This is a genomic window from Nocardiopsis nanhaiensis (genome assembly GCF_054778635.1).
In genome coordinates this window covers 1-50,142 of record NZ_BAAGZJ010000054.1, presented here as the reverse complement: position 1 = coordinate 50,142, position 50,142 = coordinate 1, and the positions used below count along the sequence as shown (strand labels likewise).

General features: G+C 70.3%; 44 protein-coding genes. 22 read left to right on the top strand and 22 right to left on the bottom strand.

The genetic code is table 11. From position 1 onward, the window contains the following. Window positions 1–89 precede the first annotated feature (89 nt). Entirely contained in the window at window positions 90–1,280 is a 1,191-nt protein-coding gene (locus ACYVD1_RS23065) for an MFS transporter (protein ID WP_460776563.1), read from the bottom strand. Between the two features lie 68 nt (window positions 1,281–1,348). Here ACYVD1_RS23065 and ACYVD1_RS23060 point away from each other — a divergent pair, with 68 nt between their 5' ends. From ACYVD1_RS23060 to ACYVD1_RS23045, 4 genes are all read left to right on the top strand, one after another. Beyond that, window positions 1,349–2,335 (top strand): ArsR/SmtB family transcription factor, encoded by a 987-nt coding sequence (locus ACYVD1_RS23060; RefSeq protein ID WP_460776561.1) that lies wholly within the window; start codon window positions 1,349–1,351, stop codon window positions 2,333–2,335. A 70-nt stretch (window positions 2,336–2,405) separates the two neighbouring features. Beyond that, complete coding sequence (locus tag ACYVD1_RS23055; RefSeq protein WP_460776559.1) at window positions 2,406–3,020, top strand: hypothetical protein; 615 nt, start codon at window positions 2,406–2,408, stop codon at window positions 3,018–3,020. 92 nt (window positions 3,021–3,112) lie between these two features. Continuing rightward, window positions 3,113–4,255 carry a glycerol dehydrogenase gene (locus ACYVD1_RS23050; protein ID WP_460776555.1) on the top strand — a complete coding sequence of 381 codons (1,143 nt, stop codon included), beginning with the start codon at window positions 3,113–3,115 and terminating at the stop codon, window positions 4,253–4,255. Between the two features lie 271 nt (window positions 4,256–4,526). Then, the gene (locus ACYVD1_RS23045; protein ID WP_460776567.1) at window positions 4,527–6,032 is read left to right on the top strand and encodes an AbgT family transporter; all 1,506 of its coding nucleotides are present in this window, start codon (window positions 4,527–4,529) and stop codon (window positions 6,030–6,032) included. 111 nt (window positions 6,033–6,143) lie between these two features. Here ACYVD1_RS23045 and ACYVD1_RS23040 read toward each other — a convergent pair whose 3' ends face one another. Together ACYVD1_RS23040 and ACYVD1_RS23035 are read right to left on the bottom strand one after the other, a co-directional pair. Further along, window positions 6,144–8,111 (bottom strand): M3 family metallopeptidase, encoded by a 1,968-nt coding sequence (locus ACYVD1_RS23040; protein ID WP_460776553.1) that lies wholly within the window; start codon window positions 8,109–8,111, stop codon window positions 6,144–6,146. A gap of 141 nt (window positions 8,112–8,252) precedes the next feature. Then, window positions 8,253–9,788: an ABC transporter substrate-binding protein gene (locus ACYVD1_RS23035; RefSeq protein ID WP_460776549.1), complete on the bottom strand. Its 1,536-nt coding sequence runs from the start codon at window positions 9,786–9,788 to the stop codon at window positions 8,253–8,255. A gap of 241 nt (window positions 9,789–10,029) precedes the next feature. On the opposite strand from ACYVD1_RS23035, the gene ACYVD1_RS23030 reads away from it, so the two are divergent. Beyond that, complete coding sequence (locus tag ACYVD1_RS23030) at window positions 10,030–11,796, top strand: ABC transporter ATP-binding protein (RefSeq protein WP_460776546.1); 1,767 nt, start codon at window positions 10,030–10,032, stop codon at window positions 11,794–11,796. After that, on the top strand, window positions 11,793–13,535 hold the full coding sequence (locus ACYVD1_RS23025) for an ABC transporter ATP-binding protein (RefSeq protein WP_460776543.1): 1,743 nt from the start codon (window positions 11,793–11,795) through the stop codon (window positions 13,533–13,535). Before ACYVD1_RS23030 ends, ACYVD1_RS23025 begins: the two co-directional genes overlap by 4 nt. Before the next feature lie 18 nt (window positions 13,536–13,553). Here ACYVD1_RS23025 and ACYVD1_RS23020 read toward each other — a convergent pair whose 3' ends face one another. After that, window positions 13,554–13,964: a VOC family protein gene (locus ACYVD1_RS23020; RefSeq protein WP_460776540.1), complete on the bottom strand. Its 411-nt coding sequence runs from the start codon at window positions 13,962–13,964 to the stop codon at window positions 13,554–13,556. 50 nt (window positions 13,965–14,014) lie between these two features. Beyond that, window positions 14,015–14,188 carry a hypothetical protein gene (locus ACYVD1_RS23015; RefSeq protein ID WP_460776537.1) on the bottom strand — a complete coding sequence of 58 codons (174 nt, stop codon included), beginning with the start codon at window positions 14,186–14,188 and terminating at the stop codon, window positions 14,015–14,017. Between the two features lie 47 nt (window positions 14,189–14,235). On the opposite strand from ACYVD1_RS23015, the gene ACYVD1_RS23010 reads away from it, so the two are divergent. From ACYVD1_RS23010 to ACYVD1_RS22975, 8 genes are all read left to right on the top strand, one after another. Further along, complete coding sequence (locus tag ACYVD1_RS23010) at window positions 14,236–14,487, top strand: helix-turn-helix domain-containing protein (RefSeq protein WP_460776534.1); 252 nt, start codon at window positions 14,236–14,238, stop codon at window positions 14,485–14,487. Between the two features lie 116 nt (window positions 14,488–14,603). Next, a complete protein-coding gene (locus ACYVD1_RS23005; protein ID WP_460776531.1) occupies window positions 14,604–14,810 on the top strand; it encodes a hypothetical protein in 207 nt (68 codons plus the stop codon). Next, a complete protein-coding gene (locus tag ACYVD1_RS23000) occupies window positions 14,807–15,379 on the top strand; it encodes a DNA-3-methyladenine glycosylase I (protein WP_460776529.1) in 573 nt (190 codons plus the stop codon). Before ACYVD1_RS23005 ends, ACYVD1_RS23000 begins: the two co-directional genes overlap by 4 nt. 65 nt (window positions 15,380–15,444) lie before the next feature. Further along, window positions 15,445–16,281 carry an NAD(P)H-binding protein gene (locus ACYVD1_RS22995; protein ID WP_460776526.1) on the top strand — a complete coding sequence of 279 codons (837 nt, stop codon included), beginning with the start codon at window positions 15,445–15,447 and terminating at the stop codon, window positions 16,279–16,281. Window positions 16,282–16,548: 267 nt separating this feature from the next. Continuing rightward, on the top strand, window positions 16,549–17,595 hold the full coding sequence (locus tag ACYVD1_RS22990; RefSeq protein ID WP_460776523.1) for an ATP-binding cassette domain-containing protein: 1,047 nt from the start codon (window positions 16,549–16,551) through the stop codon (window positions 17,593–17,595). Beyond that, window positions 17,592–18,461 carry an ABC transporter permease gene (locus ACYVD1_RS22985; protein WP_460776520.1) on the top strand — a complete coding sequence of 290 codons (870 nt, stop codon included), beginning with the start codon at window positions 17,592–17,594 and terminating at the stop codon, window positions 18,459–18,461. Before ACYVD1_RS22990 ends, ACYVD1_RS22985 begins: the two co-directional genes overlap by 4 nt. 141 nt (window positions 18,462–18,602) lie before the next feature. Then, the gene (locus ACYVD1_RS22980; RefSeq protein ID WP_460776517.1) at window positions 18,603–19,388 is read left to right on the top strand and encodes a TetR/AcrR family transcriptional regulator; all 786 of its coding nucleotides are present in this window, start codon (window positions 18,603–18,605) and stop codon (window positions 19,386–19,388) included. A gap of 63 nt (window positions 19,389–19,451) precedes the next feature. Next, the gene (locus ACYVD1_RS22975) at window positions 19,452–20,849 is read left to right on the top strand and encodes a coiled-coil domain-containing protein (protein WP_460776516.1); all 1,398 of its coding nucleotides are present in this window, start codon (window positions 19,452–19,454) and stop codon (window positions 20,847–20,849) included. Here the strand turns inward: ACYVD1_RS22975 and ACYVD1_RS22970 are convergent. The 4 genes from ACYVD1_RS22970 to zwf all read right to left on the bottom strand — a co-directional run bounded on the left by ACYVD1_RS22970 (window position 20,818) and on the right by zwf (window position 25,713). Then, the gene (locus ACYVD1_RS22970) at window positions 20,818–21,465 is read right to left on the bottom strand and encodes an FMN-binding negative transcriptional regulator (protein ID WP_460776512.1); all 648 of its coding nucleotides are present in this window, start codon (window positions 21,463–21,465) and stop codon (window positions 20,818–20,820) included. The two genes, ACYVD1_RS22975 and ACYVD1_RS22970, sit on opposite strands and share 32 nt — an antisense overlap. A 94-nt stretch (window positions 21,466–21,559) precedes the next feature. After that, window positions 21,560–22,198, bottom strand: a complete 639-nt coding sequence (gene eda / locus ACYVD1_RS22965) for a bifunctional 4-hydroxy-2-oxoglutarate aldolase/2-dehydro-3-deoxy-phosphogluconate aldolase (RefSeq protein ID WP_460776509.1) — start codon at window positions 22,196–22,198, stop codon at window positions 21,560–21,562. A 129-nt stretch (window positions 22,199–22,327) separates the two neighbouring features. Then, on the bottom strand, window positions 22,328–24,238 hold the full coding sequence (edd, locus tag ACYVD1_RS22960; protein ID WP_460776506.1) for a phosphogluconate dehydratase: 1,911 nt from the start codon (window positions 24,236–24,238) through the stop codon (window positions 22,328–22,330). After that, window positions 24,235–25,713 (bottom strand): glucose-6-phosphate dehydrogenase, encoded by a 1,479-nt coding sequence (zwf, locus tag ACYVD1_RS22955; RefSeq protein WP_460776504.1) that lies wholly within the window; start codon window positions 25,711–25,713, stop codon window positions 24,235–24,237. The genes edd and zwf overlap by 4 nt, the downstream gene beginning before the upstream one ends. A 258-nt stretch (window positions 25,714–25,971) precedes the next feature. Here zwf and ACYVD1_RS22950 point away from each other — a divergent pair, with 258 nt between their 5' ends. The 3 genes from ACYVD1_RS22950 (at window position 25,972) to ACYVD1_RS22940 (ending at window position 30,450) form a co-directional block, all read left to right on the top strand. Continuing rightward, window positions 25,972–27,159 carry an ROK family protein gene (locus ACYVD1_RS22950; protein WP_460776502.1) on the top strand — a complete coding sequence of 396 codons (1,188 nt, stop codon included), beginning with the start codon at window positions 25,972–25,974 and terminating at the stop codon, window positions 27,157–27,159. A 515-nt stretch (window positions 27,160–27,674) separates the two neighbouring features. After that, complete coding sequence (locus tag ACYVD1_RS22945; protein ID WP_460776499.1) at window positions 27,675–28,355, top strand: hypothetical protein; 681 nt, start codon at window positions 27,675–27,677, stop codon at window positions 28,353–28,355. 463 nt (window positions 28,356–28,818) lie between these two features. Beyond that, window positions 28,819–30,450, top strand: coding sequence for an LCP family protein (locus tag ACYVD1_RS22940; RefSeq protein ID WP_460776496.1), 1,632 nt, complete (start codon window positions 28,819–28,821; stop codon window positions 30,448–30,450). A gap of 296 nt (window positions 30,451–30,746) precedes the next feature. On the opposite strand, the gene ACYVD1_RS22935 is transcribed toward ACYVD1_RS22940, so the two are convergent. Then, window positions 30,747–31,811, bottom strand: coding sequence for a hypothetical protein (locus tag ACYVD1_RS22935; protein ID WP_460776492.1), 1,065 nt, complete (start codon window positions 31,809–31,811; stop codon window positions 30,747–30,749). A gap of 387 nt (window positions 31,812–32,198) precedes the next feature. After that, the gene (locus ACYVD1_RS22930; protein WP_460776489.1) at window positions 32,199–33,020 is read right to left on the bottom strand and encodes a hypothetical protein; all 822 of its coding nucleotides are present in this window, start codon (window positions 33,018–33,020) and stop codon (window positions 32,199–32,201) included. A gap of 315 nt (window positions 33,021–33,335) precedes the next feature. Between ACYVD1_RS22930 and ACYVD1_RS22925 the strand changes: the two genes are divergently transcribed. Then, a complete protein-coding gene (locus ACYVD1_RS22925; protein WP_460776486.1) occupies window positions 33,336–35,069 on the top strand; it encodes a GAF domain-containing sensor histidine kinase in 1,734 nt (577 codons plus the stop codon). Window positions 35,070–35,390: 321 nt separating this feature from the next. On the opposite strand, the gene ACYVD1_RS22920 is transcribed toward ACYVD1_RS22925, so the two are convergent. After that, window positions 35,391–35,795: a hypothetical protein gene (locus ACYVD1_RS22920; RefSeq protein WP_460776483.1), complete on the bottom strand. Its 405-nt coding sequence runs from the start codon at window positions 35,793–35,795 to the stop codon at window positions 35,391–35,393. On the opposite strand from ACYVD1_RS22920, the gene ACYVD1_RS22915 reads away from it, so the two are divergent. Next, complete coding sequence (locus ACYVD1_RS22915) at window positions 35,788–35,913, top strand: hypothetical protein (protein WP_460776479.1); 126 nt, start codon at window positions 35,788–35,790, stop codon at window positions 35,911–35,913. The two genes, ACYVD1_RS22920 and ACYVD1_RS22915, sit on opposite strands and share 8 nt — an antisense overlap. A gap of 139 nt (window positions 35,914–36,052) precedes the next feature. On the opposite strand, the gene ACYVD1_RS22910 is transcribed toward ACYVD1_RS22915, so the two are convergent. From ACYVD1_RS22910 to ACYVD1_RS22895, 4 genes are read right to left on the bottom strand one after another with little or no spacing between them, the layout of a single operon-like run. Next, window positions 36,053–37,285, bottom strand: coding sequence for an ABC transporter permease (locus tag ACYVD1_RS22910; RefSeq protein WP_460776477.1), 1,233 nt, complete (start codon window positions 37,283–37,285; stop codon window positions 36,053–36,055). Next, on the bottom strand, window positions 37,282–38,046 hold the full coding sequence (locus tag ACYVD1_RS22905) for an ABC transporter ATP-binding protein (RefSeq protein WP_460776475.1): 765 nt from the start codon (window positions 38,044–38,046) through the stop codon (window positions 37,282–37,284). The genes ACYVD1_RS22910 and ACYVD1_RS22905 overlap by 4 nt, the downstream gene beginning before the upstream one ends. Then, the gene (locus ACYVD1_RS22900) at window positions 38,043–39,170 is read right to left on the bottom strand and encodes a peptidoglycan-binding protein (RefSeq protein WP_460776473.1); all 1,128 of its coding nucleotides are present in this window, start codon (window positions 39,168–39,170) and stop codon (window positions 38,043–38,045) included. The genes ACYVD1_RS22905 and ACYVD1_RS22900 overlap by 4 nt, the downstream gene beginning before the upstream one ends. Beyond that, window positions 39,167–39,697 carry a hypothetical protein gene (locus tag ACYVD1_RS22895; protein WP_460776469.1) on the bottom strand — a complete coding sequence of 177 codons (531 nt, stop codon included), beginning with the start codon at window positions 39,695–39,697 and terminating at the stop codon, window positions 39,167–39,169. The genes ACYVD1_RS22900 and ACYVD1_RS22895 overlap by 4 nt, the downstream gene beginning before the upstream one ends. Window positions 39,698–39,901: 204 nt before the next feature. On the opposite strand from ACYVD1_RS22895, the gene ACYVD1_RS22890 reads away from it, so the two are divergent. Further along, window positions 39,902–40,558, top strand: a complete 657-nt coding sequence (locus ACYVD1_RS22890) for a response regulator transcription factor (RefSeq protein ID WP_460776465.1) — start codon at window positions 39,902–39,904, stop codon at window positions 40,556–40,558. A gap of 1 nt (window position 40,559) precedes the next feature. Continuing rightward, window positions 40,560–41,795, top strand: coding sequence for a sensor histidine kinase (locus ACYVD1_RS22885; protein WP_460776461.1), 1,236 nt, complete (start codon window positions 40,560–40,562; stop codon window positions 41,793–41,795). Window positions 41,796–42,030: 235 nt separating this feature from the next. On the opposite strand, the gene ACYVD1_RS22880 is transcribed toward ACYVD1_RS22885, so the two are convergent. From ACYVD1_RS22880 to ACYVD1_RS22855, 6 genes are all read right to left on the bottom strand, one after another. Next, entirely contained in the window at window positions 42,031–42,942 is a 912-nt protein-coding gene (locus ACYVD1_RS22880) for a DMT family transporter (protein WP_460776565.1), read from the bottom strand. Window positions 42,943–43,069: 127 nt separating this feature from the next. Next, a complete protein-coding gene (locus tag ACYVD1_RS22875; RefSeq protein ID WP_460776457.1) occupies window positions 43,070–43,543 on the bottom strand; it encodes a hypothetical protein in 474 nt (157 codons plus the stop codon). Between the two features lie 168 nt (window positions 43,544–43,711). After that, window positions 43,712–44,731, bottom strand: coding sequence for an ABC transporter ATP-binding protein (locus ACYVD1_RS22870; protein ID WP_460776453.1), 1,020 nt, complete (start codon window positions 44,729–44,731; stop codon window positions 43,712–43,714). A gap of 3 nt (window positions 44,732–44,734) precedes the next feature. Then, window positions 44,735–45,613: an ABC transporter permease gene (locus ACYVD1_RS22865; RefSeq protein ID WP_460776450.1), complete on the bottom strand. Its 879-nt coding sequence runs from the start codon at window positions 45,611–45,613 to the stop codon at window positions 44,735–44,737. Continuing rightward, on the bottom strand, window positions 45,606–46,406 hold the full coding sequence (locus tag ACYVD1_RS22860; RefSeq protein WP_460776446.1) for an ABC transporter permease: 801 nt from the start codon (window positions 46,404–46,406) through the stop codon (window positions 45,606–45,608). The genes ACYVD1_RS22865 and ACYVD1_RS22860 overlap by 8 nt, the downstream gene beginning before the upstream one ends. A 397-nt stretch (window positions 46,407–46,803) precedes the next feature. Continuing rightward, on the bottom strand, window positions 46,804–47,568 hold the full coding sequence (locus ACYVD1_RS22855; RefSeq protein ID WP_460776441.1) for an SDR family oxidoreductase: 765 nt from the start codon (window positions 47,566–47,568) through the stop codon (window positions 46,804–46,806). Window positions 47,569–48,420: 852 nt separating this feature from the next. Between ACYVD1_RS22855 and ACYVD1_RS22850 the strand changes: the two genes are divergently transcribed. Continuing rightward, a complete protein-coding gene (locus tag ACYVD1_RS22850) occupies window positions 48,421–49,746 on the top strand; it encodes an HNH endonuclease signature motif containing protein (RefSeq protein WP_460776438.1) in 1,326 nt (441 codons plus the stop codon). The last annotated feature ends 396 nt before the right edge of the window (window positions 49,747–50,142 follow it).

Here is a 50,142-nt window from a genome sequence, read left to right as displayed (position 1 = left end):
GCCCTTCATCGTTGGTGTGGAGGTCGTGGTTGGTCATTGTCACCGTGGTGGTTGCCTGTTCTCGCCCTGCTTGTGTCAGTTAGTGAAGGTTATCCCTTGGTGTCCCACTTGAGCCTGACACAGAGGGGGGCGGTACGCACGTCCCAGACCTCGGCCACGGCACCCGCGTACAGGGCACCGACCGTGACGGCACCGGTCATCAGGAAGCGCATGGTCGCGGTCATCCGGCCCAGCATCCGGTCAGGGGTGAGTCGCTGGCGCAGGGTCGTCTGGATGACGTTGACTGTCCCGATCCCGAATTGGGAGAACGCCCAGACGACGCAGACCGCCCAGAAGTTGGCAGCGGTCAGGAAGGGCACCGCGAGAGCCCCGATACCGGTCGCGGCAGCGGTCAGGACGAGAGCCCGGCCGGAACCGAACCGCTTGGTGAGGCGGGTGGAGACCACCGACCCGATGAGGACCCCCGCTGCACCGATCATGAAGAACAGGCCCGCCCGGCCCTCGTTGAGTCCGAGGTCGGTGACGATCAGGACCGGCGCCATGACGATGAGCGGGCTCAGGCCGAGATTGAGCACCGTCGCGGACAGGGCCATCGAGCGCAGGACCGCGTGTCCGAACACGTACCTCAGGCCCTCGTTGATCTCACCGAGGAGACGGCGGTCACTCGGAGCGGGGCGCGGTTCGCGGACCCGGATGGCGGCCGTGGCCAGTGAAGACGCGCACTGGGCCAGGCCGTCGAGCAGGACGACGACGGGCGCGCCCAGGAACTGGACGAGGTATCCGCCCATCCCGCGTCCAGCGAGGATCGACGTGGAGTTCACGCCGGTGAGCGCGGCGTTCGCGGGCATGAGCCGCTCCCTGCCGACGAGGACGGGCAGGAACCCCTGCTGGGCGATCCGGGAGAAGAGCGCTGCGGCCCCGCCGAGGAGGGCGCACACGTAGAGCTGAGTGAGGGTGAGTACGCCCAGCACCCAGGCGAGCGGGATCGACAGCAGGATCAGGCCGTGCAGGAACTGGCTGACGACGATCACCGGTCGGCGCCGGAGTCGGTCACTCCAAACCCCGGCAGGCAAGCCGATGACCAGGTATGCGGCGGTGGTGAGGGCACCCAGGAGGCCCACCTGTCCGGGGGTGGCGTCCAAGGTGAGAACCGCGAGAAGCGGCAGCGCCAAGGCTCCGACCTCGGTACCCGTGTCGGCCATGGTCCGGGCGGCGAAGAAGCGGCGGAAGTGGGCGGACGCGAACGGTCCGCGCGTGGGTTCAGGGGCTGTCGTGGTCATGCCGGGCATGGTGCGGCGCCGTACGACCGGTGCACCATGGGTTCGGACATGGCCGAATCGGAGGCGCGATGATCGAACTGACCTTCAGCACCGAAGAGATCTCCGGCAGCCGGTTCGCCGTGTCCCCGGTGTGGGAGGTCGTGGCCGCACGCATCCAGCTGACCAGGTCCGCGCCCGACCCGGTGCACCGGGTGTGGGCCGGAGAGGTCACCGACCGCGTGCGGTCCGAGGAAAGGGCATGGCCCCTCTTCGCCGAACTGGTCCGCCCTGGCGCACGGCTCGTGCCGGCCCTGGTGTGTCCGGTGCCCTCCCTCGCCATGCCCGACCTGGCAGTGGACTTGGCGTCGGTGCGCGCCCAGTCCGCGGAGTTCGTGCGCGCCTCACTCGAGTTGGTTCCCAACGCCCGTGGCCCCGAGGTGGATCGGCTGCGGGCCCACCCGGAGGACGGCTTGCGGCGGCTGGCCGACGAGATCGAGGCGTACTGGGAGGTGGCGCTCGCCCCCTACTGGCCCCGCGTGCTCTCGCTGCTGGAGGGCGAGGTGCTGTACCGTGCACGCCGCTTGGCCGAAGGCGGGGTGCGGCACGCGTTCGCCGATCTGGACCCTCGGATCCGCTGGCGGGACGTGACGCTCCGGATCCCGAGCAAGATGGCCGACGGCCCGCGCGACCTGCGCGGCGAGGGCCTGGTGCTGACACCGTCGGTGTTCGTGCACCCGGGCGTCTGGCACATCCTGTCGCCGCTCGCCCCGCCGACCGTGCGCTATCCCGCGCGCGGTGTGGGCACCTTGTGGGAACGGCGGATGTCCTCCGTGCCCGAAGCACTGACCGGCGTACTCGGCCGGACCCGGGCACTGCTGCTGTCGGAACTGGACACCCCCGCGAGCAACGGTGACCTGGCCCGGCGCACCGGGCGGTCGAAGGCGGCCGTGTCGGAGGCGCTGACGGCGCTGCGCCGGGCGGGCATGGTGAGCGCCCACCGGACCGGTCGGTACGTGCTCTACGCCCGCACGGGTGTCGGGGAGAGCCTGGTCGACGGGGTTCTCCCCGGCCCTTGAGCAGCCCGCGTCCCGGCCCGTTCCGAGAGGACGGGCTTTTCGGTGCCGCCCCCTCGGGTAGGGCGGCACCATGATGGAGCGCCTACCCCCGGGACCGGACCTGATCACCCGCCTCCAACTCGACGCACTACGGCACCCCAGGCGGGGAGCGATCTACCGCGGGGTGCTCTCCGGAACCTTCTTCGGCCTGTTCATGGGCATGTACTGGCTGTTCAGGGGCGAGGTCCAGCTCCTGGGGGCCGTGGTGGCGGCCGTTCTCATGGGGCTGTTCTTCGGCCTGGTGATGGGCTTCTCGTCCCGGTTCGGCGCCGGGGTCGAGCAGCAGTTCCCGATCGGAACCGACCCCCAGCAGGCGCGGGCCGCCTCCGAACTGCTACTGCTGGGACGGCTCGGCGACGATCCCGAGACCAACGAGCTCGCGCGGCAGCAGGCCGAGACGGTGCTGGCCTCGCGTATGAGCCAGTTGATCCTCGTTCCGCTCGTCCTGCTGTTCTGGCTGGCGATATGCGGTGCGGCGGTGTGGACCTACCTGGACCAGGGAGTGGACTTCCCCTTCGTCTTCCTCGCGCTGCTGTCCGTGCTGATCCCGTTCTCGCTGGCCGTTTCCGTCCCTTGGGGCATCAGGTACCGCCGCCGGGTCCGCGCGTTCCTCTCCACCGCACGGAACCAGGAGGGGTCCGGGTGAGGCAAAGAACAGTGCAACCTCGGCGCGCCGATGTTTGGTCCGCCCGGTGAACGGCCAGGTGGGGGTCGAGGACCGACCACAGGGGGAACACCATGGCTCAGGAATCACCGGCACTCCGCGTCTTCGCCTCGCCCGACCGCTACGTGCAGGGCCGGGGCGCGATGGAGCGGCTCGGCGTTCTGGTGGGAAACCTGGGGAAGAAGCCCCTGGTGCTCACCGACGACGTGGTCCGGGACCTGGTCGGCGCCACACTGGAGCGCTCCTTCGAGGAGGCCGGGCTCGGCCTGGCCTTCGCGCGCTTCGGGGGTGTACCCACCAAGGCCGAGTCCGAGCGCGTCGCCGAGGTCATCGACCGGAACGGCCACGACGTGATCGTGGGCCTGGGCGGGGGCGCGGCGATCGACGCCGCGAAGGCTGCGGGTGACAACGCCGGGGTGCCGTGGGTGAGCGCAGCGACAGTCGCCTCCACCGACGCGCCCACCTCGGCGCTCTCCGTGGTCTACACGGAGGAGGGAGCCTTCGAGGCTTACCGCTTCTACGACCGCAACCCCGCGCTGGTGGTGGTCGACACCCAGCTGGTCGCGCAGGCACCCGCGAGATTCCTCGCCGCGGGTGTCGGCGATGCCCTGGCCACCTGGATCGAGGCCCGGGCGCTCCGGGGCACCGGCGCCCGAAACATGGTCGACGGACTCCCCACCCGGGCGGGGACCGCCCTGGCCCAGCTCTCCTGGGACATCCTGTGGGAGTCCGCGCTGCCCGCACTGGACGCCGTGGAACGGGACCTGGTGACGCCGGACGTCGAGGCGGTCGTGGAAGCCACCACCCTGCTGTCCGGCCTGGGTTTCGAGTCGGGAGGCCTCGCGGCGGCACACGCGGTGCACGACGGACTCACCGCGGTCGACGAGACCCACCACATGGCGCACGGCGAGAAGGTCAACATCGGTTCGCTCACCCAACTACTCCTGGAAGGCGCGGCCACCGCGGAGGTGGAGGAGTTCGCCGAGTTCACCGCCCGAGCGGGCCTGCCCACGACGCTCACCGAAGCGGGTCTGGGCGATGCCGACGACGCCTTGCTGGACCGCGTCGTCGAAGCCGCGATGGCCCCGGAGGAAACCATCCACAACCTGCCGTTCACCCCGTCCCACCGGGACGTACGGGACGCGTTGCGGGCAGTGGAGGGGTTGGGTTCGCGCATGCGCGAGCGCGCGGGACTGGGCGGCCCCGAGGCCCCCTGAACTGCTCCCAAATGCCGTCATTTCAACCTTTGAACGGGTTGAATAACAGGGCCATTGCGAAAATGAATCGATCGGAAAATCAAAAGCGGTGATCCGCGCCACTACCAGCCACTCTGCACGCCCTGTGGTTCACATCACTGGGAGTTACGCCGCAAAATGGTCAGGATCCACCAGATCCAACACCATCAATGCAGCTCAACACCCCCGAGCCGCAGCGCAGTAAAGGAGGGCGGCCGTGGCCGCAACCACAGAGAAGCCCCCCGGCCGGGCGATGTCCGCGCTTTTGGCCTCCCTACGAGGGATCGAGCGCGTGGGGAACAAGCTCCCGCACCCCTTCTGGATCTTCGTCATCCTGGCCGGTTTCGTTGTCGTGTTGAGCGCGGTGCTCAACCGGCTGGGTGCCTCCGCCGTTTCCCCGGTCGACGGCGAGAGCATCGAGGTCCAGAGCCTGCTGTCCCCCGAGGGCATCAGGGTGATCTTCGGTGAGGCGGTCACCAACTACGTCAACTTCCCCCCGCTGGGTCTGATCGTGGTCATGATGCTCGGCGTCGTCGTCGCCGAGCAGACCGGACTCATCAACGCCCTCCTCCGGGGGAGCGTGACCCGTGTCCCGGCGAAGTACATGACCTTCACCGTGGCCATCATGGGGATTCTGGGCAGCATCGCCAGCGACGCCGCCTACGTCGTACTGATCCCCCTGGCAGCCGTCGTCTTCCAGGCCGTGGGCCGCAGCCCCACACTGGGCATCGTGGTCGCCTTCGTGGCCGTTTCGGCCGGTTGGAACGCCACCCTGGTGGTCGCGCCCACCGACGCCCTGCTGGGCGGCATCACCACCGAAGCCGCCCAGGTCATCGACGGTGACGTCGTCGTCACCCCGCTGGCCAACTACTTCTTCAACGCCGCCAGCGCGGTCCTGCTCGCGGTGGTCATCACACTGGTCACCGAGCTCATTCTGCGCAAGCGGACGGAAGGGCTGGACGACGTCTCCACGGGCTCGGAAGCCCTGGGCAGCTTCGAGCTCAGCAGGGAGGAGCGCCGGGGCCTGCGCGCGGCCGGGCTGGTCCTCCTCACCGCCGCGTTCCTGTACGTCGTAGCCCTGCTGCCGGAGAACTCCTGGTTCCGGGGCGAGGACGGCTCGGTCATCGAGTCCCCGCTGGTCTCGGACATCGCCGTGGTCCTGGCCGTGGTGTTCCTGCTCGTGGGTACCGCCTTCGGTATCGCGGTGGGTACCGTGACCAAACCCTCCGACATCCCCACGTACATGGCCAAGGGCGTGAAGGACCTGGCCCCGGTACTGGTGCTGTTCTTCGCGGCTTCCCAGTTCCTCGCCTACTTCTCCTGGTCCGGCATGTCCGAGGTCCTGGCCATCCGGGGCGCCGAATGGCTGGGGTCCCTGAACGTCCCCACGGCGGTGCTGTTCGTGGGCTTCATCCTGCTGGCCACGACGATGAACCTGTTCATCACCAGCGGTTCGGCGCAGTGGGCCCTCATCGCCCCCGTGTTCGTGCCGATGCTGATGATTCTGGGTGTCAACCCGGAGACCACGCAGGTCATGTACCGCATCGCGGACGCCTCGACCAACATCATCACCCCGATGAGCCCGTACTTCGTGCTGGTCCTGGGCTTCATGCAGCGCTACCGGAAGGACAGCGGCATCGGCACCCTGGTGTCGCTGACCCTGCCCTTCACCGTGACGATCCTGGCCGTCTGGACGCTGTTCTTCCTCGGCTGGTACGCGCTGGGCATCCCGCTCGGCCCAGGCGTGCCCGTCGGGTAACGGGCGTACGGCCCGGCCGGATACCGGGCGCCGGACGCATTTGGGGCCCCGCTCCGAGGAGCGGGGCCCCACCCGTGGAGCCGCGGTCCGGTGGACCCGCGTCAAGTGCGCCTAGTCCAGGCCCTTGCGGGCGAGCAGCGGACCCATGCCGGGCTCGCGGCCGAGGAAGTCGGTGACGGCCTCCATCGGGTCGACGCTGCCGCCCACGGACAGCACCTTCTCCCGGAAGCGGTCCCCGCCCTCACGGGACAGTCCGCCGTTCTCCTTGAACCACTCGACGCTCTCCGCGTCCAGCACCTGGCTCCACACGTAGGAGTAGTAGCCCGCGCTGTAGTCGTTGGAGAACACGTGCATGAAGTACGTGCTCCGATAACGGGGGCGGACCTGCGGGTGCAGGGCACCCACCGCTTCCAGCGCCTTGGCCTCGAAGGACGCGGGGTCCTCTACGGTCTCGCCGGGGGCGAGGCGGTGCCACGACCAGTCGAGCAGCGCGGCGGCGAGGTACTCGAAGGTCGCGAAGCCCTGGTTGAACTGGCTGGCCGCGGTGAGGCGCTCCACCAGGTCGGCGGGCACCGGCTCACCGGTCTCGTGGTGTTTGGCGTAGTTGGCGAGGATCTCCGGCCAGAGCGCCCACATCTCGTTCACCTGGGAGGGGAACTCGACGAAGTCGCGCGGCACGCTCGTGCCCTGGACCCTCGGGTAGCGCACGGCCGACATCAGCCCGTGCAGGGCGTGCCCGAACTCGTGGAACGCCGTCTCGACCTCGTCGAACGTGAGCAGGGCCGGGCCGGAGGCGGGCTTGGTGACGTTCAGGTTGTTCACCACCACCGGCCGCTGGTCCAGGTGGGTGGACTGGTTGACCAGGTTGTGCATCCACGCGCCGCCGCGCTTGGTCGGCCTCGCGTAGGGGTCCAGGAGGAACAGGCCGAGCGGGGTGCCGTCGCCGTCGAACACCTCCCACGTCCGCACGTCGGCGTGGTGGCCGCGGAGGTCGGTCCGCTCGCTGAACGTGATCCCGTACAGCAGGGTCGCCGCGTGGAAGACTCCGTCCTCGATCACCCGGCCGAGCTCGAAGTAGGGGCGCAGGACACTCTCGTCGAAGTCGTAGCGGGCTTTGCGGACCTGCTCGGTGTAGAAGGGCCAGTCCCACGGCGCGATCTCGTGCCCGGCGTGCTCGGCCAGCGCCTGGGCCTCCTTGTCGACGTTGCGACGGGCGGGGACGACCAGCTGGGCGAGCCGCTCCTCGACCGCGTCGACGGTCTTCGCGGTCTGGTCGGCGACCTTGTACGCCGCGTGGTCCGCGTAGCCGAGCAGCTTGGCCTGCTCGGCGCGCAGGGTCGCCATGCGGGCGGCGATCCCGAGGTTCTCCGGCGCGCGCTCCGCGCTCAGCTTGTACAGCCGTTCGCGGGTGGCGCGGTTGGTGAGCTGGGCCAGCGCCGGCTGCACAGTGGTGTTCAGCAGCGGCAGGACGTACTGGCCGTCCTTCTCGAGCGCGCTGATCCGCGCCTTGTCCAGGCCGTCGAGTTCCGCGGCGTCGTCGACGACGAGGGAGGCCTCCCTGGTTGCCCGGATGACGTTGATCCCGAAGTCCGTGGCGAGCCCGGCCAGCTCCGCGTTCAACTCCCGCAGCCGGGCCTGCTCCCCGTCGCCGAGGTCGGCGCCCGCCTTGACGAAGTCCAAGCGGTACCGCTCCAGCAGCCTGGCCTCCTGCGGGTCATCGGTGGTGACCTGCTGGATGCGGGCCCACAGGTCCCGGTTGAGCGAGATGGCGTCCGCGTGCTGCGCGGCACGGGGGGCGATCTCCTTCTCGAGCTCCTCGATGCCGTCAGTGGCGTCGGATCCGGCCAAGGTGTGGAAGACCGCTTCCATCCGCCGGAGGGTCGCTCCGGAGCGCTCCAGTGCCGCGATGGTGTTGTCGAAGGTCGGAGGCTCCGGGTCGCTGGTGATCGCCTCGACCTCGGCGAGCTGCTCGGCCACACCCGCCTCGAAGGCGGGCAGGAAGTGCTCTTCGCGGATCGCGGCGAAGTCGGGGAGCCCATAGGGGAGCTCGCTGGGTGCCAGGAACGGGTTGTCCGTCAAGGGATCGTGCTCCTCGTGCGTCGGTGGCGGACGTTCGTGCCGTTCTATCCTGTCGCCCGCCACCTGTCACCCGCGTTTGTCCTGCCCCCGCCCACACGCGCCGAGGCCGACCCCGCGGACACCGTGCCGTTCCCCGTGGATTCAGTCCCCGACCACGTGCGGGCCCGGCTCCGGCTCCAGTTCGTCGGCAAGGGGGAGTTCGACGATGGGGACGGTGCGGCCGGTGGCCTCACCGTCCCCCTCCGGGCTGTAGGAGAGCTGTCCCCCGCCGGCCCTGACGTCGTGGGCGGTGTTGAGCAGCATCAGCCGCGCACGGACCTCGGCGGGCGTGGGTGTGGCCGCCTGCTCCCCCATCACGTTGGTCATCCGCACGGCGTGCGCGGCGACCGCCACGGCGTCGTGGTTGACCAGTGCGTAGCCGTTGCTGAGCCCGGAGGGCTCCCCTTCGGGGATGTACTGCAGGTAGGCGTCACGGAAGTCCTGGTAGCCGTCCGGCACGGCGTCCGCCTCCGCCTCGGCGGTCTCCCAGCGGGTGTCGATCGCGGACGCGTACACGAGGGAGATGTCGTTCTCCTCCACCAGCGCCATGGTCTCCTCGTCGTTGAGCACGCTCAGCCCGGTGACGCTGAACAGGATGCGCAGCTCGTCGGCCCAGCAGTTGTTCTGGGCGAGTGCCGCCAGGAACTCGTCGAGGTCGGGGGCGCGCCCGGCGAAGAAGATGGTGTCGACTTCGGAGTTGCACACGTTCTGGGTCACGTCGTGGAACAGCCCGCTCGCCGGGGCGTCGCCGACGGTGGTCCCGTCGTACTGCTGGGTGGGTGCGTCGATGTGGTCGCCGAGCTGTTCCTGGTAGGCCTCGTTCAGTGTGGAGACGAAGAGGTCGGGTTCGGTCCGGTCGTGGACGACGAGGGCGCGGACCGGGTCGGGCAGGCCTTCGAGGTAGGCGTCGAGCGCCTTGACGTACTCGGTGTTGCTCGGGGCCACCCGGATCACCCCGGGCAGGGCGGGTTCCTCGTCGGTCCCTTCATCGTCCAGGCCGCCGGGGCCGTGGGCCAGGCCGTCGGCGGTGAGCGCCGAGGAGACCATGGGGATTTCGTGCTCGTTCAGGCGGTCCGCGACGTCGCGGGTGGAGTCGATGCTCACCCCCATACCGGTGACGGCGACCAGCGGCCGGTCGTCGTCCTCGGACATGTCGACGAGGTCGTCGACGACGGGTTCCCACTGGTTCTGCTGGCCGCCCGTGTTGGCCAGCACCAGCTGGATCTGCGGGGTCATGTCCGCGAAGGAGCGGGTGTGATTGGCCCGCATCACGGCCGTGTAGGCGCCCTCGAGGGAACGGCGCATCCGTTCGGGGTCCATGGGGCTGACGCTGTCGAAGGTGAGGGTCCCGAGGAAGGCGACGCGGACCACCGGTGTGTCGTCGTCGGACAGGTCGTCGACGCGGGCGTTCTCCTCGGCGATGAGCTCCTGGATGTCGGTGAAGTCCTCGTGGAAGACGTGGGATCCCTCGGTCACGCCGACGCACTGGCCGTCGACCTCGCGAACCCCGCTACCCGGCCCTCCGCAGGTGAACCGGTCCCACAAGGCGACGGTGGTCGCCACGAGGGCGATGACCACCACGCCCGCCACCCCCAGCAACAAGGCTCGTTTCGGATCCCTGCCGCCCGTGTCGGACATCAGTCGTCACCTCTCCTGACTTTCGGCTCAACGACTCATGATGCGCGATTTCCCGCGATATATGACCGCACGAATCATTCGTGACGCAGGCGTTATAGGAACTCCGTTCCCTTTGCTCCTTAAAATCACCGGAATCACTTTTGTTGCCTGAGTCCCCCGCGGAGGTTGGGGAACGGCGTACACCTACCGGCCCGAAGCGTCCCGTGGTGAGATGAGGGGCGACGACGCGCGGAGGTGGCGATTGGCGGAGAACTCCGGTGTCCCCGGCCCTTGGGGAACCCGTGCCCTCCCGCGGTCGGCCCTTCCCCCCGTCGGCACCCCCGACCTGCGCGGTCCGTTCCGCTTCGTGTGGTGGCTGATCGCGTCCCAGCCCTGGCGCGTCCTGCGCGGATCCTTCTACGGCACCCTGTGGATGGCCGGTCTGATGGTCCCGCCCTACGTGCTCTCCCGCGCCATCGACGACGGGCTGCGCGCGGAGGACACCCGCTCCCTGTACTACTGGGCCGGGGTCACCGCTCTCGTGGCCGTACTCACCGCGGCGGTGTCGATCCTGCGGCACCGGACGATGTCCATGGTCCGCATGGACGCCGCACACCGGACCATGCGCGCGGTCACCCGGCACTCCACACTGCTGGGCGCGGCCCTGTCCCGCCGGGTCAGCTCCGGGGAACTCTCCACCGTCCAGGCCGCCGACGTTCTCCTGATCAGCCATATCCTCACGATGACCGGACCCGGGTTCGGCGCGGTCATCGCCTACGCCGGGGTCTCGGTCCTGCTCTTCACCATCTCCCCGCTCCTCGGCGCCATCGTCGTGCTCGGCATCCCGGTTCTGGCGGTCGTCGTCGGACCCCTGATCGGCCGGTTGCACGGCCGTCAACGGACCTACCGCGAGCACCAGGGGCGGACCACGGCCCTGGCCGCGGACATCGTGTCCGGGCTGCGGGTCCTGTGCGGGATCGGCGGCAAGGCGCACTTCGCGGACCGCTACGCGAACCGTTCCGAGGACCTGCTGAGGCAGGGATACCGGGTCAGCGAGACCACCAGCTGGTTCCAAGCGGTGAGCTCCTGCCTGCCCGTGGTCTTCCTCGGTGCGGTCACGTGGGTGTCCGCCCGCCTCGCCGTGACCGGGCAGATCACCGTCGGCGAGGCCGTCGCCGTCTACGCCTACGTGGCGGTCCTCATCCTCCCGGTGTTCTTCCTCATCGAGGGGGTCAGCACCCTGGTCCAGGGCTTGGTCTCCGTGCGGCGGGTGCTCAGACTACTCACCCTCGAACCCCCGCTCACCGGCAGCGGCGCGGACCGCCCCGGCCCAGCGGAGGGTTCGGGGCTGACCGAACCGGCCTCAGGGGTGACCGTGCCCGCGGGCCGGACCACCGCGCTCGTCGCCGCCCGCGCCGCTGACACCACCGCGGTCGTGGACCGGTTGGGCCGCTACACGGACTCGGAGGCCCGCTGGGGCGGGGTCCCGCTGCGGGACGTGGAACTCGCCGAGGTCCGCGACCGGATCCTGGTCTCCGACAACGAGGCCTACCTGTTCGCCGGTTCCCTGCGCGAGGTCCTGAATCCGCACGGGACGCACACCGACACCGAACTCCATACCGCGCTCCACACCTCCGGGGCCGCCGACGTCGTCACGGCGATGCCGGACGGCCTGGACTCGGCGGTGGAACCGCAGGGCCGCAACCTGTCCGGCGGCCAGCGCCAGCGGGTCCGGCTGGCCAGGGCTCTGCTCGCCGAGCCCGAGGTCCTGCTGTTGGTCGAACCCACCTCCGCGGTGGACGCGCACACCGAGTCCACCGTCGCCGAGCGTCTGCACGAGGCGCGGTACGGGCGCACCACCGTGGTCGTGGGCACGTCTCCCCTCCTGCTGGACCGGGTGGACCGGGTGGTCTTCCTCGCGGACGGGGAGGTCGCGGCGGTCGGCACCCACGGTGAACTGCTCACTTCCCGGACCGACTACCGAGCGCTGGTCTTCCGCGGCGCCGAGGAGGAGGGCGCTCCGGCATGAGCGAACGCCTACCCGTCGCCGACCGGCTCCAGGTACGCCGCGACACCGCCCGCCTGCTGCGCGAAGAGCGCGGCCGGGTGGTCCGGCTGATCCTGCTGACCTGCTTGGCGACCAGCGCCGGGCTGGTCGGCCCCTACCTTCTGGGCCGGATCATCAACATGGTGGAGGACGGCACCGCCGCACTCAGCACGGTGGACCTGCTGGCCGCCGGCGTGGTGGTGGCGGCCTGCGCGCAGCTCCTCCTGACCCGCTACGCCCACCGCGCCATCCACCGCTTCGGCGAGCACGTCCTGCGGCGGCTCCGCGAGGACTTCGTCGGCCGGGTGCTCTCCCTCCCCACCCGGGTGGTGGAGCGCTCGGGCACCGGCGACCTCACCACACGCGTCTCCGCTGACGTGGGAACGGTCGGCACCAGCCTGCGCGGGGCACTGCCCGACATCAGCGTGGCCCTCCTCCAGATCCTGGTGCTGTTGGTCGCCATCACCTGGCTGAACCCGGTGCTGGGGCTGTGCGCCCTCATCGGGGTACCCCTGGTGTGGCCCGCCCTGCGCTGGTACCTGAGGCGGTCCCGGGAGGCCTACCTGGCGGAGGGGGCCGCGCTCTCGACCGCTCTGGAGGGCGCCACCGCCACTGCCGAGGGCGGCCGCACCGTGGAGGGCCTCGGTATCCAGGAGGACCGCCGGGATGTGACCGACCGGGACGTGGGCGGCCTCTACCGGTCGCGCCGGGGCACCCTGCGGCTGCGGTCGGTCCTGTTCCCGATCAGCGAGTCCGTCCTCGTACTGCCCACCTCCCTGGGCCTGCTGGTGGGCGGCCTGATGTACCTGAACGGCGGGATCAGCCTCGGGGTCCTGGTGACCTGCCTGCTGTACGTCCAGCAGCTGGTGGACCCCATGCTGAGCATCACCCAGAGGATCGAGGAGCTCCAGCGCGCCGGGGCCTCCTTCGCCCGGCTGCGGGGCGTGCAGCAGCTGCCGGAGGAGTCCTCGGACACCGCCCGGGCCCCCGAGGACGACCGGATCGAGCTGTCCGGCGTCCGCTACGCCTACGTGCCCGGCCACGACGTGCTGCTCGGCATCGACCTCAGCGTGCGGCCCGGCGAACGGCTCGCGGTGGTGGGTCCGTCCGGCGCGGGCAAGACCACGATCGGCCGCCTGCTGTCCGGTGCGGACGTCCCCGGTTCCGGCCGGGTGCTGCTGGGCGGGGTCCCCGTCGCGGAACTCTCCCCCGAGGTACTGCGCGAGCGGATCGTGCTGGTCAACCAGGAACACCACGTGTTCACCGGGACTCTGCGGGAGAACCTGGCGATCGCCGCCTCGGATGCCGACGACGCACGGCTGCTCGCCGCCCTGGGCACGGTGGGCGCCGGCTGGGCCCGAGAACTGCCCGAAGGGCTGGACACCCGGGTCGGGTCGGGCGGGGAGGCCCTGGACCCGTCCCGGGCACAACAGGTGGCGCTCGCCCGCGTGGTGCTGTTGGACCCGCACACGGTGGTGCTGGACGAGGCCACCTCACTGTTGGACCCGAGAACCGCGCGGCAGGCGGAGCGGTCTCTGGCCGCGGTGCTGGAGGGGCGGACCGTGATCGCGATCGCGCACCGCCTGCACACCGCGCACGACGCCGACCGCGTGGCCGTGGTGGAGGACGGGCGCATCAGCGAGCTGGGTTCGCACGAGGAGCTGATCGCGGCCCGCGGGGCCTACGCCGCCCTGTGGAGCTCCTGGCACGGCACCGGCTGAGGGACGCCCGGCCTGTGGTCACGCGGGGGTGAGGAACTCCAGCCGGTTTCCGTTGTTGTCGTGGGTGTGGAACCGGCGGTAACCCGGGAAGTTCTCGTCCCAGATGATCTCGTACCCGGCGGCGGTCACGCGCTCGGCGAGGACGTCGAGCTCTCGGACGAGGATGCCCGGGTGGGCCTTGCGCTGCGGAACGAAGTCCTTCTCCACACCCAGGTGGATCTCCACGGAGTCGGCACGCACCCACAAGCCACCGCGCGCGGCCAGGACCGGGGGCTTGGGGATCTCGACGAAGCCGAGGACGTCCACGTAGAAGGCCCGGCCGGCGTCCTCTTCACCCGGGGGCATGGAGATCTGGACGTGGTGCAGCCCGAAACCGAGTCCGGTGGCGGTATCGGGGGCGGGGTTGGGAGTGGGAGACGGTGTGGCCATGAGTACCTCTCTCGTGGTTTCGGGGGACCACTTCTTCGGCGGGGACGGGGTCAGTCCAGCGCACCGCTGCCCAAGCGGGCGCGGGCGAACACCTGGCGGAAGTCGGCCCGGGCGATGACCGCGCTGCGGCCCACCGTGCGCGCGGCCTGGAGTGATCTGGTTCTTCGGCGGTGCAGGCCCCGTCCTTTCAGGGCGGGGATGGCCGCCCGGCCGGGAATTGTCACACCCTCCCGCTGCGGTCCTGTCCAGGATCGAGGGGGAGGTGTGTGCTGTGCTGACGGGTTTCCGGTACCGGCTGGCGCTCACTGACGCCCAGGCTGGCCAGTGTGCCGAGTACGGCGCGATCTGTCGGGCGGTGTGGAACACCGCTCTGGCCCAGCGCCGCCACATCATGGACCGGTGGAAGCGCGGCTATGCCACTCTCTACTGCGGCTACCACCTCCAAGCTGGGCAGCTGGCCCAGGCCAAGACCGAGGAGACCTGGCTCAAGGTCGCCCCGCGCACATCCTGCAGCAGACCCTGAAGGACCTGGACCGGGCCTGCGCCCAGCACGACACCTTCGACGTCAACTTCCGCGCCAAGCAATATTGGAAGCCCTCCTTCCGCTTCCCCGACGGGCCCCGCATCACCGTCCAGCGCTTGGGCCGCACATGGGGGCAGGTGAAGCTGCCCAAACTCGGGTGGGTGCGCTTGCGCTGGTCGCGCGCCCCGAAGGGCACCATCCGCTCGGCGACCGTGAGCCGCGCCGTGGCGCACTGCGTCCGCCGCCGATCCGGCGAACTGTCCGAGGGAACCGGGACGATGGCTGCTCCCGTCCGCACAACCCCGCCGAGGAGCGCCCTGTGACCGATACCGACGACTCCCGCTGCGCCTGGGCCCGGAACACCTCCGAGCTGATGGCCGCCTACCACGACACGGAATGGGGGCGCCCTTCACACGACGACCACTACCTGTTCGAGATGCTCGTCCTCGAGGGCGCCCAGGCAGGTCTGTCCTGGTCCACGGTGTTGAACAAACGCGAGAACTACCGGCGGGCCCTGGACGGCTTCGACGTCGAGCGGATCGCCTCCTACGGGCAGACCGAAACGGAGCGGTTGCTCGCCGACCCGGGGCTCATCCGCAACCGGCTCAAGATCGCCTCTGCGGTGCGCAACGCCCAGGCCTTCCTGAGGGTACGCGAGGCCTTCGGGAGCTTCGATGCGTACCTGTGGGAGTGGGTGGACGGAACACCGGTGGTCGGCCGCTGGAACGAACCCGGGCAGGTGCCCGTCACCACCGAGCTCTCGGACCGGCTGAGCCGCGATCTCAAGCGGAGGGGATTCAACTTCGTCGGGAGCACGATCGTCTACTCGTACCTGCAGGCCACCGGGCTGGTCGAGGACCACCTGACGGGCTGCCCCGCCAAGCCCGCCTGAGAACTCTCCACGACGAATCGAACCTTCCCGTACACTGTACTGTACAACCTACGAAGGGCAGGGCCATGACCTATCTCGTCACCGGGGCGACCGGCACCGTCGGGAGCGAAATCGTCCGTCAACTCGTGGACGCGGGGCATCCCGTACGCGCCCTCACCCGGGACCCGGCACGGGCCCTCGCTCAGGGGAACGTGCCCGAGGGGGCGGAAGCGGTCCGCGGCGACCTCACCGACCCCGAATCACTCCTGCCCCACCTGAAGGACACGTTCGGGCTGCACCTCATCACCTTCGGCGGCGACGACTTCGCCCCGCTGGAGACCGGTCCGCGTCTGGTCGAGCTGGCCGAGGCAGCTGGCGTGCGACGGGTGACGGTACTGTCCGATTTCTACGATGGCGGTGTCCAGGAGGCACTGCGCGCAAGCGACCTCACCTGGACCTTCCTCAGCCCGGTCGAGTTCATGGCCAACCTCCGCGACCACTCCGAGGAGGTCCGTACCGAAGGCGTACTGAGGTCGGCGGGCGACCACCCGAGCGCCATGGTGCACGAGGCCGACATCGCCGCGGTGGCGGTCACCGCCCTCACCGAAGACGGCCATGGCGGCCAGACGTACCTCATCACCGGCCCGGAAGCGCTCACCCCCGCTGGCCAGGCCCGGCAGTTGTCCACCGCGACCGGCCACGAGGTCACCCCGGTACAGCTCACTCTGGAGGAGACGGCCCAGCACATGCGCGCCCAGGGCTACGACGAGGAATACGTGGACTTCGCCGTGATGCTGGCCACCAACCCGCCAGAGGAGGGCAGCCGGGTCCAGGACACCGTCCAGCGCGTTACCGGCCGCCCCGCCCGAACCCTCGCCCAGTGGGCCGAGGAGAACGCGGCGGAGTTCCGACCCGAAGGCTGAACACCCCCGGCGGGCCCGGCGGGCACCTGCGGACACCCGGCTGGCCGCGGCAGGTGCTCGGTGCGGCGCCCCGGACATCCCGGGGGCACCGTGCCCACCCCCCGAAACAAGGGCTGGGGCACTCCCATCGCCCTTGGCGACCGATCCCCTGACCTGCCCAGACAAGAAATCCCAGAAAACTTTATGCCATAAGGAATCATCACCCCGGGCCGCGCGTTCCCTTGTTCGTACGCTGTACTGTACGTAGTACGAACCGGGAGGACCCCTATGGCACGGGCAACATCCACACCGACACGGACACCGGCGCACTCGCCGACAGCGGTGAGCGCACGGGGGCTCGGCAGGAGGTTCAAGGACAAGTGGGCCCTGCGCGGGTTCGACCTGGAGGTCGGCCGGGGAAGCGTCCACGGCCTGCTCGGACCCAACGGGGCCGGGAAGTCGACGGCGGTCCGCGTACTCACGACCCTGCTCCGACCCCACGAAGGCACGGCCGAGGTCGCCGGGCACGACGTGGCCGCCCAGGGGCCCCAGGTCCGCTACCGGATCGGGCTGGTCGGCCAGCACGCCGCCGTCGACGAGATCCTCAGCGGCCGCCAGAACCTGGAGCTCTTCGGCCGCCTGTACCACCTGGGCGGCCGCGCGGCCGCCCGCAGGGCCGACGAACTCCTGGAGCGCTTCGGCCTGACCGACACCGGCAAGCGGCCGGTCAGCACCTACTCCGGCGGAATGCGCCGCAGGCTCGACCTGGCCGCCGGGATGATCCTCAGCCCGCCCGTCATGTTCCTCGACGAGCCCACGGTCGGCCTCGACCCGCGGGGCCGCGACGAGGTCTGGTCCGCGGTGCGCGGTCTGGTCAGCGGGGGCACCACCGTCCTGCTCACCACCCAGTACCTGGAGGAGGCCGACCAGCTGGCCGACCGCGCCTCGGTGATCGACACCGGCCGGGTGATCGCAGAGGGCACACCCTCGGAGCTCAAGGGCCGGATGGGCGGTGACCGGATCGACGTGGTCCTGCGCGACGAGCACTCCCTGGACGAGGCCGCCGCCCTGGTGGAGCGGGCCACCGGCCACAGCGTTCGGATCGAGAGGAAGGAACGCCTGCTCAGCGCCGAGGTCGACGACCGCGCGGCCGCCCTGACCCGAGCCGTGCGCGCCCTGGACGACCGCCGTGTAGCCGTGGCGGACGTCGTCCTGCGCCAGCCGACCCTCGACGAGGCCTTCCTGCACCTCACCGGCGGCGACCAGTCCACCGGCACGGACCAGCCAACCGCTACCGACCAGTCCCGAGCGACCAAGACGGAGGCAGGCCGATGAACGACGTCCAACACCCCACCGACACGACCGGCACCGTCCCGCCCGCCCCTGCGCCATCCGCCGTCTCCGGCCCCTTGGCCCGCCTGGGCTGGGCCGCCGCCGACGGCTGGACCGTCGCCCGGCGCGATGTCACCCACTGGCTGCGTCAGCCCTGGGAACTGCTCTTCGGGCTGCTCTTCCCGGTCCTCATGGTGCTGATGTTCGTCTACCTGCTCGGCGGTGCCTTGTCGGTACCCGGCGGCGGGGACTACACCGAGTACCTCATGCCCGGCATGTTCGCGATGGTCATGGTGTTCGGCCTCGGTGAGACCGTCACCGCCGTGACCACGGACTCCAGCCGAGGGGTCACCGACCGGTTCCGTTCGATGCCCATGGCCTCCTCGGCCGTGGTCGTGGGCCGCTGCCTGGCCGATATGCTCCGCTCCACGATCACACTGGTCATCCTGATCGGCTTCGGGATGCTCGTCGGCTGGCAGTGGCACGGCGGCGCCGCCGCTGCCCTGGCCGGGTTCGGGCTGCTGCTCCTGCTGCGGTTCGCCCTGGTGTGGCTCGGGATCTATGTGGGCCTGCTCATGCGCGGCCAGGGCGGCATCGCCGTCATCCAGACCCTGGAGTTCCCGATCGGGTTCCTGTCCAACGCGTTCGTGGCCACCGCGACCATGCCGGTGTGGCTGGGCACGGTCGCCGATTGGAACCCGATGTCGTCCACCGTGGCGGCAGCACGTGAGCTGTTCGGCAACCCGGCAGTGACCGGTGACAGCTGGATCACGCAGAACGCCCTGCTCATGGCGGTGGTCTGGCCGTTGCTGCTGGTCGCGGTGTTCGCGCCCCTGTCTGTGCACCGGTACCGGAACCTCAGCGGCTGACCTCTGCCCCGCACGCTCCCGCACGCGGCGCGCCCGGCGGGCCGGCCCTCGTCGGCCCGGTCACGGATCGCGTGTGGGAGCGGCGTTCCCCGGGCGTACACTGGCCCGTACGCCCTACGGCCCCAGTACCAGGACGGTCCGATGCCCCCGCAACCCAACAAGAGCGGCGACCCCGCGCGCAGCCTGGCCCTGCTGTGGCGCACCCAGGAACCCTCGAGCCGCCGCCGGGGCAAACCCGGTCTGAGCGTCGACCGGATCGTGCGGGCCGCCACCGAGCTGGCCGACTCCGAAGGGCTCACCGCACTCTCGATGCGCAAAGTGGCCGAAGCACTGGACGTGGGCACGATGTCGCTCTACACCTACGTCCCAGGCAAGGGCGAGCTCATCGACCTGATGGTGGACGCCGCCTACACCGACCTGGACACCGGCGACCGCTCCGGCACCTGGCGGGAACGGCTCCGGCGGATCGCCCACGGCAACCGGGAGCTGTACATCCGCCACCCGTGGATGCTCCAGACCGTCACGGTACGCCTCCTCGGGCCGAACCTCATCGCCAAGTACGAACACGAGCTCTCGGCCGTGGACGGGCTCGGCCTGACCGAGGTCGAGATGGACTCGACGGTCAGCCTGGTCAACGGTTACGTGGAGAGCACGGTCCGAGCGACCTTGGGCGCCGACCAGGTGGCGCGCGAGTCCGGCATGGACGACGAGGAGTGGTGGCGCACCTACGACCCGCTGCTGGCCGCCCTGGTGGACAGCACGCAGTACCCGACCGCCTCCCGTGTGGGTACCGCCGTCGGCCAAGCACACCAAGCCGTCTACGACCCCGAACACGAGTTTGCGTTCGGCCTGGACCGGGTCCTCGACGGCGTGCAGGTCCTGGTAGACGCCCGCTCCACCGCCTCGGGCGCCGAACCGGACGGGTAACCTGGAACTTTTCGGGCGGCTGGCGCGCCCCAACAGGCAGACCTACCCCGGGAGCTGTCGCGGATGTTCTTCACCTTCCTTCTCTGTGCCGTCGCCGCCTTCTTCTGCTGGCGCTTCTACGCCCGTCACGCGCGGCAGCGCCGTGCGCTCATCGCGGAGATCGACGAGGTCCGCGGGCGTTTCGAGGAGCCCGGTATGCGGTTGCTCCGCCTGCTCGAGTCCCTGGAACGCGACCTGGTGCTCATCCGCGGCGGGCACGTCGCCGAGGAGGCCGCCGAGATCATCGGGGACGACGAGGTACTGCGCGAGGCCGAGGAGCTCGCGAGCCGGCACGCGGAACTCACCAAGGAACTCTCCGAGCACGGCCACAGCCACAGCCGGCGCGATCTGCGGGAGCGGGAGGAGTCCTGGCGGGAGTTGGCGGAGGCCGTCGGGGATTTCCTCCCGCGGCTCCAAGCGGAGGAGGCCCGTCTGGCGGCGGTGATCGCCCGGACGGGTCGCTTGCCCACGCGAGTGCAGGACGCGGAGCGCCTCATGGGCGAGGTGGAGGCTGCGGGCGCCGCCGGGGAGGAGCGGGGGTTCGTCGTGCACGGAGAGCTCACGGTGCTCTCCGACGCCGCCGAACGCCTCAGGGAGATCCGGTCTCTGGTCGACGGGCGGCGACTCGTGGCGAGCGAGGAACCGCTCACCACACTGCTCGGGGACCTGTCCGGCGCCAAGGCGGCGCTGCGCACCCTGGAACAGCGGTGGGAGGCCCTCTCCGAACGCGAGGCCGTCCTGAGGGGGGCGCTCGAGCGCCTGCACCGGCAACGCGACGAGGCGGGGGCGGTCCACCGCACCTTGGTCGCGGACTTCGCCCACGAGATCGGGCAGGACATGGGCGCGCGCATGGCGGCGGGCGCATCCGAGCTGACCGCCGCGGAACGGCACCTGGACGTCCTGGCGGCCGAGTTGAACAGCGCCGACGTGCACGGGGGCGAGGCTGCGGCGGAGGCCGCCGAGGTAGCTCAGGAACGGGCCGAAGAGGCCTTCGCCGCCCCGGCCGAGCGGCGGGACCGGGTCCGGGAGCTCAGCCGGACGCTGCCGGGGTACCAGCGCTCCGGCATCGAGCACGCGGGGCGGATCGAGGCACAGGCGCAGGAGTCCGAGGGGACCCGTCCGCTCGTGCCGGTGGCGGTCCTGCTGCGGGAGCAGATGGAACGCTTGGACATGAGCTCGGAGAAGCCCGCCTGGCTCACCCTCGAGCTGCGTGTCGCCGAGGTGGGCGCGTCCCTGAACCAGCTGGAGAGCGCCGTGCAGGAGGTGGCGCAGGCTGTGCGCTCCACCCGGGCGGCGCTGAACGACGCCCACCGCAAGCTCTGGGCCGCCCGCCGTGCCCCGGACACGGACCGGACGGCCGAACGGATCGCCGAGGGCGTGACGTCCGCGGTCAGGGCCGCTGCCAAACGCCCCGCTCCCTGATCCGTCGCCTCTGCTGCTCCGCGGCCCCGGTGTCGCTTCCGCCCCGACCGGTGAGGCTGTCCGCGATCCGCTCCCGCTGAGCCAGTTCGTGCTGGTCGTCGTACTTGAACTTGGCGGCGGCCTCCTCCACGTGCAGGACCAGGCCGCGGATCCCGGAGAGCATGCGGCCGTACGGCGGGCCGTCGGGGGTGACTTCGGCGTGGTCGCCGTCGGGCTGGAAGTGGGCGAGCTGCCGCGCGAGCAGATCGGCTTTGGCCCGGGGTTCGTCGAGGATCTCGGCCCGGCAGGTGAACCGCACCGCCGAGTAGTAGCTGGTGGGGACCCCGTCGCGCGGGTCGGTGCCGGGTTTGGCCCGCCAAGTGCCCGGGATGAAGGCGTAGTCGTCGATCACGGTGAAGGTGACCGGATCGCCTTCTCCGAGCGCCCGCCACACCGGGTTCGGGCGGGCCAGGTGGACGAGGAGGGCGTCGGGCACCGGGGCGGCGTGGGTGGGTACGACGACGGGCGGTCCTCCGTCGGCCCCGTTGACGGCGAGCTGTCCGAAGTCCCTGCCCTGGGCGATCCACCCCCGCCACTCCTCGTCGCTGACCGCGGCGTCCCAGGGATGGATGAGCATGAGAAAACCTCCCGTATTAATATGCGGAATACTACATATTATTACGATAAGTTTCCAGGGGTAATCCCGCCCGGAACAGGGTCGGGCACGCGGATCAGGGACGCAGGGCCGCTGCCTGCCTGGAGAGCTCGGTGATCTCGTCCCAGCGGCCCTCGGCGACCAGGGCGGCCGGGGTCAACCAGCTGCCGCCGACACAGCCCACGTTCGAAAGGGCGAGGTAGTCCGCGGCGGACTCGGCGGTGATCCCCCCGGTCGGGCAGAACCGGAGCTGCGGCAGCGGACCGGTGAGGGACTTCAGGAACTTCGCCCCGCCCGACGCCTCCGCGGGGAAGAACTTGAGCTCGGTCATGCCCAGCTCCAGCAGAGCCATCGCCTCGGACACCGTGGCCACCCCCGGCAGGGACGGCAGACCGGTGTCGGCCATCGCCCGGGCCAGGTCGGGCGTGCACCCGGGGCTGACCAGGAAGCGCGCCCCCGCCTTGGCCGCCGCGGCCGCCTGCTCGCGGTCGACGACGGTTCCCGCGCCCACCACGGCCTCGGGCACCTCCGCGGCGACGCGTTCGATCGCGGACAGGGCCCCGGGCGTCCGCAGGGTCACCTCGATGCCCGGCAGGCCGCCCGCCACCAGGGCGCGGGCGATCGGCACGGCGTGCTCGACGTCGTCGACCACCACAACGGGCATCACCGGGGCAAGGGCGAGGACGTCCTCACCGGTACGGGGGATCGTCGTCATGACTGTCTCCAAAAGGTCGGTTCTGCGGGGGTCGGTGCTGTGCGGGTCGGTACGGGGTGATGTCGGGGGCGCCGCCGACGCGTGGCGGTCGGTGGCGCCCCCAAAGGCTCGGGCATCCGGAGAACGGCGCTACGCGCCGAAGACTCCGGCACCGGTCTCGGCCGGGCCGACCGACCCGCGCAGGGCGGCGAACAGCTCGCGCCCGGTACCCGTGGAGGAGTCCACCGTGGGACGGGCGTCCTCGCGGCCGCCGAGGTCGGCCAGGACCTCCAGTGTCCCCCGGACCGCATCCAAACGGATGGGGTCGCCGTCGCGGACCTTCGCCAGCGGCCCGCCCGCGTCGGCCTCGGGCGAGACATGGATGGCGGCGGGCACCTTGCCCGAGGCCCCGGACATCCGGCCGTCGGTCACCAGCGCGACCTTCTGCCCCTGGTCCTGGAGGACGGCCAGCGGCGGGGTGAGCTTGTGCAGCTCGGGCATGCCGTTGGCGCGCGGCCCCTGGAAGCGCACCACCGCGACGAAGTCGCCGGTCAGCTCACCGGCGGTGAAGGCGGCCTGGAGCTCGGCCTGGTCGGCGAAGACCCTGGCGGGGGCTTCCACCACGTGCCGTTCCGCCGCCACCGCGGACACCTTGATCACGGCGCGCCCGAGGTTGCCCTCGAGCATGCGCAGGCCGCCGTCGGGGGCGAAGGGGTCCTCGACACCGCGCAGCACCGTCTTGTCCGCGCTCTCCTCGGGGCCGTCCATCCAGGTCAGCACGCCGTCGTCCAGCTGGGGGACCTGGCGGTAGCGGTTCAGGCCGGGGCCAGCGACGGTGCTGACGTCCTCGTGGAGGAGTCCGGCGTCGAGCAGAGTGCCGATGAGGTAGGCCATGCCGCCCACCTCGTGGAACCGGTTCACGTCCGCGGACCCGTTGGGGTACATGCGCGTGAGCAGCGGCACGGCTTCAGAGAGGGCGGCGAAGTCGTCCCAGGTGAGCTGGATGCCGGCGGCTCGGGCGATGGCGACGAGGTGCAGCGTGTGGTTGCTGGAGCCGCCGGTGGCCAGCAGGGCGACCACCGCGTTGACGATCGCCTTCTCGTCGACCTGCTCTCCGACCGGGGTGTGGTGCTCGGTGAGGGCGGTCTGCCCGAGGACGCGCCGTCCCGCCTCCTCGGTCAGGGCCTCGCGCAGCGGGGTACCGGGCTGTTCGAAGCTGGCGCCGGGCAGGTGCAGGCCCATGACCTCCATGAGCATCTGGTTGGAGTTGGCGGTGCCGTAGAAGGTGCAGGTGCCGGGCGAGTGGTAGGACTCGGACTCGGCCTGGAGCAGCTCGCGGCGGTCCACCTTGCCCTGCGCGAACTCCTGGCGGACACGCGCCTTCTCCTTGTTGGGCAGGCCGGAGTGCATGGGGCCGGCGGGCACGAACGCCACGGGCAGGTGGCCGAAGGAGAGCGCGCCGATCAGCAGCCCGGGCACGATCTTGTCGCACACGCCGAGCATGAGGGCGCCGTCGAACATGTCGTGGGACAGGGCCACGGCGGAGGCCATCGCGATAACGTCCCGGCTGAACAGGGAAAGCTCCATGCCGGCCCGGCCTTGGGTGATGCCGTCGCACATGGCGGGCACGCCGCCCGCGAACTGCGCGACGCCGCCAGCCTCGGAGACCGCCTTCTTGATCACCGCCGGGTAGGTGTCCAGCGGTTGGTGGGCGGAGAGCATGTCGTTATAGGCCGAGACGATCGCCAGGTTGGGTGTGACGTCACCGGCCAGGGAGAGCTTGTCGCCCACCCCGCAGGCGGCGAAGCCGTGTGCGAGATTGGCGCAGCCCAGGGCGGTCCGGGTCGGACCCTCCCCCACCGCCTCGCGGATGCGGGAGAGGTAGGCGGATCGGGTCTCGGCGCTGCGTTCGGCCAGTCGACGGGTGACCTCGGCGACGACGGGGTGGGTGCTGCCACCGGAGTTCCTTGCATCCGGGGTTCCGCTGCCGGGGGTACCGGTGTCCGGAGCGCTGGTTCCCGGTGTGCCGTCGGCCGGGTTGCTGGGGGTGTGCGCGGTCATGGCTGCTCCTCTTCGTGCCACGTGCGGCCGGTTCGGCCGATGAGCCGGTGTGCGCCAGCGGGGCCGGCGCTACCGGCGGTATAGGCCTCCGGTGCGGTGCTGAGGCCGTTCCAGGCCTCGATGATCGGGTCCACCCAGCGCCACGCGGCCTCGACCTCGTCGCGGCGCATGAAGAGGGTGGAGTCCCCGGCCAACACGTCCATCAGCAGCCGCTCGTAGGCCTCGGGTGAGCGGGTGGCGAACGTGTCGGCGAAGCTCAGTTCCAGCGGGACCGGACGCAACCGCAGCGCTCCGGCTCCGGGGGTCTTGGTCAGCATGGTGAGGTGTATGCCCTCGTCCGGCTGGAGCCGGATGACGAGGCTGCCCGAGCCGGAGACCGACCCGGTGCCGGGGAAGATGGTGTGCGGGACGTCGCGGAAGCGGATGACGATCTCGGAACGGGCGTGCGACATGCGCTTGCCGGTGCGCAGGTAGAAGGGGACCCCGGCCCACCGCCAGTTGGCGACCTCGGCGCGCAGGGCCACGAACGTCTCGGTGGTGCTCGTCTCCGAACCGCCCGCCTCGTCCAGGTAGCCGTCGACCTCGTCGCCTTGGACCGATCCACGGGTGTACTGGCCGCGCACGGTCTGTTCCGTGATGCGGTTGTCCGTGATGGGGCGCAGGGACTGGAGGACCTTGAGCTTCTCGTCCCGGACGGCCTCGCGGTCATAGCTGGCCGGGGGCTCCATGGCGGTGAGGCAGAGCAGCTGCAGCAGGTGGTTCTGGACCATATCGCGCATGGCCCCCGAGGTGTCGTAGTAGCCCCGACGACCGCCCACGCCCACGGTCTCGGCCGCGGTGATCTGCACGTGGTCGATCCACCGGGAGTTCCACAGGGGTTCGAGGAAGACGTTGGCGAACCGCAGGACGAGCAGGTTCTGCACGGTCTCCTTCCCCAGGTAGTGGTCGATCCGGTAGGTGCGCGACTCGTCGAAGACCGCACCGACCTCGTCGTTGATCGCCTTGGCGGATTCCAGGTCCCGCCCGAGGGGCTTCTCCATGACAACGCGGGACTCCGGGGTGACCAGCCCGGCCTCCTGGAGTCCTTGGCAGATGGCGCCGGAGATCATCGGCGGCACCGCGAGGTAGAAGACGCGGTCGCGGCCGGGGGTGAGCGCGGCGGCGAGGTCGTCCCAGCCGCCCGTGTCCCCGCCGACGTCCACGGTCACGTGACTGAGGCGGCCCAGGAAGCGGCGCATGACCTCTGGCTCGGCGACCTGGACGGCGCGGTGGCCGCGGACGGCGGAGTCCGTCTTGTCCCTCAGGTCGGCGTCGGTGAGCCCGTCCCTGGAGACCGTGATCACCCTGGTGCCCCCGTCCAGGTGGCCGTCGCGGTCCAGGAGGTAGAGGGAGGGGAGGAGTTTACGCATGGACAGGTCACCGGTACCGCCGAAGACCACCAGATCGGTGGGGCGGGGCGCGGGCTGCTGCGGCATTCGGTTCGCTCCTGCGGAGTGGAAGAGGTGATGCGCGACGGGGGCGGCCGAGGACGGGCGGACGGCGCTGCACGCACATGGGACACAGCGGTCCTGGAACACAGCGGTCCTGGGCTCCGGGCCGTTGACCGGGGGGTCATACTGCTCTGTTTCGACCTTAATCGCGCTATGGTAAAAATCCAAGCACACTTCAGAACATTAATTTACATAAGTGAACGGCCTTCGAGGCGCCCAGCTGAGTGAATGGTTCAATGAGGCATGGCCAGAACCCCCGGACGCTTGTCCTCCACAGCCACCAGCGGCCACATCCTGGCGATGATCCGCACCGGCAGCGCCACCAACAGGTCGGAGATCGCCCGCACGACGGGGCTCTCCCGCCCATCAGTCGCCCTGCGGGTCACCGAGCTGATGAACCACGGTCTGGTGACCGAGGGAACCCGGGCAGTCTCCAGCGGCGGGCGGCCGCCCACACTCCTGGAGTTCAACGCGTCCTCCGGACTGATCCTCACCGGGGCCCTCGGCATGGCCCGCAGTCAGGCCGCCGTGTGCGACCTCGACGGGCGGGTACTCCTGCGCACCCCCGGATCCCCCGACATGGAGCAGGGCCCCGACGCCACGGTTCCCTGGCTGCTGGACACCTGGGCCGATCAGGTCGCCGAACTGGGCCGTTCACCGGAGGACGCCCGGGGCGTGGGCATCGGCCTGCCGGGCACGGTGGAGTTCCACACCGGGCGGGCCGAGGACCGCCCCTTCCTCGGCAAGTGGGCGGGTGTGGCCCTGGCCCCGATGATCGCCGAGCGCTTCCCAGCCCCCGTGACGGTCGACAACGACGTGAACGTGATGGCGCTGGGCGAGCACATCGCCGGCGGGCACGGGCACACCGACGACATGGTGTTCGTGAAGGTCTCCACCGGGATCGGCGCCGGGCTGGTCTCCGGCGGCAACCTGCTGCGCGGCGCGCTCGGCGCGGCCGGCGAGCTCGGCCACACCCCCGTGCGCGAAGGGGGCGGACTGCCGTGCCGGTGCGGCAACACGGACTGTCTGGAAGCCGTGGTGGGCGGTCGCCGTCTGCTGATGAGCGCCGCTGAACAAGGCCGGGAGGTCTCGGGGCTCAAGGAGCTGGTGGCGCTGGCCAAGGAGGGCGACCCGGTGGCGGTAACACTGGTGCGCGGGGCCGGACGCCGGCTGGGTGAGGCCCTGGCGGGCGCCGTCAACCTGCTCAATCCGGAAGTGATCGTGCTCGGCGGCGACCTGTCCGAGGCCTACGACCACCTGGTGGCGGGGGTGCGCGAGGTGATCTTCCAGCAGTGCACCGCCCTGGCCACCCGCCAGCTGCGGATCGTTTCGAGCACCCTGTGGGACGACGCCGGCGTACGCGGCTGCGCGGCTATGGTCAGTGAGGAGATCATGTCACCGGAAGCCGTGAACAAGATCCTGGCTGGCTAGGGCGTGTTCGGGGGATGCTGCCCGTCGCGAGCGGCGTATCCAGTGGTGCTGGCACAAGGCCGAAGAAGGAGTCAGCCCGGGTTTGGCTGTCGACTGAGAGATGCGCAGTGCAAGTGCCGCTGGGGCGACGCGCAGCAGGGTATGTGTCCGCTGAACATGCCCTAGTGCCGCGGAGCCGAGGGTCACGCGGGCCACGGTGAGCGCTGGGCGGCCGGGTGGAGCGGCCGGGCCCGGTGGTCCGCATGGCCGGGGGAGGCCACGGCCCACAGGAACGGGAGCGTTTATCGGCCCCGGGGGCGGGCAAGCGGTACATAAGGGCGAAGTGTCGACAATACCCTCGATCCGCACTGACCTGCGATGGCGCCGTTTCCGCGAGCGCCCTGATTGTCATGACACTTGACAACAAGTACCGAACTGCCGAATAGTCACGCACCCGAGTACCGCCCCCCGTAACCCCGCACCCCCGTCACCCCGTGGCCAAGAGCCGTGCGGTCCACCGCCCGGAAAGGTCTCCCGTGCTAAACCTCGACACCTCCATCGTGTTCGCCCTGTTGCTGGGCGCCGGTATCAGCCTCGTCACCAGCGCTGCCGTCACCGCCCTCCACGCCGCGCAGATCCGCCGCGCCGAGCTGCGCTCCACGAACCGCAGCTCCGCACGCAACCTCACCAGCGTCTTCATAGCGGAACGCGACGGCGACGGCGAGACCTCCGACTTCCTGCGCGACGCGGAGATCACGGTCATGTCGATGACCGACCGCAAGACCCGTGAGCGCCTCGCCGGTGTCATCCGCCTGCTGCGCGAACACGATCTCCCCGAGGTCCAGCAGCTGAGCGGGATCAACGCCGACACCGCCAAGCGGCTCCTGTGCGACCACGCCCTCGACATCCTCGGTGCGCACCTGCGCTCGGAGCGCCTGCCCGAGGTTCCCTCCGTGATGCGCAAGATGCTGAGCGTGGAGGGCGAGGCCCTGAGCATCCACTCCGGCGAGGCCCCGAAGCCCAGCGCACCGATAGAGAAGAGTTCGGTCACCCAGCGCCCCCGCCACACCGGCACCGGCAAGGGCACCGGCTCCACCACCCGCAAGTCCACCAAGGCCGCCAAGCCCGCCCCGAAGCCGTCGGGCAAAAGCGGCGGCCGCACCACCGGCACCGCAACCGAAGAGCCCACGAAGGAGAGCGCCTTCTGGGACGACTGATCCCGAGAAGAGGCGACAACGCTGGATTTTTGCACCAGATCCCGCGCCAGCACTGAGAACCCGCGTTTCAGCGGCGGGTCAGAAGTGATTCTTGTGGACACAGATGAGAAAGTCGGGCACGAAAGCCTTAGCAGTCTGGCACCCGGCGAAGGAATTGTGCGGCGCAATTGTGGTCAGGAACCGCGCGCATGGACAACCCGAGCGCGCACTCGGCGAGAACTTCACCTAGGATCGCTGCTACGCGCAGGTTCCGGTGTCTTCGGCAACCCCTGTACGCCGCTGCCCCCGCCTTCCCCACGAATGCGGCAAGCCCCCTCGGTGACTTTCCGGTCAGGATTCCGGACCGCCCGCGCGCATCCCCCGCGCGACCTCCGCCCTCCCCTGGACACGGACGCGTGGCCCGCACGGGTCGGTGTCCGGCCGTTGGTACGCCCAGCCGTCCGAACTCACCGAGATTGTCACGATGCCCGCTGACGAGAACTCCGCCGACTCCGGCGAGGACCACGCCCAAGACGAGACACCGGACCGCCCCGAGCCAGAGAGCCCGGAAGACCTGGAGATCCCGGAAGGCCCAGAGAGCCCGGAACACCCGGAGAGCCCGGGGGAGCCCGACACCGTCGTCATCGACACGGACCAACCGGTAGAGACGTCCGGGGGCGCGGGAACAGGTTCCGAGGCCGAGGGAGCGCCGACCGGCGAACCGGCTCGAAGTCCAGCCGACGGGTCCGCCCAAGAGACCGAGGACGTCGAGAACACCGAGGACATCCAGGCATCAGAGGACACGGAGGTGGCCGAGAGCGCTCAGGCGTCGGGTGACACCGAGAAACCGCGGGACGCTGAGAAGGCCGGTGACACCGAAGAACAGGGGATAGGCGGCACCGGGACCGGAGCGGCCGTGCGGACCAAGCGCAAGCGGCGCAAGCGCAGGGTGGTCCTGTGGGTCGCCGCCAGCCTGGCGCTGATCATGTGCGCCGGAGCCGCCACCGCGTACGGGTACTACCACTTCCTGCGCTCCGGCATGGTGCAGCACGACATCGACTCCCTGCTCGCCGAGGAGGAGCGGCCGGAGAAGATCAACGACGCGGTCAACGTCCTCTTCATCGGGTCGGACGGCTATGAGGAGGACAGCCCCGCCTACACGGAGGAGTTCGAGGGCGAGCGCTCCGACTCCCTGATGCTCGCGCACATCTCACCGGACAACCGGGTCTCGGTGGTCAGTTTCCCGCGTGACTCGCTGGTGCAGCTCCCGGAGTGCGACGCCTACGGCCAGACCGACGGCACCTACGGCTACTTCGGCATGATCAACTCCGCGCTGTACCACGGCGGACCGCCCTGCGTGCTCAAGACCGTCGAGACCCTCACCGACATCCGGGTCGACCACTTCGTCCACCTGAGCTTCGCGAGCTTCCGAGACGTCGTGGACGCCATCGGCGGCGTGGAGATGTGCATTCCGGAGCCGATGGAGGACGACCGCGCCAACCTCGACCTCGATGAGGGCCAGCAGACCCTCGACGGCGAACAGGCCCTGTCCTTCGTCCGTGCCAGATACGAGATCGGAGACGGCGGTGACATCGGCCGCATCGACCGGCAGCAGATGTTCCTCGCAGCCCTCGCCGACCAGGCGACCAGCAGCGACGTCCTCACCAGTCCGAGCAAGCTGAACGGCGTCCTGCAGGCCGTGGCCCAGCACAGCGCCACCGACCGCGAACTGACCCTGGACCGCATGGTGTCCCTCGCGGTCACGATGGCCGACGCGGACCTGTCCGACATCGAGTTCCACACCGTGCCTTGGTATCCGGCGCCGTACGACCCCAACCGGGTCATGTGGAACGAGGAGGACGCCGCCGAACTGTTCGATGCGGTACGCGAGAACCGGCAGCCGCCCGAGCTGCTCGCCGCGGACGACTCCTCCACCCCCCAGGAGCCGCCGACGGACGCGCCGACCCCCGCGGACGTGGAGGGGTTGGCGGAGGACGCGGACGGGGCCGGGGACGTCGATGCCAATCCCTCCGCACGCGCGGGCGAGGGCCGGGACGCCACGTCCAACCCGTGCGACGACGGCCTCGGCTTCGGTACTGACGAGGACGACGAGTAGGCACCGCACCGGAGCACGGCCTCTGAGGCCTCCGGGCCAGAGCACACGGGAGGCCCTCGCCGCGGCGAGGGCCTCCCGTCGTCCGTTCCGCTCATGCGCCTCCCCGCCTCCGGCCCAGGGGTGTCGTCTCGGCCGGAGGGGAGGGAGGGTGCCTCGGGCGGCGGGGACGCGTCCCTCCCGCCGGTACGCGCCGGGAAACCCCCACAGTTCCCCCTGGCGCCTCGGTCAGCGGGGTGGTCCCGCTCACCGCCCGAGGCCGGGTGCGCCCACCACGACCGGTGGGCGCACGTTCTTGGTTAGAGAACCAGCAGGTCCTCGTCGTCCAACAGCGGGGCGTCGCTCAGCAGGTCCTCGTCGCCCAGCAGCGGGGCGTCGTCCACCGGGAGCTCGTCCGCGAGGGGCAGCTGGTCGGTGTCGACCTCCGGCTCGCCCAGCTCGGGCAGACCGTCGACGCCGACCAGGTCACCGCCGGGGGTGTCGACGGCGCCGTCCAGCACGTCGGTCTCGACGGCGGACATCGGCAGGGTCTCGTCGAGTGCCGGGGGCAGGCCCAGCTCCTCAGCCCCGTCCGTGACGTCCTCGACCGCGCCTTCGACATCGGGCTCGTCGGCACCGCTCATCGGCAGGGTCTCGTCGACGTCCTGGGGCAGCAGAGTCGTCAGCCCGCCCGTGAGGTCCGCGTTCTCACCCGTGTCGATCCCCACGGGGTCGCTCATCGGGACGGTTCCGCTGAGCTGGTCGAGGTCGATCTCGTCCAGCTCCACCAGGTGGGGGTTGGACTCGTGGACCCCGCTGTCGACGCGGCCGCCCAGTTCGGTGGCGGTGTCGTCGACGACGGAAGCGGTCTCGTCCAGGCCGAGGGAGAGGTCGGAGTCGCTCATCGGCAGCGTCTGACCGCTGTCCAGACCCAGCCCGTCGAGCAGGCCCAGCCCGCCCAACAGGTCGGACACCGGGTCGACGGAGCCGGCGCTGAGCGGCAGTGTCTCGGCGGTCTCGTCGAGGTCGAGCGGGCCGACAGTGGTGGCGTTGTCCTCATCGGCTTCGATGGGGGTCTCAGCGGACACGCCGTCTCCGACGACCGTGCCGACGGTGTCAGTGGCGTCAGCGGGCCCGGAGTGGTGCTGCAGGTCGGGCTCGGCGGAGATCTCACCGGGCTCGACCTTGGCCAGGTCCCCGACGGGCGAGGTGACGCCTTCGGTCAGCAGGGTCGGGGCCTGGCCACCCAGGTCGCCCAGGGGGAGGCCGTCCGTGGCACCGCCGAGCGTGTCGGCCCCCGCGATACCAGCGCCGAGAGCGACGAATCCGGCGGTGCCGGCGGCCACCAGCATGGTCCGGGCGGAGGTGCGGGTGGTGTGGAACATGAGAGTCCTTCCGGGATGTGCGTGTGTTCGGTTCGGGGTGCGGCGGGGCGGGTGTCGTGCCCCGCCGCGGGGCGGCCCATCTCCCTGGCCAGGGGAAACGGCCCTGATAGTGGCTTGTTCGGACGAGCTCTCCGGTCGGTGAACCTGTACGCCCCTGGTGGGGGCGGGCTCGGTTCGGGCCGGATCCAGTCGGTCGGTCTGGCGGACCACCGGCTGACGTGAACCTCGCGGACGAAGTGCGCGGCTCACGTCAACCCCCAGGCCTGCGCCTGGGAAGGCGTGCCGAAAAACCGGTCGCGTAGGGCTGGGAAGGCGTGCCAGCCGGTCGCGTGCGCCGCATCTCGCTCGGGGCGTGGTGCGCGGGCGCGGGTCCGGTGGGGTGGTCCGCTAGTCCGGGGAGAAGATCGGCTCGTCGGCGTCGTCGGCGGGTGCCGAGCGCAGGACGTGCCGGGCGGCCTCGAACAGGCCGGGGGCCGGTGCCGGAGCACCGGTGGCGGGCAGGAAACCGGCGACGGCCGGGGCGGTCGCGGTACTGCCGGTGGCGGAGGCGTTACCGCTCGCCACAGGGGTGGGAACGTTCTCGGACTTGGGGGTGTCGACGTCGACGCCTTCGTCGCCGCCGCGATCCCCCTGGTCGTTTTCCGAGGAGACGGTCGAGGCCTGGTCCTGTGCCTCGGTGAGGATTTCGGGGGCGGGCCGTTCTCCGACCTCGGACCCCTCGTCCTCCACCGGCTCTTCCTGGTCCCCACGGACCTCAGTTGAGGTGCTCTCTTCATCCACGGCCGGTTCGGCGTCCGGCTCGGCAACGGGAGCGAGTTCCTCGGGCAGGCGCTCGGTGTGCGGCAGCGGGGTTTCCCGGACCGTGTCACGGACCTGCTGGACGGGTTCGGCCGCCTCGGCCTCGACCGACCGCGCGACCTCCGGGGCGTCGTCCACCACCGTGCGGACCGCCTGCTCCCCTACGGTGCTGACCGCTCCGCCGATCGAGTCGCCGAGCGTTCCGGCCCCCTCCGTGACGGCGGTGCCGCCGGGAAGGGAGGGTTCGCTGACCGATACCTCTCCGGCGTGCGCGGGAGCGGCGGAGACCAACCACATGGTGAACAGGATCCCGGTGAGCAACCCCGCGAGCAGCAGGGCCCGGCGGAGTGGTTCCGGACACACGGCGGTACTGGCGCCGCTGGCGCCGAACGTACCGTGGTATCCAGACACCGGGGTTTCCTTCCGCTGTGGGAGCGGGTCCGCCCCGGCGAAGTGCCAGGGGTCGACAAGCTCGTGGGGGTCGTGTGAATGGCACCGGAAACACGGGGCTCCAGGTGCTCGACGCGAGGTCAGAGAGGCCTTCGGGCGCCGACTGACCGCGACGTTAGCATGAATTGCCGGGCCGCTGTCCTCGATTTACAAGGAATTCCCAGCACCTCCGACCAAGCTTCCGTACTGCCAGATGTGGCAAATCGGGAAAAAACCAACGACAATTCGACTATTAGCCCTCAACCCCTCGACGGCTCTGCGGAGGTTGAACCACACATGACCGAGATCCCCCAGAGCCACCGGTCGCCCTCGAAGCCCCTGGACCAGCTCCTCGCCGAGGTGCACTCACAGATGAACCCGGGACTGTCCGCCCAAGGGCGAGTGCACTCCCTGCTTCAGGCGGTCCTGACCATCGGTGGCGATCTGGACCTGGCGACCGTGCTGCGCCGACTCACGGAGGCCGCCGCCCACCTGGCCGAGGCAAGGTACGCCGGGCTGGGCGTGATCGGAGAGGACGGGAGCTTCACCGAATTCATCCCGGTCGGGGTCTCCCGTGCGCAGGCCGAGCGGATCAGCCGCTTTCCGCACGGCAAGGGTGTGCTGGGCACGCCTTTGCACGAACGGAGCGTGCTCCGCCTGTCCGACCTGCGCGACCACCCGGATTTCGGCGGTTTTCCGGAGGGCCACCCCGGTATGTCGAGTTTTCTCGGGGTGCCGATCCAGGTGCGCGACGAGGTGTTCGGCAACCTCTACCTGACGGAGAAGGAGAACGGCGGGGAGTTCGACGAGGAGGACGAGGCCATCGTCACCGCGTTGGCCACGGCGGCCGGTGTGGCGATCGAGAACGCCCGCCTGTACGAGGAGACCCGGCTGCGCGAGCGGTGGCTGGCCGCCTCCACCGAGATCACCACCCGGCTTCTGTCAGGGGCCGACACCAACGAGGTACTCGCCTACATGGCCGCCCAGGCGCGGGAGATCGGCGGTGCGGACACGGCCGTGGTGCTCCTGCCGGACCCGCACGCCCGCGGGCACCTGTTCGCGGAGATCGCCGACGGTCCGATCGCCCAGGAGATCATGGGTACCCCCGTGGAGATCCACGACTCCGCTTGCGGCTTGGTCTACGAGTCGGGCGAGCCCACGGCCATCCCCGACCTGCGGCAGGCCCACTGCCCGATGCTCACGCACCGCGGCTACGGGCCGGGGCTCCTGGTGCCCCTGGGCACACCGGGGAACACCCGGGGCGTGCTTCTGCTCGGCAAGCTGGCCGAACGGGCCCCGTTCGACGGGAACGTCCGCCGCATGCTGCACGCCTTCTCCGTGCAGGCCGGGGTGGCCCTGGAACTGGCCGATGCCCGGCGCGACACCGAGCGGATCGTGGTCCTGGAGGAGCGGGACCGGATCGCCAAGGACCTGCACGACGTGGTGATCCAGCGGCTGTTCGCTTCGGCGATGACCCTGATGAGCACGGTCCGGCTGATCAACTCCAGCGAGGCCGAGGAGCGGGTCCAGCGCACCATCGACGAGCTGGACGGCACGATCCGGGAGATCCGGTCGACCATCTTCGACCTCCAGAACCCCCCGAGCAGACGGGACACGTCGCTGCGCGGGAGGATCCTTCGGATGGCGGAGAACACCGCGCACAGCCTGGGCTGCCACCCGGGAGTCAGCCTGGACGGTCCGATTGACGCGTCCGTTCCGGACGAGGTGGGCGAGCAGCTGCTGGCGGTCCTCGGCGAAGGCCTGACCAACGTCGCCCGGCACGCCCATGCCACGGAGGTGCACGTCTCCGTCGCGGTGGAGGAGACCGCGGTGACCGGCCGCCCGACCACTCTGACGCTCACCGTCACCGACAACGGAGTGGGCCTTCCGGTGGAGGGCCGCCGGAGCGGTCTGCGCAACCTTGACCAGCGCGCCCGAGCCCTGGGCGGCGCGTTCAGCGCCGGGAAGGGCGAGACCGGCGGCACCGTACTCGCGTGGAGAGTCCCCGTCTCGGGACCGGAACCGAAGTAGGGCTGAGGCTGGCAGCCCCGCGGACGAAACCGCGTGGCGGGACGGTCGGTGGCTGCGAAGGGGGCCGGCCGTCCACAGGCTGTGGAGGGCCTGCTGGACGCCGACCCTTCGCGCGTGCTCCCCTTGTTGTGAAGGGGGCCCGGCCCGTCCGGTTCCCTCCCCCGGTTGCACAGGAGGCTGACGGCCCGTGTCCGACTCTCCCCGAAACCCTCTCCCGAACCCGCTCCGCCGCACGGCGCCGTCCTCCGAACCAGGCAGGCCTTCCAGACGGGGCGGGTGGACGGCGCCGTTCTCCCCGCCCGCCCGGGGCGGACCCCTGGCTCAGCGCAGCGCTCGGGGCGTCCTTCCGGTCAGACAGGCCGTGGCCAACGCCAACAGCGCGATCCCCGCCCACACCCCCTGGTAGGCGCCGAGTGCAGGCGAGTCCGAATCACCCAGCACGAAGTAGCCGAGGGCCCCGGCGGACACGGCTCCACTGATGCTCCCGCCGAGCGTTTTGAGGTTGTTGAAAACCGCGGAGGCGCTGCCCGAGCGGTCCGCCGCGCTGGCTTCGACGACCAGGGTCGGCAGGGCGCCGAGCGCCAGACCGCAGCCTAGCCCCACCACGGCGAACGAGGCCAGGAACGGCCAGAGGAGGCCCCAGGAGAGCGCCAGGCCCAGGGTTCCGGCCGCCATCAGCACGAACGCGAGGAACACGGTCCTCCGGTATCCGATCCGGGTGGCCACCGGCGCGATCGTGCTGTGGCCGATGAAGCTCAGCGGCCACCTGCTCGACCAGCACGGATTCCGGACCGGGATGGTGCCCGTGGACCCGTGGGACGTGGACACCGGGAAGGTGCTCTGAACCAGGGGCCGGGTTGGGGAAGTGCCGCGATTCCTTCCGGGCGTGAACGCCCGGACTTCCTCGCCCGCTCCAGGTGAAGCCCGGCGTCCCGGCTCGGGAGGTCCGGACCGGGACGCCGTGGGTTCTCCGGTGTGAGGGCTCAGCCGCTGCCGAGGGACTCGGTCGGGTGTTGCCCGGCGGCCCGCAGAGCGGGCACGAGGCCCGCGACCGCACCGATGAGGACGGTGGCGGCCACCGCACCCGCCCCCGCCCACCAGGGCAGCGCCACCGGCCAGCCGCGCAGCAGCGCGTACCCTGCGGTGGCGAGCGAGCCCAGCAGCGCCCCGAACACACCGCCCAGCGCGGAGAGCGTCATCGCCTCCACCAGGAACTGGCCGCGGATATCGCGCCGCGTGGCGCCGAGGGCCCTACGCAACCCGATCTCGCCCCTGCGCTCCAGCACGGAGATCACCATCGTGTTCGCGACCCCCACCCCGCCCACGAGCAGGGCCACACCGCCCAACCCCAGCAGCAGCCCCTGGAAGGTCTGGTCCGCTGCCTGTTGGGCCTCCAGGGCGTCGGAGGGCCGTGAGACCTCGACCTCGTTCGGGCTCTCCGGGTTGGCGTTGCGCCCCACCTCGTCCCGGACCCGTTCCACATGTTCGGGGTCGACCCGCACGTAGACGGTGGAGGCCTCGCCCCCGGCGTCGAGCACGTCCTCGGCCACTTCCTGTCCGACCAGCGCGGCGTTGTCCAGCTCCGGTGCCAGCTCCACCTGTTCCAGCACGCCGACCACGGAGAAGTACGTGTCACCGATCAGAACCAGGGTGTCCGGGGTGATCCGGGTCACGCCCAGGCGTTCGGCCGCCGACGGGCCGAGCACGGCCGCGGGGTGGTCGGTGGTGGCGGCGTTCAGCCACGATCCCTCGCGCACGTCGGTGCGGACAGTCTCCAACAGGTCCGGGGCCACCCCGTAGACGCCGATCCCGCCCGACTCACCGCTCGGTACGAGGTCACTGCGGTAGACGTTCGCCCCGTCCACCTGCTCCACCTGCGAGATGCCTGCCACCTCGGGCATCCGGTCGATCCGCCCCAGCGCCTCTCCAGGGAGCGTGGCTGCCTCCCCGAACAGGTCGCTTCCGGGTTCGACGGTCACCAGATTGGTCCCGAGCCGCGCGATCCGCTGGTCAAGTTCGGCCTGACCGGAGGAGGACACACCCACCACCGCGACCATTGCCGCGATACCGATGGCGATGCCCAGGGCGGAGAGCACCACACGGGCCGGCCGTGCGCGCAGCCCGCTCGCTCCGGTTCGCAGTCGGTCGACCGGGGAGAGCCGGGCGGGGCACGGCTCCGCCCGCCGTCGCCGCCAACGTCGGAGTACGTCCGTCATCGCCCCGCCTCCGTCCGTGCGCGAGCGCCGCCGGAGGGGGCACCGCCGGATTCCACAGGGGTGTCGGCGGGGCCCTCAGCCACCTCCGTCACGTCGCCGGAGTCCGAAACGACGCGGCCGTCGCGCATTTCCACCCGTCTGGGCAGGGCGGCGGCCAGCTCACGGTCGTGCGTGATCACCACGACCGTGACACCGTCCCGGTGCAGTTCGTCGAGCACCCGCAGCACGGCGGCACCGGAAGCGGTGTCCAGCGCCCCGGTGGGTTCGTCGGCGAGCAGCAACGGGGGCGCCCCCACGACGGCCCGGGCGATCGCTACCCGCTGTTTCTGACCTCCGGAGAGCTCGTGCGGCCGGTGGTAGGCCCGGTCAGCCAACCCCACTCGTTCCAAAGCCCGTAACGCCCTGCGCACCCTCGTCTTGGCCGGGACCCCGGAGTACAGGAGGCCGTCGGCGACGTTGTCCACGGCGTACACGTTGGGCGCGAGGTGGAACTGCTGGAAGACGAAGCCGATCGAACGCGCCCGGAGCGCGGAGAGCTGGTCGTCGGTCAGCCCACCCACGTCGTGACCGAACACGCGCACCGTTCCCGAGGTCGGCGCGTCCAGGGTGCCAAGCAGGTTGAGGAGCGTGGACTTGCCCGACCCGGAAGGGCCGACGATCCCGAGCATCTCCCCCCGGTCGATCCGCAGGTCCACGCCGTCCAGGGCCCGCACACCGCCCGGGTAGTGGCGGTCCGCCCCGATGAACTCCACGGCGGTCATTCGGGGACCACCACCTCGGTGCCCGTTTCGATCCCGTCGCCGGTGACCTCCACGAGGCCGTCGGAGAACCATCCGGTCTCCACCGGGACATCGGCGACGGCACCATCGCCGTCCACTACCGAAAGCCCGTAACCCCCTCCGGAGAGCGCGATCAAGGCGCCCACAGGGGCGGCGAGCACGTCCTCGCGCTCCTCGCCCTGCGCGAGGACGGTGACGGGGGCCTGGTCGAGGAAGTCCTCGACCTCCTCTTCCAGGGAGACCACCACCTCCACCGTGGACTTGTCGTCTCCCTCGTCCTCTTCGACCCGGGCGACGGTGCCCACGGACTCCACCTCGCCCGCGACCGTTCCACCGCCGGGGATCTCCACGTCGACCTCGTCGCCCTCGGCTACCAGGTCGCGGTCGCCCACGTCGAGGCCGATCCGGACGACCTGTCGGGTGGAGGCCGTGCCGAGCAACGGCGTCGCCGGGGCCACGTTCTCCCCGACCTCCGCCTCGCGCTCGGTAACCCGGACGGACCCGGAGGCGTACCAGATCTCGTCGGGTTCGACCGTGCCGGTGACCTCCATGCCCTCGGTGTCGTCCTGCCATCGCCGGACGGCCTCAGCGGTGAGCTGCGTGTACTCGTCGTCGACGGTGAAGCCCCCGTATCCCAGCTCCGCGAGCGCCTGCTCGAACTGGCGTACGTCGACCCCCTTCGCGCCGGGCTCCAAGGGTCGATAGGCGGGTCTGTCACCTCGCAGCAGGATCACGGGACTGGCGTCGATCTCCCAAGCACGCTCCCCTGCCGAGAGTTCCGCTCCTACCTCGGGGAGCCAGGTGAGCACCCCTTCGGAGCGGGCGAAGAACGAATCCCCTCCCGCATACTCGAGAGCGCCGTCCAACTCTTCCTCCCGGCGCAGGGTCGTGCGCTCCACGGAGGCCGTGGCCCCGGGCGCGGCGGCTTCCTCCTCCGAGGCACCCCGGGGCCATACCCACACCGTCACGGCCGCGCCCGCGCTCAGCACGGCCAAGACAAGGAACGCCGCGAACGGCCAGAGGTACCGGCGGCCGGCGCGTCGCGGCCGCTCCTCATGAGTCTCGGCACTCTCGTCCTCCGGTAGGTGTTCTGACTCCAAGCTCACGAGTCGCCCTCGGCACCGGCCTCAGCGCCGCTCTCGCCGTTGCTCTCAGAGTCGCCCCCGTCCCGCTCTTCGGAGCAGGTGGTGATCGCGGCCATGTCCTCGTCGTCATCGGGCTCGACTGGCAGCGCCAGGCCCGCACCGGGTTCCGGGTCGTCGATGTCCATGCCGTGTTCCCGCAGACACTCGGCCATCGCCAGGTCGTCCTCGAACACCTCCTCCTCGGAGGGGGCGTTCTCGTCCACGGGGATCAGCTCTTCACACTCCTCCATGGCGGCCACCATGTCCTCGTCCTCGGCATCCATCCCGGGAATGGCGATCCCGCCTTCCTCACCACCGGCGCCGGGGTCGGGCATATCGATCCCGGCCTCTCGCATGCACTCGGTGAACTCCACCGCCGCCTCTTCCTGCGTCTTCTCCTCCGCCGCACCCGGGTCCGCTTCGCCGCCGTCGCCACCGAGGACCCCGCATCCGGTGAGCAGTAGTCCGGCAGAAACCGCGGCCGCGGCCGTGAGGGTCAGTGCGCGCATGTCGTTCACTCCTGTCCGCGGTGCCGGATCCACCGGCTCCGCTCATGTGGTCACGACACACGCAAGCGGATCTCCGGTTAGCCGCGGGTTAGGGCGAGTTCCGCGGACGTGCCGTTGGCCCGCCGTCCGGGGTTAACCTCGGCCTAACCCGGAGTGCGATAGGGCTGATCAGCCGGGCTTCGACCGGGAGAGAGCAGGAGGCGCATGCGGATCCTCGTGGTGGAGGACGAACTGGACCTGGCGGAGACGATCGCCGAAGGGCTTCGAGGAGAGGAAATGGCCGTGGACGTGTGCCACGACGGCGACACCGGTCTGGAGATGGCCACCGTGCACGACTACGACGTGGTCGTCCTGGACCGTGACCTTCCGGTGCTGCACGGGGACCGAGTGTGCCTGCTCCTGGCCGAGAAACCGGATGTCCACGCCCGGGTGCTGATGCTCACCGCGGCCGGCGGTCTGGAGGACCGGGTGGACGGGCTCGACATGGGTGCCGACGACTACCTCGCCAAACCCTTCGCCTACCTGGAGCTGGTCGCCCGTGTCCGGGCACTGGGGCGCAGGGCCCGGCCGGCGGCCCCTCCCCGCCTCAGCCGGGCGGGCTTGGTCGTGGACACCGCGAGGCGGACCGCTTTCCGCGACGGCCGTGAGCTTTCGCTCTCCCCCAAGGAGCTGGGGGTACTGGAGGAACTGCTGCGCACCGACGGCGCCCCGGTGACCGCCACCCAGCTGATCGAGAAGGTGTGGGACGCGCACTTGGACCCGTTCAGCGGGGTGTTGAAAGTGGTGGTGCACGGGCTGCGCCGCAAACTCGGCGACCCGCCGGTGATCGAGACCGTCCCCGGACACGGATACCGGATCTGACATGGACACCGAACCTGGGCGAAAACGACCGGGCGCTGGCCCCGGGTTCACCCTGCGAACCAAACTCGCCTTCGTGTACACCGGGGTGTTCGTCTTCGGCGGGGTGCTGTTGCTCGCGGCGAACTACGCCATGGTCTCCGCCAGCCTGGAGGACCGGGGGTTCGCGCTTGCCACGACCATCGAGGGGGCCGCGGAGGACGGACTCGTGCCGTCGCCGCCGTCCGAGGGGGGTCCCACTGGCCTCTCAGATCCCGTGCACCCGCCCGGCTCTGGAGGCCTGACAGGTCCGGCCGAACCCGCAGCGCTCCTGGTGGACGACTACCAGGAGGGGGTGCTCTCGGACCTGCTCGTGAACTCGGCCCTCGTCCTGGTGGGGATCACCCTCCTCGCCGCGGTCGCGGGATGGCTGATCGCGGGCAGGCCGATGCGGCGCCTGCACCGCGTGACCGAGGCCGCGCGCACCTTGTCCGAGCGCGATCTGCACAGCAGGCTTGGGCTGTCCGGTCCCGACGACGAGTTCCGGGAGCTGGGCGACACCTTCGACTCGATGCTGTCCCGCCTGGAGCGGGCCTTCGACGCACAGCGGCGGTTCGTCGCCAACGCCTCGCACGAACTGCGCACGCCCCTGTCGGTGCAGCGCGCCGCCCTGGAGGTACCGCTCGCCCAGGACCGTGTACCCGAGGACCTCCGGCCCGCGTTCCGGCGGGCGCTGGACTCGGTGGGGCGCAGCGAGTCCCTGATCAGCGGGTTGCTGCTGTTGGCCCGTTCTGACCGGGGGCTCACCGGCACCGAGGAGGTCGACCTCGCCGTGGTGGCACGGGACGTGGTGACCCGCCACGAGGCCGAGGCCGAGAAGACTGGTGTGGAACTGCGGGTCGTGACCGAGCCCGCCGACGTGTCCGGCGATCCGGTCCTGCTGGAGCACCTGGTGCGCAACCTGGTGGAGAATGCCATTCGCTACAACGCCCCCGACGGTTGGGTGGAGGTGCGGGTGCGCACGGCAGCGGGGCGCACCGTGTTGAATGTGACCAACACCGGCGCGGAGGTCGAGGCCCCTGACGCGCTGTTCGAGCCCTTCCACCGGGGCGACGAGGCCCGGTTGCACAGCACTCAGCCCGGCAGCGGGTTGGGCCTGTCCATCGTCCGCTCGATCGCGACCGCGCACGGGGCGACGGTGAACGCCCGCGCCTGCGCCCGCGGTGGTCTGGTGGTGACCGTCGGTTTCACCGAGGAGTGACACGAGGGACGCAACGCGCCGGTGACGAAACTACGCAACGAAAGACAATCGCTGCGGGAGGGGTGCTCCAGGGCGCCAAGGGTGAAACGTTTGCCACCCAGGAGCGATCGACCGCCGCGTTGTCCACAACCCTGTGGAAGCCGGTGGCACGCCCCCGCCTAACGTCGATACCGGGGGAGCCTCCTACCCCGCCCGCCCCGTGCTGCCCGCGTTCCAGCCAGCCCGCGGTCACCGGTCAGGGACGGGGCTCGGACTCGGGGATCTCGGACTCGGGGATCTCGGTATCGGGGTTCGGGGCGTCGTCGGACGGGACGGTGAGCAATCGGATGCCGTACGCCGCCACCAGCGCGCACACCACAGCGACCAACCCGCCCAGCCAGCCAGCCGCGTAGGTCTCCCCCATGAACACCACACCCACGATCGCCGCCGCGCCCGGGTTGGCCAGGGTGGTGATGCCCAGCGGCGCCCCCAGGTCCATTCCCTGGTAGGCGGCCTGGGCCAGGAACACCCCGGCCAAGGCGATCACCGGGGTGGCGATGGTCGCCGGGTGCGAGAGCGCCACCAGAACGCCCTCGCCGAACGACCACACGGTCGTCTTCACCGTCGCCGAGGAGACCCCGAAGGCCACGCCGGCGGCGCCCGCCAGCAGGTAACTCCGCCAGGCCTTCGTCCGGGTCCGGCCCGCGCCCCAGCCGATCGCGGTGAGCAGGCCGACGGTCCCCACACCCACGAGTACCGAGTCTTCGGGGGACAGTACTCCGCCGGCGTTTCCGGTGACCGTGACCGCGAGCAGCACCCCGAGCGCCACCATCGTGTAGGCGGCGCCGTGCCACTCGGCCCGGCTCACCCTGCGGTTGCCGAGCTTTGCCGACCAAGGGATACCGAAGATGAGCACTAGAACGCCCAAGGGCTGTACGACGGTCAGCGGCGCGTAGCTGACCGCAGCCACCTGGAAGCCGGCGCGACCCCCGTTGAACACCAGGGACACCCACCAGAGCGGGTGCCGGAGCAGCGCGCCCACCTGGCGCCGTCCGGTCAGCGGTTCGGGTACACGAACGGCGAGCCTGCGCTGGGCCACGGCGGCGGCCGTGTAGGCGGCACAGGACAGGACGCCGAAGGCGATCCCGAGCCACATTCCGTACGACATAAGGGTCATGGGCACCATCCTCCCGGGGCCGCACCGGAAGGTCCAACGGGGAAGGTGCCGTGCCCGGGCCCTTAGGCGGTAACGGGCCGACACCTCTACGCGGAGGTGTCCCCGAGCAGTGGTGCCCCTAGGCGGATACGGCCCGGGGCCCGGCGCCCCTGGACTCCTTGGCGAAATACCGGTTGGTGGCAGGCAGGAAGACCATCACCGTCGCAACCACGACAGCCACGGCGTAGACGAGCGTGTGCGCGATCCGGACGAAGAGCGCGATCCCGTGGCCCTCATAGCCCAGTCCGACGAACACCCCCAGCCCGGAGAGCACCCCGGTCCCCATGGAGACCAGCACTCCCGCCAGCCCCACACCGGTCATGAGCACCACGAGGGTGACCCGCGCCCAGCGGTACCCCTGGGCGAACCACGCGACCAGCAGCGCGGAGAAGGTGTAGAGCAAAGCACGCGTGACCAGCGCGAGCCAGGGTACGGCCCCGCCGTCGGCCAGGCCGGGCGCGACGGCCAGGGACGTCTCGGTGATCCCCGCCGCGATCGCCACCGCCCACAGGACCGTGGCCCAACGCACCGGATTCGGAAGGGTTCTCTGCATGGAACCCAGCCTTCCGTGCCTCGGGCGCCGTTTCCATGGTGGTGATACCACCACCTTCCGTGGTGCGTACTCCCCTCGAGCCCCACCAGTACCGGCCTTCGGGCTCCGCTGCCCCTTCCTCTCCCCTTCACGCCGTTCCCTCACCCGCTCCGTCGTCACGCCGTCCCTTCAGCCCGCCCCTTCCCGGGTTCCGGCGGGGACCGCACCCCGGTAGAGAGCCGACACCACCCCCTCGATGTCGGGCTCGCGCAGGGTCAGGTCCGCCACCTCGTGCTCCCTGGCGACCTCGGCGATCACCCGGGCCGGGTTGTCCACCAGTTCCAGCCACTGGCGCGGCCCTTCCACCCGCACCGTTCGCGCGCCCTCCACTTGGATCGCGGCGGCCGGGGCCGCCAGGTCGACCACCAGCACACGCGGGGTCGGGACGGTGGCGCGCAGTTCGGGCAAGTCGCCGTCGAAGGCCAAGCGCCCCCTGTCGATCACCATCACCCGGTCGCACAAACGCTCCACGTCACCCAGGTCGTGGGTGGTGATGAGGATGGTGGTGCTGCGCTCACGGTTGATCTTCAGCAGGAACTCGCGGATGGCCGACTTGCTTACCACGTCCAGGCCGATGGTCGGCTCGTCGAGCACCAGCAGGCGCGGGGCGTGCAGCAGGGCGGCGGTCAGGTCACCGCGCATCCGCTGGCCCAGGCTGAGCTGGCGGACCGGGGTGTCCAGGAACGGTTCGAGTTCCAGGAGGCCGGTGAGTTCGGCCAAGCGCTCGGCGTGGGCACCGGCGGGCACCCGGTACAGGTACCGGGTCAGGGTGAGGCTGTCGCGCAGCGGCAGGTCCCACCAAAGGGTGGTGCGCTGGCCGAACACGACCCCGATCTCCCTGGCCAGGCGGGTGCGCTGCCGGGACGGCTCCATTCCGACGACCCGAACGCTGCCTTCGGAGGGAGTGAGGATGCCGGTGAGCATCTTCATCGTGCTGGACTTCCCAGCTCCGTTGGGCCCCAGGTAGCCGACGATCTCTCCGGGGCGAACGGTGAAGGTGATGTCTTGGACGGCGTTGACAGTGCGCTTGGTCCGGTGGAGGAAGGGGCCTTCGGACAGGGCGAAGTCACGGCCGAGCCCGACCGCTTCGATGATCGGTTCCGCGTCCGGCCCCAGGGGCGGACCGGCGGTGTTGTCTTTGGAGGGCATCGGTCAGCTCCCGGTGGATCGGTAGTGGCGCAGCCCGAGCCGCCACACGAGGGCGGCCCCGGCACAGGAGAGGACGGCGACGACCGGACCCGCGTAGCGCAGGAACTCCGGCATACCGAGGGGGTCGGTTCGGTCGAGCACGAACAGGGCGGGCTGCCAGCTGACGAAGGCCAACGGCACCACGTAGGTCACCGAACGGACCAGGCTCTTGCCGTAGATGGCGAGGGGGTACTCGGTGAGCGCCTGCCCGCCGTAGGTGAAGGAGTTCGCGGCCTCGCGGGCGTCGGTGACGAAGAACTGCAGGCAGGCGCCGATCAACCACACCGCGCAGCAGATGGTGATCCCCGACACCACCAGGACGGGGACCATCAGCGTCCGCTCGAGGTTCCAGTCGACATCGCACATGAACAGCGCAATCACCAGCACCACCAGGGCGGGGACGAGCTTGCCGAAGCGGCGCGGAGAGAACTGGTCGGTGGCCAGCTGGATCAGGGGCGAGACCGGCCGGACGAGCATCGTGTCGAAGCTGCCGGTGCGGATGTGGTCGCCCAACCGCTCCACCGACCCCATGAGGAATTCGGCGCCGCCGAAGGCCGTAGCCGCCAGCGCGTACACGAGCAGGCCGTCGTAGACCGTGAACCCGACCAGAGTCCCGGCGTGCCCGAAGACCACGATGACGGCGCCCATCTCCGCCAGCGTGCTGAGAGCCAGCCCGATGGTGAACAGGGAGAGCGCCATGGGGTACCGGGTGACGGCGCGGCACCAGGTCCAGGCGAGCAGAACGTACGTGTGCAGGGCCCGCCGTGCCGAACTGAGGCGGTTCACTGAACTTGTGGGGCGCGGTGTCGATCCGGGCCGGTCCGGGGAGAACGTGTCAGCCACCCTGGACCACCACCTTTCGCGCGGCCAGGCGGGTGAGGTAGGCGCACAGGGCCAGCAGCACCGCCGCCCAGCCCGCCTGCAGCAGCAGACCGCCCAGCGCACTCCCGCCGGGCAGCGTGTCCTTGCCGAGCAGGATCTCCGCGGGGATCTGCACCATCGACGCCCACGGCAGGAGCCGGAGCACGTCGCCGATGGCTGTGGGGAAGAGCGTGAGCGGCAGGAGCATCCCGGCGAAGACCGGCCCGGTCGGGCCCATGACCGCCCACACACCCCGGGTGTCCACCAACCAGAACCCCACCACCGAGTACAGGTAGCGCAGGGCGAAGCCGACGACCGTGGCCAGGGCGAACGAGAGCAGCGTGAGCGCCCAGCGCAGGGCGTCGCCGGGGAGAGCCAGGGAGAACAGGACCGCACCGATCGCGAAGGTGGGCACACTGCGGAAGACGGTGTCGAAGGTGACGCGGCCGAGGTCCTGGGCGAACCACCAGCCGAGGAGGGGCATCGGTCGGAGCAGGTCCGTGCCCACGGCCCCGGTGCGAATGCGTTCACTGAGGTCGAGCGCGGGGCCCATGATGGCGAGCGGCGCCATCAGCGCCTGGGCGACGTACACCTGTGTGACGGCGTCCGAGGCGTCGTAGCCGTTGATCTCCGGGCGGGCCGCGAAGAGCGCGAGCAGCACCATGGCGTTGACGGCGCCGAAGACCGAGTTGGTGAAGATTCCGGCGGCGGTCGCCGCACGGTAGGTCGAGTAGCGGCGCAGCCCACGGGCGTACACCGCGAAGTAGACACGCACGAGCGTGACTCCCCTGGCAGGTCGAGAACGTGCAGAAGAATCCGGTCTCGACCGCGGGAGTCCCGGGGAGGGGCGTGGATGGGCCCGGAAAGGACTTCGGGGAGACACGGGTTCGGCACGTCCCTGGGCCGACTGGCCAGGTCCGGGTCGCCGCGAAGGTGCGAATCTAGCACAGCGCGGAACCGGCCACCACGGCTTCGCCGACGTTGGCCGGAGACGGCCAATGGCTGCGAGCGGTGGCGGGCAGCACGAGGCTGGTGCGGGTGGGATCCCCCCGATTTCAAGTCTGACCGGCGACGCCGTCTCACACCATGGGCATTTGTCGACCTGTGGATAACTCGACGAGGTCCGACTGAACCGGACACAAGGCGAGGAGCGGGCTCCTCCGGTTCCTTGGTCAGCCGCGTCCGGCGAAGGGCATCTCCCGAGCCATCACGGTGATCATCGGGACGTTCACGTCCGGGGGGAGGGACACGATGTGCGCGATCGTGTCGGCGACGTGGGTGGCGTCGATGGTGGGTTCCGGGCGCACCGAGCCGTCGGGCTGGCGCGCCTTTGCGCCGATCCCTGCGGTCATCGCGGTGGCGGCGTTGCCCACGTCGATCTGTGTGCAGGAGATCCCGTGCCCGCGCAGGTCCAGGTTCATGGATGCGGTGAGGCCGCTGACCGCGTGCTTGCTCACCGTGTACGCCACGCTCGTCGGCCGCGGGGTGTGCGCGGAGATGGAGCCGTTGTTGATGACCCGCCCTCCACGCGGCTCCTGAGCCTTCATCATCGCGGCGGCCTCCCTGGCGCAGTTCAGCGAGCCGGTGACGTTGGTGTCCAGGACCTCACGCCAGGCCTCGTCCTCGATTTCATCCACGGAAGCTGCGGAGCCGAAGACCCCGGCGTTGTTGAAGAGGACGTCCACCCGACCGAAGCGCTCGCGGACCACCCGGAACAGCTCCCGAACGGACTCCGACGAGGTCACGTCCGCCTCGACCACCACCGCCCCGGGGCTGCCGTCCGCGGTCTCCTCCAGGGTTTCCCGGCGGCGTCCAGCCAGCACCACCGAATGCCCGTCCTCCAGCAACCGTTGCGCGGTCACCCGTCCGATCCCGGCGCCAGCTCCGGTGATCACGATGACCTTGTGGTCGTTCGCGGTGTGCCTGGCAGTGTCCACGGTCGGCTCCCTCACTCGCTCTGGGATGTGGAGCCTACCGACTGAAGCCGCCGCTGCCCTTCGTGGGCTGGTTCCTAGGTATTCATGGGCTGGTTCCTGAGTACACGCCGACTCCTGGATCGGAGATCACACCGTCCCTGGCCCGGGAAGCAAGGGGCGCAGGTCCGGGAAACCAGGGACGCTGGGTGATTCTGCTTCGCTTCGATGGGTCGTGGTGCTGGGTGTTCGGTGCTGGGTATTCGGTGCTCTTAGCGGCGGGGAGTGCGGGGTGTGCCCGTGGGGGTGTTGGTCTTGTGCGGGTGGTTTCCCCGTTTCCTGCCGCCCGATGGTGGCCGTCTCCGCTACGCGCCTCAAGGTCGTCGCCATCGAGCGCTTCGCGCGTCAGTGGCGCTCCACCTTGACCCGCTTCGCTGCGACGGCGGGTTGGCGGCTATCACGAAACGGGGGGCGTGTGGTCGGGGTAGCGTTGGGCCCTTCGGGGCCCGAAGGGCCCAACGGCATAAGCACGGCCTGACGGCCGTCAGCTGCCACTCCGCCGGAGCGGTGACGCCTGGCGGTGTCGCGGCCGGTCATGCTCTGCTGCGAACCCCTCGGCCTTCGGCCGGGGGCCGATGCTTGCCCCTGCGCCGGTGCGTTGACGGTTGCGGGTGTCGCGGCCGGTCCATGTGCGCGGCGAAAAGCACCACCGCAAACACAGAAACCTGGAATTCCAGGTGGGCATAAATACCGAACCAGGTGGCCTGAATTGGAAGACCCAAAGAAAGCCAGGGGGTGCCCCTGGCGAAAGTCATGAATTCAGTTCGAACCAGTGGCAGGCTTCCATTCTCCGACCTTTTCGCTTACAATGAAAGAATGGCGATCTCTCCTGAAGCACCCACCACCACCGGGCACACCCCGGTGGATACCGCGGTGGCCGCTGCCCGGGACGAGACCACCGCCTTCTTCGACCGCGACGTGCCCCTGGGGGCGGCGGGTGAGGTGCTGGACCAGGCCACCCGGGTGTGGGAACACCTCGACCAGATCAAAATCAGTATGGCCGCCCGGCTGGCCCAGCTCGAGGCCACCGGGCAGCTGTTGGAACAGGGCGGGCAGAAGAGCCTGCAGGCGTGGCTGCGCCACGCCTTCGGCATTCCCGCCGCCCAGGCCAACGACCTGGCCCTGATCGGGCGGGCCCAATTCCGTCAGGACATGGTCCCTACTCTGGAGGCGTTGCACTCCGGGGTGCTGTCGGTGGGTGAGGCCGCCGCCGTCATCAAGGGCGCCGACGCCGGGGTGGAGAAAAGGCAGAAGGGCGACCACCCCGATGCGGAGCTGTTCCGCGCAAAAATGGAATGCGGCATCCTGGACTTCAAAGAGTCGCGCCCCAACATGTCGGTGGGCCAGATCACCCGCTTGGCCCACCAGCTGTGCCTGAGCCTGAACCCGGGCAAGGTGGAGGCCGACCACGCGGCCGCCCACGCCGCCCGGGGCGCCCAGCTGGTCACCACCTTCGACCAAACGTTCCTCTTCCAGGTGTGGGGCTCGCCCGCCGATGCCCTGAAGGTTCAGGTGGCCTTGGACAACTACCAGGTGCCCTTCCACCCCCAGGACGGGCTGTCCAAGTACGAGCGCACCTACGACGCCCTCATGGCCGCGTTGGGGTTCGCCCAGTCCCACCAGGGGTGCCAGACCCCGAGCACGGCGACGGCGTTGATCAACATCACCGTGCCCGCCACGTCCCTGGCCGGGGACGAGGAAGCCGAAGACTCCGGGCCCGCGACGACGGAGACCGGGCAGGTCGTGCCGATCTCGGTGGTGCGTGAGTTGATCGGTCAGAGTTGGGTGCGCCGCCTGGTCATCGAGCAGAAGAGCGGGCAGGTGTTGGATGTGGGCCGCTCGTGCCGGTTGGCCCCGCCCAGGATCCGGGCGGCGGCCTTCCACGGGCACACGTCCTGCGCGTGGCAGTACGGGTGCGATGTGCCGCTGCCCTGGACGCAGGCCGATCACATCGTGGAGTTCTGGCAGGGCGGCACCACCAGCGCCGCTAACATCCAACCCCTGTGCGCGACCCACAACCGGATCAAGCACCGGTGGGCGGTGCGCACCGACCGCCGGATGTGGTCGGGCCGCAACCGAGGCCGCACCCGGGGTGGGGCCACGGACCCGGATGGCGATGGGGACCCACCCCCAACCCCGTAACCGGCCACCCCCAACACAGCTCCCGCCCGCTTGCGCCGGGTCCCTACCCCCGCGTGGCCAGAACCCGACCCGGCCCCTGGCCCCGCCTTGCCCTCGGGGTGCCGGTCCCGAGTCGCCCACACCCGGGGGTGGGTGTGGGCCCTGGTCCTGGAGTCACTCTCACCCCTGTTTTTGCCTCCAACAGGGGGGCTCACCCACACCCAGACACCGGCCGACCCCCCCAGACACCACCCCCCACACCGGCCGGGGTTCGCCGCACACCATGACCAGCCGCGACACCCGCAACCGTCAACGCACCGGCGCAGGGGCAAGCATCGGCCCCCGGCCGAAGGCCGAGGGGTTCGCAGCAGAGCATGACCGGCCGCGACACCGCCAGGCGTCACCGCTCCGGCGGAG

Bases quoted from the DNA above. Each gene is read 5' to 3' on its own strand.
- ACYVD1_RS22905 (WP_460776475.1), bottom strand. From the start codon at position 38,046: ATGACCGCCGTGGAGTTCATCGGGGCGGACCGCCACTACCCGGGCGGT.
- ACYVD1_RS22995 (WP_460776526.1), top strand. From the start codon at position 15,445: ATGACCTATCTCGTCACCGGGGCGACCGGCACCGTCGGGAGCGAAATC.
- ACYVD1_RS23065 (WP_460776563.1), bottom strand. From the start codon at position 1,280: ATGACCACGACAGCCCCTGAACCCACGCGCGGACCGTTCGCGTCCGCC.
- ACYVD1_RS22875 (WP_460776457.1), bottom strand. From the start codon at position 43,543: ATGCAGAGAACCCTTCCGAATCCGGTGCGTTGGGCCACGGTCCTGTGG.
- ACYVD1_RS23060 (WP_460776561.1), top strand. From the start codon at position 1,349: ATGATCGAACTGACCTTCAGCACCGAAGAGATCTCCGGCAGCCGGTTC.
- zwf (WP_460776504.1), bottom strand. From the start codon at position 25,713: ATGCCGCAGCAGCCCGCGCCCCGCCCCACCGATCTGGTGGTCTTCGGC.
- ACYVD1_RS22880 (WP_460776565.1), bottom strand. From the start codon at position 42,942: ATGTCGTACGGAATGTGGCTCGGGATCGCCTTCGGCGTCCTGTCCTGT.
- ACYVD1_RS22870 (WP_460776453.1), bottom strand. From the start codon at position 44,731: ATGCCCTCCAAAGACAACACCGCCGGTCCGCCCCTGGGGCCGGACGCG.
- ACYVD1_RS22985 (WP_460776520.1), top strand. From the start codon at position 17,592: ATGAACGACGTCCAACACCCCACCGACACGACCGGCACCGTCCCGCCC.
- ACYVD1_RS22940 (WP_460776496.1), top strand. From the start codon at position 28,819: ATGCCCGCTGACGAGAACTCCGCCGACTCCGGCGAGGACCACGCCCAA.
- ACYVD1_RS23025 (WP_460776543.1), top strand. From the start codon at position 11,793: ATGAGCGAACGCCTACCCGTCGCCGACCGGCTCCAGGTACGCCGCGAC.
- ACYVD1_RS22975 (WP_460776516.1), top strand. From the start codon at position 19,452: ATGTTCTTCACCTTCCTTCTCTGTGCCGTCGCCGCCTTCTTCTGCTGG.
- ACYVD1_RS22970 (WP_460776512.1), bottom strand. From the start codon at position 21,465: ATGCTCATCCATCCCTGGGACGCCGCGGTCAGCGACGAGGAGTGGCGG.
- ACYVD1_RS22935 (WP_460776492.1), bottom strand. From the start codon at position 31,811: ATGTTCCACACCACCCGCACCTCCGCCCGGACCATGCTGGTGGCCGCC.
- ACYVD1_RS22885 (WP_460776461.1), top strand. From the start codon at position 40,560: ATGGACACCGAACCTGGGCGAAAACGACCGGGCGCTGGCCCCGGGTTC.
- ACYVD1_RS23050 (WP_460776555.1), top strand. From the start codon at position 3,113: ATGGCTCAGGAATCACCGGCACTCCGCGTCTTCGCCTCGCCCGACCGC.
- ACYVD1_RS23055 (WP_460776559.1), top strand. From the start codon at position 2,406: ATGATGGAGCGCCTACCCCCGGGACCGGACCTGATCACCCGCCTCCAA.
- ACYVD1_RS22850 (WP_460776438.1), top strand. From the start codon at position 48,421: ATGGCGATCTCTCCTGAAGCACCCACCACCACCGGGCACACCCCGGTG.
- ACYVD1_RS22990 (WP_460776523.1), top strand. From the start codon at position 16,549: ATGGCACGGGCAACATCCACACCGACACGGACACCGGCGCACTCGCCG.
- ACYVD1_RS22980 (WP_460776517.1), top strand. From the start codon at position 18,603: ATGCCCCCGCAACCCAACAAGAGCGGCGACCCCGCGCGCAGCCTGGCC.
- ACYVD1_RS22925 (WP_460776486.1), top strand. From the start codon at position 33,336: ATGACCGAGATCCCCCAGAGCCACCGGTCGCCCTCGAAGCCCCTGGAC.
- ACYVD1_RS22895 (WP_460776469.1), bottom strand. From the start codon at position 39,697: ATGCGCGCACTGACCCTCACGGCCGCGGCCGCGGTTTCTGCCGGACTA.
- eda (WP_460776509.1), bottom strand. From the start codon at position 22,198: ATGACGACGATCCCCCGTACCGGTGAGGACGTCCTCGCCCTTGCCCCG.
- ACYVD1_RS22950 (WP_460776502.1), top strand. From the start codon at position 25,972: ATGGCCAGAACCCCCGGACGCTTGTCCTCCACAGCCACCAGCGGCCAC.
- ACYVD1_RS23045 (WP_460776567.1), top strand. From the start codon at position 4,527: ATGTCCGCGCTTTTGGCCTCCCTACGAGGGATCGAGCGCGTGGGGAAC.
- ACYVD1_RS22910 (WP_460776477.1), bottom strand. From the start codon at position 37,285: ATGACGGACGTACTCCGACGTTGGCGGCGACGGCGGGCGGAGCCGTGC.
- ACYVD1_RS23035 (WP_460776549.1), bottom strand. From the start codon at position 9,788: ATGTCCGACACGGGCGGCAGGGATCCGAAACGAGCCTTGTTGCTGGGG.
- edd (WP_460776506.1), bottom strand. From the start codon at position 24,238: ATGACCGCGCACACCCCCAGCAACCCGGCCGACGGCACACCGGGAACC.
- ACYVD1_RS22890 (WP_460776465.1), top strand. From the start codon at position 39,902: ATGCGGATCCTCGTGGTGGAGGACGAACTGGACCTGGCGGAGACGATC.
- ACYVD1_RS23020 (WP_460776540.1), bottom strand. From the start codon at position 13,964: ATGGCCACACCGTCTCCCACTCCCAACCCCGCCCCCGATACCGCCACC.